Annotated in this window: 52 protein-coding genes and 2 pseudogenes; 27 read left to right on the top strand and 27 right to left on the bottom strand. The window is 74.1% G+C overall.

The features are described from left to right. The first annotated feature begins 154 nt into the window (after nucleotides 1–154). Complete coding sequence (locus Sya03_RS14320) at nucleotides 155–367, top strand: hypothetical protein (protein WP_203938777.1); 213 nt, start codon at nucleotides 155–157, stop codon at nucleotides 365–367. A gap of 198 nt (nucleotides 368–565) precedes the next feature. Here Sya03_RS14320 and Sya03_RS14325 read toward each other — a convergent pair whose 3' ends face one another. Continuing rightward, nucleotides 566–991, bottom strand: coding sequence for a cytochrome c oxidase subunit 4 (locus tag Sya03_RS14325; protein WP_203938778.1), 426 nt, complete (start codon nucleotides 989–991; stop codon nucleotides 566–568). A gap of 10 nt (nucleotides 992–1,001) precedes the next feature. Beyond that, entirely contained in the window at nucleotides 1,002–1,919 is a 918-nt protein-coding gene (gene ctaC, locus Sya03_RS14330) for an aa3-type cytochrome oxidase subunit II (RefSeq protein ID WP_370872002.1), read from the bottom strand. 201 nt (nucleotides 1,920–2,120) lie between these two features. Here ctaC and Sya03_RS14335 point away from each other — a divergent pair, with 201 nt between their 5' ends. Together Sya03_RS14335 and Sya03_RS14340 are read left to right on the top strand one after the other, a co-directional pair. Further along, nucleotides 2,121–3,278, top strand: coding sequence for a cysteine desulfurase family protein (locus tag Sya03_RS14335; protein WP_203938780.1), 1,158 nt, complete (start codon nucleotides 2,121–2,123; stop codon nucleotides 3,276–3,278). Beyond that, entirely contained in the window at nucleotides 3,275–3,496 is a 222-nt protein-coding gene (locus tag Sya03_RS14340; protein WP_203938781.1) for a sulfurtransferase TusA family protein, read from the top strand. Before Sya03_RS14335 ends, Sya03_RS14340 begins: the two co-directional genes overlap by 4 nt. 76 nt (nucleotides 3,497–3,572) lie before the next feature. On the opposite strand, the gene Sya03_RS14345 is transcribed toward Sya03_RS14340, so the two are convergent. The 3 genes from Sya03_RS14345 to Sya03_RS14355 all read right to left on the bottom strand — a co-directional run bounded on the left by Sya03_RS14345 (nucleotide 3,573) and on the right by Sya03_RS14355 (nucleotide 6,292). Next, complete coding sequence (locus Sya03_RS14345; protein ID WP_203938782.1) at nucleotides 3,573–4,553, bottom strand: carbohydrate kinase family protein; 981 nt, start codon at nucleotides 4,551–4,553, stop codon at nucleotides 3,573–3,575. Between the two features lie 139 nt (nucleotides 4,554–4,692). Further along, complete coding sequence (gene erpA, locus Sya03_RS14350) at nucleotides 4,693–5,064, bottom strand: iron-sulfur cluster insertion protein ErpA (protein ID WP_203938783.1); 372 nt, start codon at nucleotides 5,062–5,064, stop codon at nucleotides 4,693–4,695. An 88-nt stretch (nucleotides 5,065–5,152) separates the two neighbouring features. Beyond that, a complete protein-coding gene (locus Sya03_RS14355; RefSeq protein WP_203938784.1) occupies nucleotides 5,153–6,292 on the bottom strand; it encodes a glycerate kinase family protein in 1,140 nt (379 codons plus the stop codon). 48 nt (nucleotides 6,293–6,340) lie between these two features. Here Sya03_RS14355 and nadA point away from each other — a divergent pair, with 48 nt between their 5' ends. From nadA to Sya03_RS14370, 3 genes are all read left to right on the top strand, one after another. Next, nucleotides 6,341–7,510, top strand: coding sequence for a quinolinate synthase NadA (nadA, locus tag Sya03_RS14360; RefSeq protein WP_203938785.1), 1,170 nt, complete (start codon nucleotides 6,341–6,343; stop codon nucleotides 7,508–7,510). 232 nt (nucleotides 7,511–7,742) lie between these two features. Next, the gene (gene murA, locus Sya03_RS14365) at nucleotides 7,743–9,098 is read left to right on the top strand and encodes a UDP-N-acetylglucosamine 1-carboxyvinyltransferase (RefSeq protein WP_203938786.1); all 1,356 of its coding nucleotides are present in this window, start codon (nucleotides 7,743–7,745) and stop codon (nucleotides 9,096–9,098) included. 63 nt (nucleotides 9,099–9,161) lie between these two features. Further along, nucleotides 9,162–9,785 (top strand): DUF3043 domain-containing protein, encoded by a 624-nt coding sequence (locus Sya03_RS14370; protein ID WP_203938825.1) that lies wholly within the window; start codon nucleotides 9,162–9,164, stop codon nucleotides 9,783–9,785. Between the two features lie 21 nt (nucleotides 9,786–9,806). Here the strand turns inward: Sya03_RS14370 and Sya03_RS14375 are convergent, their stop codons facing one another. Together Sya03_RS14375 and Sya03_RS14380 are read right to left on the bottom strand one after the other, a co-directional pair. Further along, the gene (locus tag Sya03_RS14375) at nucleotides 9,807–11,420 is read right to left on the bottom strand and encodes an ABC transporter permease (RefSeq protein WP_203938787.1); all 1,614 of its coding nucleotides are present in this window, start codon (nucleotides 11,418–11,420) and stop codon (nucleotides 9,807–9,809) included. Next, complete coding sequence (locus tag Sya03_RS14380; protein WP_203938788.1) at nucleotides 11,417–12,304, bottom strand: ABC transporter ATP-binding protein; 888 nt, start codon at nucleotides 12,302–12,304, stop codon at nucleotides 11,417–11,419. Before Sya03_RS14380 ends, Sya03_RS14375 begins: the two co-directional genes overlap by 4 nt. 64 nt (nucleotides 12,305–12,368) lie before the next feature. On the opposite strand from Sya03_RS14380, the gene Sya03_RS14385 reads away from it, so the two are divergent. Continuing rightward, the gene (locus tag Sya03_RS14385) at nucleotides 12,369–12,836 is read left to right on the top strand and encodes a GbsR/MarR family transcriptional regulator (protein WP_203938789.1); all 468 of its coding nucleotides are present in this window, start codon (nucleotides 12,369–12,371) and stop codon (nucleotides 12,834–12,836) included. Here Sya03_RS14385 and Sya03_RS14390 read toward each other — a convergent pair. Together Sya03_RS14390 and Sya03_RS14395 are read right to left on the bottom strand one after the other, a co-directional pair. Beyond that, nucleotides 12,813–13,124 carry an AzlD domain-containing protein gene (locus Sya03_RS14390; protein WP_203938790.1) on the bottom strand — a complete coding sequence of 104 codons (312 nt, stop codon included), beginning with the start codon at nucleotides 13,122–13,124 and terminating at the stop codon, nucleotides 12,813–12,815. The two genes, Sya03_RS14385 and Sya03_RS14390, sit on opposite strands and share 24 nt — an antisense overlap. After that, nucleotides 13,121–13,792, bottom strand: coding sequence for an AzlC family ABC transporter permease (locus Sya03_RS14395; protein WP_203938791.1), 672 nt, complete (start codon nucleotides 13,790–13,792; stop codon nucleotides 13,121–13,123). Before Sya03_RS14395 ends, Sya03_RS14390 begins: the two co-directional genes overlap by 4 nt. A gap of 67 nt (nucleotides 13,793–13,859) precedes the next feature. On the opposite strand from Sya03_RS14395, the gene Sya03_RS14400 reads away from it, so the two are divergent. Next, nucleotides 13,860–14,414 (top strand): helix-turn-helix domain-containing protein, encoded by a 555-nt coding sequence (locus tag Sya03_RS14400; RefSeq protein WP_203938792.1) that lies wholly within the window; start codon nucleotides 13,860–13,862, stop codon nucleotides 14,412–14,414. Between the two features lies 1 nt (nucleotide 14,415). Here the strand turns inward: Sya03_RS14400 and Sya03_RS14405 are convergent, their stop codons facing one another. From Sya03_RS14405 to Sya03_RS14415, 3 genes are read right to left on the bottom strand one after another with little or no spacing between them, the layout of a single operon-like run. Next, nucleotides 14,416–15,372, bottom strand: a complete 957-nt coding sequence (locus Sya03_RS14405) for an ABC transporter ATP-binding protein (RefSeq protein ID WP_203938793.1) — start codon at nucleotides 15,370–15,372, stop codon at nucleotides 14,416–14,418. Next, nucleotides 15,369–16,163 carry an ABC transporter permease gene (locus Sya03_RS14410; RefSeq protein ID WP_203938794.1) on the bottom strand — a complete coding sequence of 265 codons (795 nt, stop codon included), beginning with the start codon at nucleotides 16,161–16,163 and terminating at the stop codon, nucleotides 15,369–15,371. The genes Sya03_RS14405 and Sya03_RS14410 overlap by 4 nt, the downstream gene beginning before the upstream one ends. Continuing rightward, on the bottom strand, nucleotides 16,156–16,995 hold the full coding sequence (locus tag Sya03_RS14415; RefSeq protein ID WP_239107503.1) for an ABC transporter permease: 840 nt from the start codon (nucleotides 16,993–16,995) through the stop codon (nucleotides 16,156–16,158). Before Sya03_RS14415 ends, Sya03_RS14410 begins: the two co-directional genes overlap by 8 nt. Nucleotides 16,996–17,126: 131 nt before the next feature. On the opposite strand from Sya03_RS14415, the gene Sya03_RS31550 reads away from it, so the two are divergent. Both Sya03_RS31550 and Sya03_RS14425 read left to right on the top strand, forming a co-directional pair. Further along, nucleotides 17,127–20,345 carry a WG repeat-containing protein gene (locus Sya03_RS31550; protein ID WP_275411447.1) on the top strand — a complete coding sequence of 1,073 codons (3,219 nt, stop codon included), beginning with the start codon at nucleotides 17,127–17,129 and terminating at the stop codon, nucleotides 20,343–20,345. A gap of 15 nt (nucleotides 20,346–20,360) precedes the next feature. After that, nucleotides 20,361–21,359, top strand: coding sequence for an aldo/keto reductase family protein (locus tag Sya03_RS14425; protein ID WP_203938796.1), 999 nt, complete (start codon nucleotides 20,361–20,363; stop codon nucleotides 21,357–21,359). A gap of 35 nt (nucleotides 21,360–21,394) precedes the next feature. Here the strand turns inward: Sya03_RS14425 and Sya03_RS14430 are convergent, their stop codons facing one another. Continuing rightward, complete coding sequence (locus Sya03_RS14430; RefSeq protein ID WP_203938797.1) at nucleotides 21,395–22,177, bottom strand: site-2 protease family protein; 783 nt, start codon at nucleotides 22,175–22,177, stop codon at nucleotides 21,395–21,397. Then, on the bottom strand, nucleotides 22,174–22,371 hold the full coding sequence (locus Sya03_RS14435; RefSeq protein WP_203938798.1) for a hypothetical protein: 198 nt from the start codon (nucleotides 22,369–22,371) through the stop codon (nucleotides 22,174–22,176). The genes Sya03_RS14430 and Sya03_RS14435 overlap by 4 nt, the downstream gene beginning before the upstream one ends. A gap of 118 nt (nucleotides 22,372–22,489) precedes the next feature. On the opposite strand from Sya03_RS14435, the gene Sya03_RS14440 reads away from it, so the two are divergent. Next, the gene (locus Sya03_RS14440) at nucleotides 22,490–24,292 is read left to right on the top strand and encodes a bifunctional adenosylcobinamide kinase/adenosylcobinamide-phosphate guanylyltransferase (RefSeq protein WP_203938799.1); all 1,803 of its coding nucleotides are present in this window, start codon (nucleotides 22,490–22,492) and stop codon (nucleotides 24,290–24,292) included. Next, the gene (gene cobS / locus Sya03_RS14445; RefSeq protein ID WP_203938800.1) at nucleotides 24,285–25,019 is read left to right on the top strand and encodes an adenosylcobinamide-GDP ribazoletransferase; all 735 of its coding nucleotides are present in this window, start codon (nucleotides 24,285–24,287) and stop codon (nucleotides 25,017–25,019) included. The genes Sya03_RS14440 and cobS overlap by 8 nt, the downstream gene beginning before the upstream one ends. Nucleotide 25,020: 1 nt before the next feature. On the opposite strand, the gene gcvT is transcribed toward cobS, so the two are convergent. Beyond that, entirely contained in the window at nucleotides 25,021–26,136 is a 1,116-nt protein-coding gene (gene gcvT, locus Sya03_RS14450; RefSeq protein ID WP_239107505.1) for a glycine cleavage system aminomethyltransferase GcvT, read from the bottom strand. A 123-nt stretch (nucleotides 26,137–26,259) separates the two neighbouring features. On the opposite strand from gcvT, the gene Sya03_RS14455 reads away from it, so the two are divergent. Both Sya03_RS14455 and Sya03_RS14460 read left to right on the top strand, forming a co-directional pair. Next, on the top strand, nucleotides 26,260–27,813 hold the full coding sequence (locus tag Sya03_RS14455; protein ID WP_203938802.1) for a leucyl aminopeptidase: 1,554 nt from the start codon (nucleotides 26,260–26,262) through the stop codon (nucleotides 27,811–27,813). A 63-nt stretch (nucleotides 27,814–27,876) separates the two neighbouring features. Then, complete coding sequence (locus tag Sya03_RS14460) at nucleotides 27,877–28,842, top strand: cellulose binding domain-containing protein (protein WP_203938803.1); 966 nt, start codon at nucleotides 27,877–27,879, stop codon at nucleotides 28,840–28,842. Nucleotides 28,843–28,864: 22 nt separating this feature from the next. Here the strand turns inward: Sya03_RS14460 and Sya03_RS14465 are convergent, their stop codons facing one another. Next, entirely contained in the window at nucleotides 28,865–29,191 is a 327-nt protein-coding gene (locus Sya03_RS14465) for a hypothetical protein (RefSeq protein WP_203938804.1), read from the bottom strand. Between the two features lie 189 nt (nucleotides 29,192–29,380). On the opposite strand from Sya03_RS14465, the gene lpdA reads away from it, so the two are divergent. The 3 genes from lpdA (at nucleotide 29,381) to Sya03_RS14480 (ending at nucleotide 33,665) form a co-directional block, all read left to right on the top strand. After that, the gene (gene lpdA / locus Sya03_RS14470) at nucleotides 29,381–30,769 is read left to right on the top strand and encodes a dihydrolipoyl dehydrogenase (RefSeq protein ID WP_203938805.1); all 1,389 of its coding nucleotides are present in this window, start codon (nucleotides 29,381–29,383) and stop codon (nucleotides 30,767–30,769) included. 41 nt (nucleotides 30,770–30,810) lie between these two features. Further along, a complete protein-coding gene (sucB, locus tag Sya03_RS14475; RefSeq protein ID WP_203938806.1) occupies nucleotides 30,811–32,673 on the top strand; it encodes a 2-oxoglutarate dehydrogenase, E2 component, dihydrolipoamide succinyltransferase in 1,863 nt (620 codons plus the stop codon). Nucleotides 32,674–32,765: 92 nt separating this feature from the next. Continuing rightward, a complete protein-coding gene (locus Sya03_RS14480) occupies nucleotides 32,766–33,665 on the top strand; it encodes a TIGR01777 family oxidoreductase (protein ID WP_203938807.1) in 900 nt (299 codons plus the stop codon). 19 nt (nucleotides 33,666–33,684) lie between these two features. Here the strand turns inward: Sya03_RS14480 and Sya03_RS14485 are convergent, their stop codons facing one another. Both Sya03_RS14485 and Sya03_RS14490 read right to left on the bottom strand, forming a co-directional pair. Beyond that, complete coding sequence (locus Sya03_RS14485) at nucleotides 33,685–34,068, bottom strand: SCO5389 family protein (protein WP_203938808.1); 384 nt, start codon at nucleotides 34,066–34,068, stop codon at nucleotides 33,685–33,687. A 4-nt stretch (nucleotides 34,069–34,072) separates the two neighbouring features. Next, entirely contained in the window at nucleotides 34,073–35,020 is a 948-nt protein-coding gene (locus Sya03_RS14490) for an ATP-binding protein (protein ID WP_203938809.1), read from the bottom strand. A gap of 198 nt (nucleotides 35,021–35,218) precedes the next feature. On the opposite strand from Sya03_RS14490, the gene Sya03_RS14495 reads away from it, so the two are divergent. Both Sya03_RS14495 and lipB read left to right on the top strand, forming a co-directional pair. Further along, nucleotides 35,219–36,958: a DUF6311 domain-containing protein gene (locus Sya03_RS14495; RefSeq protein ID WP_370872153.1), complete on the top strand. Its 1,740-nt coding sequence runs from the start codon at nucleotides 35,219–35,221 to the stop codon at nucleotides 36,956–36,958. A gap of 41 nt (nucleotides 36,959–36,999) precedes the next feature. Next, a complete protein-coding gene (lipB, locus tag Sya03_RS14500) occupies nucleotides 37,000–37,638 on the top strand; it encodes a lipoyl(octanoyl) transferase LipB (RefSeq protein WP_203938811.1) in 639 nt (212 codons plus the stop codon). A gap of 4 nt (nucleotides 37,639–37,642) precedes the next feature. Here lipB and aspS read toward each other — a convergent pair whose 3' ends face one another. Beyond that, on the bottom strand, nucleotides 37,643–38,860 hold the full coding sequence (gene aspS / locus Sya03_RS14505) for an aspartate--tRNA(Asn) ligase (protein ID WP_203938812.1): 1,218 nt from the start codon (nucleotides 38,858–38,860) through the stop codon (nucleotides 37,643–37,645). A 345-nt stretch (nucleotides 38,861–39,205) separates the two neighbouring features. Between aspS and lipA the strand changes: the two genes are divergently transcribed. Beyond that, nucleotides 39,206–40,141 carry a lipoyl synthase gene (lipA, locus tag Sya03_RS14510; RefSeq protein WP_370872152.1) on the top strand — a complete coding sequence of 312 codons (936 nt, stop codon included), beginning with the start codon at nucleotides 39,206–39,208 and terminating at the stop codon, nucleotides 40,139–40,141. A 3-nt stretch (nucleotides 40,142–40,144) separates the two neighbouring features. On the opposite strand, the gene Sya03_RS14515 is transcribed toward lipA, so the two are convergent. The 3 genes from Sya03_RS14515 to Sya03_RS14525 are packed head-to-tail and all read right to left on the bottom strand — an operon-like array spanning nucleotide 40,145 to nucleotide 43,768. Next, a complete protein-coding gene (locus tag Sya03_RS14515) occupies nucleotides 40,145–40,687 on the bottom strand; it encodes a DM13 domain-containing protein (protein ID WP_203938814.1) in 543 nt (180 codons plus the stop codon). Nucleotides 40,688–40,745: 58 nt separating this feature from the next. Continuing rightward, complete coding sequence (locus Sya03_RS31555; protein ID WP_275411448.1) at nucleotides 40,746–43,559, bottom strand: ATP-binding protein; 2,814 nt, start codon at nucleotides 43,557–43,559, stop codon at nucleotides 40,746–40,748. A gap of 32 nt (nucleotides 43,560–43,591) precedes the next feature. Further along, complete coding sequence (locus Sya03_RS14525) at nucleotides 43,592–43,768, bottom strand: hypothetical protein (RefSeq protein WP_203938816.1); 177 nt, start codon at nucleotides 43,766–43,768, stop codon at nucleotides 43,592–43,594. A gap of 174 nt (nucleotides 43,769–43,942) precedes the next feature. On the opposite strand from Sya03_RS14525, the gene Sya03_RS14530 reads away from it, so the two are divergent. Together Sya03_RS14530 and Sya03_RS14535 are read left to right on the top strand one after the other, a co-directional pair. Beyond that, the gene (locus Sya03_RS14530) at nucleotides 43,943–44,632 is read left to right on the top strand and encodes a DUF4191 domain-containing protein (protein WP_203938817.1); all 690 of its coding nucleotides are present in this window, start codon (nucleotides 43,943–43,945) and stop codon (nucleotides 44,630–44,632) included. A 64-nt stretch (nucleotides 44,633–44,696) separates the two neighbouring features. Then, nucleotides 44,697–45,536 carry a hypothetical protein gene (locus tag Sya03_RS14535; RefSeq protein ID WP_203938818.1) on the top strand — a complete coding sequence of 280 codons (840 nt, stop codon included), beginning with the start codon at nucleotides 44,697–44,699 and terminating at the stop codon, nucleotides 45,534–45,536. Here the strand turns inward: Sya03_RS14535 and Sya03_RS14540 are convergent. Then, a complete protein-coding gene (locus Sya03_RS14540) occupies nucleotides 45,499–45,930 on the bottom strand; it encodes an RDD family protein (RefSeq protein WP_203938819.1) in 432 nt (143 codons plus the stop codon). The two genes, Sya03_RS14535 and Sya03_RS14540, sit on opposite strands and share 38 nt — an antisense overlap. A 195-nt stretch (nucleotides 45,931–46,125) precedes the next feature. On the opposite strand from Sya03_RS14540, the gene glnA reads away from it, so the two are divergent. Continuing rightward, nucleotides 46,126–47,550: a type I glutamate--ammonia ligase gene (gene glnA, locus Sya03_RS14545; protein WP_203938820.1), complete on the top strand. Its 1,425-nt coding sequence runs from the start codon at nucleotides 46,126–46,128 to the stop codon at nucleotides 47,548–47,550. A gap of 81 nt (nucleotides 47,551–47,631) precedes the next feature. Here glnA and Sya03_RS31560 read toward each other — a convergent pair whose 3' ends face one another. The 3 genes from Sya03_RS31560 to Sya03_RS14555 are packed head-to-tail and all read right to left on the bottom strand — an operon-like array spanning nucleotide 47,632 to nucleotide 49,057. Further along, a complete protein-coding gene (locus Sya03_RS31560; RefSeq protein WP_275411449.1) occupies nucleotides 47,632–47,934 on the bottom strand; it encodes a tyrosine-type recombinase/integrase in 303 nt (100 codons plus the stop codon). Beyond that, on the bottom strand, nucleotides 47,931–48,836 hold the full coding sequence (locus Sya03_RS31565) for a tyrosine-type recombinase/integrase (protein WP_275411450.1): 906 nt from the start codon (nucleotides 48,834–48,836) through the stop codon (nucleotides 47,931–47,933). The genes Sya03_RS31560 and Sya03_RS31565 overlap by 4 nt, the downstream gene beginning before the upstream one ends. Before the next feature lie 2 nt (nucleotides 48,837–48,838). Beyond that, the gene (locus Sya03_RS14555; RefSeq protein WP_203938827.1) at nucleotides 48,839–49,057 is read right to left on the bottom strand and encodes a helix-turn-helix domain-containing protein; all 219 of its coding nucleotides are present in this window, start codon (nucleotides 49,055–49,057) and stop codon (nucleotides 48,839–48,841) included. 22 nt (nucleotides 49,058–49,079) lie between these two features. On the opposite strand from Sya03_RS14555, the pseudogene Sya03_RS14565 reads away from it, so the two are divergent. After that, nucleotides 49,080–50,037: pseudogene (locus tag Sya03_RS14565) on the top strand (IS3 family transposase). Between the two features lie 283 nt (nucleotides 50,038–50,320). Continuing rightward, on the top strand, nucleotides 50,321–50,494 hold the full coding sequence (locus tag Sya03_RS14570) for a CsbD family protein (RefSeq protein ID WP_203938828.1): 174 nt from the start codon (nucleotides 50,321–50,323) through the stop codon (nucleotides 50,492–50,494). Between the two features lie 149 nt (nucleotides 50,495–50,643). Here the strand turns inward: Sya03_RS14570 and Sya03_RS14575 are convergent, their stop codons facing one another. Next, nucleotides 50,644–51,735, bottom strand: a complete 1,092-nt coding sequence (locus Sya03_RS14575; RefSeq protein ID WP_203938823.1) for an AI-2E family transporter — start codon at nucleotides 51,733–51,735, stop codon at nucleotides 50,644–50,646. Nucleotides 51,736–51,901: 166 nt separating this feature from the next. On the opposite strand from Sya03_RS14575, the pseudogene Sya03_RS14580 reads away from it, so the two are divergent. Both Sya03_RS14580 and Sya03_RS14585 read left to right on the top strand, forming a co-directional pair. Further along, nucleotides 51,902–52,941 (top strand): annotated as a pseudogene (locus tag Sya03_RS14580) (sodium:calcium antiporter). Between the two features lie 156 nt (nucleotides 52,942–53,097). Continuing rightward, nucleotides 53,098–53,332, top strand: a 235-nt coding sequence (locus Sya03_RS14585; RefSeq protein WP_203938824.1) for a GlsB/YeaQ/YmgE family stress response membrane protein, incomplete at its 3' end; no start/stop codon positions are given.

Below are 53,332 nucleotides of genomic sequence, written 5' to 3' on the forward strand. Positions count from 1 at the left end.
GAAACCCCACCCCGCGCGGCAAGACAGCGGAAGCAGGAGCGATTCGGAACAAAAGGAGACACGCCGGACCGATATCCACCACTCGATCGGCTGAGCATGGCAGCGTTCGAAGGACGTCCGGGTCATTCCCACCCCTCGTGGAGAGGAGACACCCGTGCAGGACCGCGAGATGCAGTGCGCCATCTGCCAGTCCGAGATGATCTTCGACACTGCCGCCTACGACGACCTCGGCGGCCTCGAGGACGACACACCCGAGCTGGTCTGCACCGGCTGCGGCTCAGCCATCATCAGCGCCCCGCTCACCGGCGTGGTGTGGTGGCGTCCGAGGGGCGCCAAGGTGGCCCCCCACCAACGCCGAGCCGCCTGACAAGCACAGCAGGAGCCAACGAGAACGGCCCCACCCACAAGGGCGGGGCCGTTCACACGTCAAGCGCAACCAGGCCGGCTGACGCCGCCGCGATGCCCGGCGCCGAGGACGGCCGAGCGAAGCGTGGGCCGCCCGCAGGCGCCGGGCATCGCGAGCGAGCGGCGTCAGCCCCGGAGGAGCGAAGCGACGACCAGAGATTCAGTGCTCGGCCGGCTGGCGGGTGCCCGAGTAGTACTCGAACAGCAGGCCGCAGGCGGCGAACACGATCATGATCAGGCCGAGGGCGAGCAGCCACCACATCCAGAAGACCAGGCCCATGGCGGCGGTGGCGGCCGAGAAGGCGAGGCCGAACGGCCAGTAGCTGCCGGGGCTGAAGAAGCCGACCTCGCCGGCGCCCTCCGCGATCTCGGCGTCGGGGCGGTCTTCCGGGCGCGGGTCGATGCGGCGGGCCACGAACCAGAAGAAGCCGGCGCACATGGCGCAGAGCAGGCCGGACAGGATGAGGGCCACGGTGCCGACCCACTCGACGCCGCCGGTCTGGCCGTTGGTCCAGAAGCCGTAGACGATGGCGGCGCCGAAGCAGAAGGCGCCGACCGCCCCGAAGATCTTGTACTCGGTCCTCATGGCCGGATTCTCACTCTCGTACCGCGCCGGCGGCCGGCGGGTTCCAGTTGTTGCTCGTGCGCCGGCCGTCGAACGGCTTGGTGGTGGTGGCGTACTGCTCGGCGCCGTTGTAGCCGATGGCGCCCATCGCCTCCTGGGTGGACCGGCCGGCCTGCTTCGCCTGGAGGAACTGCTCGAACCGCTCGGGCGAGACCACGACGAGCTCGAAGTTCATGAAGGCGTGGTACGTGCCGCACAGCTCGGCGCAGCGGCCGACGTAGCGGCCCTCGCGGTCGAGGGTGACCTCGAACTGGTTGCGCAGGCTGCCGGGCATGACGTCGCGCTTGAACAGCAGCTCGGGCACCCAGAACGAGTGGATGACGTCGCGGCTGGTCTGCTCGAACCGGATCTTCTTGCCGGTGGGGAGCACCAGCAGCGGGATGACCTCGGTGGAGCCGACCGTGGAGGCGACCGTGTTGGCCTCCTCGCCGAGCCCGTCGCGGTAGTTGAACTGCCAGTTCCACTTGAACGCGACGATCTCGACGGTGACGTCGGGGTTGCGCGTCAGCTTGTCCACGTCGGTCTGGACGATGGCGGTGTAGTAGAAGAGCACCGCGACGACCAGGACGGGCGCGACCGTGTAGAGGATCTCCATCGGCATGTTGAACCGCGTCTGGGCGGGCAGCGTGTCACCGCGCTTGCGGTAGCGGATGATGCACCAGAAGATCAGGCCCCACACGAAGAAGCCGACGATGAGCGCGGCGATGGTGGAGCCGATCCACACGTCGTACATGCGGTGGGCCTGCGGGGAGATGCCCTCGCCCGGCCAGCCGAAGTGGCCGAACCGCTCACCGATGTCGCCCGCGCCGGAGCACCCCGCCAGAAGGCTCAGCAGTGCGGCACCACCGACACCGAGCCCGGCGAGCCGAACGGCGCGACGACGCCGCACGACCGAACTCTTTGCGACCACCTGCTCTTGCCTCCCTTGGCAGCGCCTGCGGGCCCGTGAAAGGACACCAGGGGCGTTGGGTCACCGACGGTGGCAGATTACTCGACCTGGCCGTCCGCGCCCGTTGCGGGGGTCCGATCTTCGTGAGCCGCGTCGCCGTCCGTGACTACCCACATCGAGCAGGACGATACCGTTTCGGGCGTGACCGACGCGCCGGATCCGGCTTACCTTGACACGGCGAGCGCCGCGCCGCTGCACCCGGTGGCCCGGGAGGCGCTGCTGGCGGCGCTGGGCGACGGCTGGGCCGATCCGGACCGGCTGTACACGCGGGCGCGGCGGGCGCGGCAGCTGGCGGACGCGGCGCGGGGCGCGGTGGCGGAGACGCTGGGTGTGCGCGACGACGAGGTGGTCTTCACGGCGGGCGGCACGGCGGCGGTGCACGCGGCGCTGCTGGGCGCCCTGGCCGGCCGGCGGCGGGCGGGTGACGCGCTGGTCCACTCGGCGGTCGAGCACTCGGCGGTGCTGCACACGGCGGCCGCGCACACCGCGGCCGGGGGCGCCGCCCGCGAGGTGGGCGTGGACCGGCTGGGCCGGCTGGACCTGGACGCCTGGGCGGGCGCGGTGGGCGCCCCGGGCGCGGCGGTGGCGGCCCTGATCAGCGCGAGTCACGAGGTGGGCACGGTGCAGCCGGTGGCGGCGGCCGCCGAGCTGTGCGCGGCGCACGGGGTGCCGCTGGTGGTGGACGCCGCCCAGTCGGTGGGCCGGGCGCCGGTGCCGCCGGGGTGGTCGGTGCTGACGGCGAGCGCCCGCAAGTGGGGCGGCCCGCCGGGGGTGGGGTTGCTGGTGGTGCGCAAGGGGACGCGCTGGCTGTCGCCGTACCCGGGTGAGGATCTGCACTCCCCCGGCGCGGAGGGCGAGCCGGGGTTGCCGACGGTGGTGGCGGCGGCCGCCTCGCTGCGGGCGGCCGCGGCGGAGGCGGCGGCGGAGGCGGCCCGGTTGTCGCCGCTGGTCGACCGGATCCGCGCGACGGTGGCGGCGACGGTGCCGGACGTCGAGGTGGTGGGCGACCCGGAGCAGCGGCTGCCGCACCTGGTGACGTTCTCCTGCCTGTACGTGGACGGCGAGGCGCTGCTGCACGCCCTGGACCGGCGGGGTTTCGCCGTGTCGTCGGGGTCGTCGTGCACGGCGTCGACGCTGCGGCCGAGTCACGTGCTGGAGGCGATGGGGGTGCTGAGCCACGGCAACGTGCGGGTGTCGCTGCACCGGGGCACCACGGAGGCGCAGGTCGACCGGTTCCTGGCGGAGCTGCCGGGGGTGGTGGCGGCGCTGCGCGCCGAGGCGGGCGTGGCGGGCCTGTGACGGCGGCGGTGGAGCTGGACTGCCGCGGTCAGCGCTGCCCGCTGCCGGTGATCGCGCTGGCCCGGCGTTTGCCGCAGGTGGCGGTGGGCGAGGTGGTGCGGGTGCTGGCCGACGACCCGGCCGCCGCGAACGACATCCCGGCGTGGTGCCGCATGCGCGGGCAGGAGTACGCGGGTTCGCCGGCGCCGGACGCCTACGAGGTGCGGCGGGTGCGGTAGGCCGCGGGTGCGGCGAGGGCCGCGCCGGCGCGGCCCGCCGGGGTCGACGTGCTCGACCCCGGCAGTACCGCCCGGGTCAGGCCGCCGGCAGGTGCGGCAGGACCTCGGCGGCCGCGTCGTCGCCGTAGGAGGCGGCGAGGCGCTTGGCGAACAGCTCGCCGCGCAGCTCGTACTCCTGGGGTCCGACGCTCTCGAGCACGTGCGCGGCGAGCAGCGAGCCGACCTGGGCGGCGCGCTCCAGCGGGACGCCCCAGCTCAGGGCGGCGAAGAAGCCGGCCCGGAAGCCGTCGCCGACGCCGGTGGGGTCCTCGACGGTGACGTCGCGGGCGACCGGCACGTGGATCGGGTCGATGCCGCGGCCGGTGATCTGGACGCCGTGGGCGCCGAGCGTGGTGACGCGGATGCCGACCAGGTCGAGCACCTCGTCCTCGGTGAGCTTGGCCTTGCTCTCCAGCAGCGACTTCTCGTAGTCGTTGGTGAGCAGGTAGGCGGCGCCCTCGATGAGGCCGCGCACGTCGCTGCCGTCCATGCGGGCGAGCTGCTGCGACGGGTCGGCGGCGAAGTCCAGCCCGCGGTCGCGGCACTCCTGCGAGTGGCGCAGCATGGCGGCCGGGTCGTTGGCGCTGACCAGGACCAGGTCGAGCCCGTCGGCGCGCTCGGCGACCGGGCCGAGCTCGATGAGCCGGGCCTCGCTCATGGCGCCCGCGTAGAACGAGGCGATCTGGTTGAGGTCGTCGTCGGTGGTGCAGACGAACCGGGCGGTGTGCGCGGTCTCGCTGATGTGCACCGCGGTGCAGTCGACGCCGTGGCGCTCCAGCCAGGAGCGGTAGTCGGCGAAGTCGGCGCCCACCGCGCCGACCAGGATCGGGTGCAGGCCCAGCTTGCCCATGCCGAACGCGATGTTCGCGGCGACGCCGCCGCGGCGCACCACGAGGTCGTCGACGAGGAACGAGAGCGACACCTTGTGCAGCTGGTCCGCGAGGAGCTGGTCGGTGAACCGGCCCGGGAAGTGCATCAGGTGGTCGGTGGCGATCGAGCCGGTGACGGCGATCTTCATGAAGGAACCCTCGGGGGTCGGCGGGTGGGGTGCGCGGGCCAGCGTACCGGGAGTTCCCTCGGACGACATGATCCGTCCCACACGCGGAAACCGCCCGGCCGTGTGCGGCCGGGCGGTTTCCGAGAGGGTCGTGCCGGGTTCAGCTGAACGAGTCGCCGCAGGCGCAGGAGTGGCCCGCGTTGGGGTTGTCGATGGTGAAGCCCTGCTGGTCGATCCGGTCGGCGAAGTCGATCTTGGCGCCGGCCAGGTAGGGAGCGCTCATCCGGTCGACCACGACCTCGACGCCACCGTGCTCGTACACGTTGTCGCCGTCGAGCGAGCGCTCGTCGAAGAAGAGCTGGTAGCGCAGCCCCGAGCAGCCGCCCGGCTGCACGGCGATGCGCAGCCGCAGGTCGTCGCGGCCTTCCTGCTCGATCAGGGCCTTGACCTTCTGCGCGGCGACGTCGGTCAGAAGGACGCCGGTCGGGGCCTGCGCAGCCTCGGTCGACTCGGTGTGCGCTTCAGTGGTCACTAGAGGATCTCCCTGCCGGGTGCGGAGTCATGCCGTACGGGCCAACGCTAACCCCGTCCGCCGACATTCCCAATCTCCGGGGCGCATCTCACCTGCTCCACTGGGTGGCGAGGCGGCCGGCGAGCGCCTGCAGCCCGGCGGCCGGCTCGGCCATCGCCCGCGCCTCGTCGCCGAAGTGCTCGACCAGGGAGTACATGTCGGTGACGCCCGCGGCGGCGGCCTCGCGCCGGCCCGCGTCCACCCGGCCGGCCAGCACGACGCACGGCAGGCCGCGGTCGCGCGCGGCGGCCGCCACGCCCGAGATGAGCTTGCCGCGCAGCGACTGGAAGTCGAACGAGCCCTCCCCCGTGACCACCAGGTCGGCGGCGTCCAGCTCCGCGTCGAGCCCGACGGCGCGGCTGACCAGGGCGATCCCGCTCTCGCAGCGGCCGCCGAGGGCGAGCAGCGCCGCCCCGACGCCGCCGGCCGCGCCGCCGCCGGGCAGCTGGGCCAGGCCGGCGGGCAGGGCCAGGTCGCGCTCCAGGACGGCGGCGAAGTGGCCCAGCGCGTCGTCCAGCAGCAGGATGTCGGCCTTGTCGGCGCCCTTCTGCGGCCCGTACACGTTGCTGGCGCCGTGCAGGCCGGTCAGCGGGTTGTCGACGTCGGTGGCGGCGACCAGCTCCACCGGCCGGATCCGCGGCGGGCCGGCGAGCGCGACGGCGGCGGACAGCGCCGCGCCGCCCGGCGGCAGCGCGTACCCGGCCGCGTCGACCGGGCCGGCGCCCAGCGCGGCGAGCATGCCGGCGCCGCCGTCGTTGGTGGCGGAGCCGCCCAGGCCGACGACGACGCGGCCGGCGCCGGTCTCCATCGCGGCGGCGACGAGCAGGCCCAGCCCGTACGAGGTGGTGGCCTTCGGGTCGCGCTCGTCGCGGCCGACCAGGTGCAGGCCGCAGGCCTGGGCGCTCTCCACGTAGCAGGTGTCGCCGGCCACCAGCAGGGTGCCGCGGGCGGGCCGGCCCAGCGGGTCGGCGGTCGTGACCTCGACGACGCGGCCGCCGAGCGCCGCGTGCAGCACGTCCACGAAGCCGGGGCCGCCGTCGGCGAGGGGTCGCTCGATCAGGTCGTCGCCGGGCTTCGCGGCGCGCCAGCCCTGCGCCACGGCGGCGGCGACGGCGGGCGCGGCGAGGGTGCCGGCGAACTTGTCGGGGCAGATGAGTACGCGCACGCCGGTGAGTGTCGCAGAGGCCACGTTCCGCGGCGGGGCCCCGGCGCGCCGTGCTGTGCGACGATCGGAGGCGTGACGTCGACCTGGACCGAGCCCTCGAACACCGCCACCGCGCTGCTGCTGCTGGGCCGCGGCAGCGACCCCGCCACCGAGCGCGGCGTCGACTGCCCCGGCGACCTGCCGGCGCCGAGCGACCCCGGCCTCGTCGAGCGGGCCGCCGCCGCCAAGGCCGCCCTGGGCGACCGGCTGTTCGTGCTGGGCCACCACTACCAGCGCGACGAGGTCATCGCGTTCGCCGACGTCACGGGCGACTCGTTCAAGCTGGCCCGCGAGGCGGCGGCCCGGCCGGCGGCCGAGTTCATCGTGTTCTGCGGCGTGCACTTCATGGCCGAGAGCGCCGACATCCTGACCGGCGACGACCAGGCCGTGATCCTGCCCGACCTGGCGGCCGGCTGCTCGATGGCCGACATGGCGGTGCTGGGCCAGGTGGAGACGGCGTGGGAGACGCTGACGGACCTGGGGCTGGCCGGCGACGTCGTCCCGGTGACCTACATGAACTCCTCGGCCGACATCAAGGGCTTCGTCGGCCGGCACGGCGGCGTGGTGTGCACCTCGTCGAACGCCGAGCGGGCGCTGCGCTGGGCGTACGAGCAGGGCTCGAAGGTCCTGTTCCTGCCGGACCAGCACCTGGGGCGCAACACCGCCGTGCTGGAGCTGGGCTTCGCGCTCGGCGACTGCGTGCTGTACGACCCGCACAAGCCCGGCGGCGGCCTGACGCCGGAGCAGCTGCGGGACGCCAAGATGATCCTGTGGCGCGGGCACTGCTCGGTGCACGGCCGGTTCACACTCGACTCGGTGAACGAGGTGCGCTCGCGCGTGCCGGGGGTGCGGGTGCTGGTGCACCCCGAGTGCCGGCACGAGGTCGTCACCGCCGCCGACGAGGTCGGCTCGACCGAGTACATCATCAAGGCGATCGAGGCGGCCCCGCCCGGCACCGCGTGGGCGGTCGGCACCGAGCTCAACCTGGTGCGGCGGCTGGCGCTGGCGCACCCCGAGCAGCAGATCATGTTCCTCGACCGGGCGGTCTGCTACTGCTCGACGATGAACCGCATCGACCTGCCGCACCTGGTGTGGGCGCTGGAGGAGCTGGTGGCCGGCCGGGTGCCGAACCGGATCACCGTGGACGCCGAGACGGCCGCGTACGCGCGCAAGGCCCTCGACCAGATGCTCGCCCTGCCGTAACCCTGTGTGATCGCTTCACACCATCGGTGACCTCTGCGTTCCTTTGGTCCCGAATTCGTGCCCGGGTGCGCCGTCTGTGCCCTTGTGCGTGCGTGACGGAGCGCTATGCTGCCCCAGCGGCCGGCGCGGACGCCCCCACGCCCGCCACCCGGTGGACCCCCGCCGCGGCCGCCACACCAGCCCCACCCCATCCCCCGAGGGGCATCGAAGCCCCGCAATGCTGGAGGTTGCGTTGACCGACGACGTCCTGGCCGTGCACGGCGGTACGCCGCTGCAGGGTCAGATCCGGGTCCGCGGCGCCAAGAATCTCGTCTCCAAGGCCATGGTGGCCACGCTGCTCGGCGACACCCCGAGCCGGCTGTTCGACGTGCCGCGCATCCGCGACGTCGAGGTCGTCACCGGCCTGCTCGAGCTGCACGGCGTGAAGGTGACCCGGGGCGACGACGACGGCGAGCTGGTCTTCGACCCGGCCAACGTCGAGAGCGCCAGCACCGACGAGATCAACGTGCACGCCGGCTCCAGCCGCATCCCGATCCTGTTCTGCGGCCCGCTGCTGCACCGCCTGGGCCACGCGTTCATCCCCGACCTGGGCGGCTGCCACATCGGACCGCGCCCGATCGACTTCCACATCCAGGCGCTGCGCCAGTTCGGCGCCATCGTCGACAAGCTGCCCGACGGCATGCACCTGACGGCCCCGAACGGCCTGCACGGCACCAAGCTGGAGCTGCCGTACCCGAGCGTCGGCGCCACCGAGCAGGTGCTGCTCACCGCGGTCATGGCCGAGGGCGTCACCGAGCTGCGCAACGCCGCCGTCGAGCCCGAGATCATCGACCTCATCTGCATCCTGCAGAAGATGGGCGCGATCATCACCGTCCACACCGACCGGGTCATCGAGATCCACGGCGTGAAGCGGCTGCGCGGCTACACCCACAAGCCGATCCCGGACCGCATCGAGGCCGCCAGCTGGGCCGCCGCCGCGCTGGCCACCCGGGGCGAGATCGAGGTCCTCGGCGCCGGCCAGGCCGACATGATGACGTTCCTCAACGTCTTCCGGTCCGTCGGCGGCGAGTTCGAGATCACCGACGCCCGCGTCGGCCGCGAGGGGGTCTCCGCCCAGGAGGGCGGCATCCGGTTCTGGCACCCCGGCGGCGAGCTCAACGCCGTCGCGCTGGAGACCGACGTGCACCCCGGCTTCATGACGGACTGGCAGCAGCCGCTCGTGGTCGCGCTGACCCAGGCCCGCGGCCTGTCGATCGTCCACGAGACCGTGTACGAGCAGCGCCTCGGCTACACCGACGCGCTCAACTCGATGGGCGCCACCATCCAGGTCTACCGCGACTGCCTCGGCGGCACCCCGTGCCGCTTCGGCCGGCGCAACTTCAAGCACTCCGCCGTCATCGCCGGCCCGAGCAAGCTGCACGCCGCCGACCTGGTCATCCCCGACCTGCGCGCCGGCTTCAGCCACCTCATCGCGGCGCTCGCCGCCGAGGGCACCAGCCGGGTGTACGGCGTCGACCTCATCAACCGCGGCTACGAGGACTTCGAGACCAAGCTGGCCCAGCTCGGCGCCCGCGTCGAGCGCCCCTGACGCCTGCGGCGAACGCCCGCGCCCGGTCGTGAGCGCGGGCGCTACGCTGTGCGGGTGCCCTCGATGTTCCGCCGCAAGTCCGCCGATCTCGTCGCCGACGCCAGCGCCGAGGTGACCCCGGCCGACGAGCCGGCCACCCCCGCCCCCCGCGGCTACACGCCCAGCAAGCGCGAGCTCGGCAAGCAGACGCCCAAGCGCAGCTCCGTGCAGCGCCGCCGCGTCGCCGAGAAGGCGCCGGAGAACCGCCGCGAGGCGTACCGGCAGCTGCGCGACCGCCAGCGCGCCGAGCGGGCCGAGGCCACGGCCGGCATGAAGGCCGGCGACGAGCGCTACCTGCTCCCCCGCGACCGCGGCCCGGAGCGCAGCCTGGTGCGCGACGTCGTCGACTCGCGCCGCACCGTCGGCACCTACTTCTTCGGCGGCGCGCTGGTCGTGCTCATCGGCTCGCAGCCGATGATGCCCAAGGTCGTGCAGCTCGGCACGAACATCCTGTGGGTCATCCTGGCGGCGGGCGTGGTGATCGACAGCATCCTCATCGCCCGCAAGGTCAAGCGGCTGGTCCGCGAGCGCTTCCCGAAGTCCGACCAGCGCCTCGGCTCGCTCTACCTGTACGGCATCATGCGCGGCCTCACGTTCCGCCGCATGCGCATCCCGAAGCCGAAGGTGGAGATCGGCGCCCAGGTCTGACGGCTGGTGGCCGCCCGCTGATCAGCCGATGTCGCGGCGGCGGAACGCGGCGAAGCCGGTGGCCGTCAGCGCCGCGGCGACGACCGTGAGCACCACCAGCGGCGCCGCCGTCACGGGTGCCACGGGCGCGGCCGGGACGTGGCTGAACGGTGAGGCGTCCAGCACCGCCGCCGGCAGGTTCAGCAGCTGGCCGATCTGGCCGAGCAGCAGGCACGCCGCGAACACCGCCCAGGTGATCGCCGTGACCAGCCGGGGCAGCAGCCCGAACGCGGCCACCGCGAACCCGGCGAGCACCAGCGCCGCCGGGGCCCGGACGAGCGCCGCCGCGGTCAGCGTGCCGGTGAGGTGCCAGTTGCCGCCGGTGGCCGCCGCGTAGACCAGGCCGGTCGTCGCGCCGGCGACGGCGAGCAGCAGGACCACGCCGGCGGCGGCGATGAGCAGGTGCCCGGCGAGCCAGCGGGGGCGGCCGGTGGCGGTGGCGAGGACGGGTTCCAGGGGGCCGCCCTCCTCGGTGCGCAGCCGTTGCAGGGCCTGCACGGCGTACCCGGCGACGGCGACGCCGACCAGGGACAGCACGGCGGCGAAGTAGGCGTCGACGGGCGAGCCGCCGCCGCCGAGCCGGCCGATGGCGTCGGCGACGGCGTCGCTGCTGGCCACGACGTCGCCGACCGCGTCGCCGACGCCGCCCATGCCGGCGGCGACGACGACCACGGCGACGACCCAGCCGAGCAGGACGCCGCGTTGCAGGCGCCAGGCCAGGCCGAGCGGGCTGCGCAGCCCCCGGCCGGCGCGCGGCGGGCCGGGGCGGTCGGCGAGCAGGCCGGCGCCGAGGTCGCGGCGGGCGGCGAGGGCGAACGCGGCCGCCGCGGCCGCGGCGGTGAGGGCGAGCAGGGGCAGCAGGACGATCCAGTGGTCGCCGTCGTACGGGCGGATCCGCTGGGCCCAGCCGATGGGCGACAGGTCGGACGCCCAGCCGGGGTCGACCCGCACGCCGCGGACGTCGCCGGTGGCGTCGCCGACGCCGCGCAGCAGGAACGCGGCGCCGATGGCGGCGGCGGCCAGGCCGTTGGCGGCGCGGGCGCCGGAGGTGAGCTGGGCGGCGATCGCGGCGAGGGCGGCGAACGCGATGCCGGTGCCGGCGACGGCGACGCCGGACGCGGCGGACCCGCCGGCGGGCAGGCCGCAGGCGACGAGGGCGAGCGCGGCGAGGACGCCCAGGACGAGGTTGGCGCCGGCGGCGACGATCAGGGCGGCGGTGAGCGGGGCGTGCCGGCCGACCGGCGCGGAACCGATCAGCTCGGCGCGGCCGGTCTCCTCGTTCTGCCGGGTGTGCCGCACGACGGTGAGGGTGCTCATGGCGGCGGCGCCGACGAGCATGATGAGCAGCACCTGGGAGGCGATCGTGGCGCCGACGCTGTCGCCGGAGACCAGCCCGTTGAAGGCGAGCAGGGCGGCGTTGTTCGCCGAGGTGACGACGAAGGCGGTGCGCTCGGCCGGGTCGGCGTAGCCCTCCACGATGCTGACGGCGCTGCCGTACTCGAGCAGGGTGAGCGCGGCGAGCCAGACGGGCAGCTGGACGCGGTCGCGGCGCAGGGCGAGGCGGGTGAGCCGGCGGGTGCCGGCGAGGCCGGTCATCGGGCGCCCGCGTAGTGGCGCAGGAACAGCTCCTCCAGGGTGGGCGGGGTGCTGGTGAGGGCGCGCACCCCGAACGGCAGCAGGTGGCGCAGCGCGGACTCCAGCGCGGCCGTCTCCACGTCGAACGCGACCCGGGTGCCGGTGACGCGCGCGTCGTGCACGCCGGGCAGCCCGGCGAGGCCGGTGACGGGGCGCTCGGTGTCGGCGCTGACGGCGGTGCGGGTGAGGTGGCGCAGCTCGGCGAGGGTGCCGGCCTCGACGTTGCGCCCGGCGCGGATGATGCTCACCCGGTCGCACAGCTTCTCGACCTCGGCCAGGATGTGGCTGGACAGCAGGACGGTGCGGCCGGCGTCGCGCAGCTCGCGGACGCAGTCGGTGAAGGTGGCCTCCATGAGGGGGTCGAGGCCGCTGGTGGGCTCGTCGAGCACGTACAGCTCGACGTCGGCGGCGAGCGCGGCGACCAGCGCCACCTTCTGCCGGTTGCCCTTGGAGTAGGTGCGGCAGCGCTTGGCGGGGTCGAGGTCGAACGCGTCGAGCAGCCGGGCGCGCCGGGTCTCGTCGAGGCCGCCGCGTAGGGCGCCGAACAGGTCGATGGCCTCGCCGCCGGTGAGGTTGGGCCACAGGTTCACGTCGCCGGGCACGTAGGCGAGGCGGCGGTGCAGGGCGACGGCGTCGCGCCACGGGTCGGCGCCGAACAGGGCGGCCCGACCGCCGTCGGCGCGCAGCAGGCCGAGCAGGACCCGGATGGTGGTGGACTTGCCCGACCCGTTGGGGCCGAGGAAGCCGTGCACCTCGCCGGGCTCGACGCTGAGGTCGAGGCCGTCGAGGGCGCGCGTGGTGCCGAACGTCTTGACCAGTCCGGCGATGTCGATGACGGGGGTCATGCCTCCGAGCGTAAAGTCCCTTCACAAATTTGTGAATGTCGTGAATGCGCGCGAGGATGCACCGGTGGAGCAGGTCATCGAGCGCATCGGGCTGACGCTGTCCGGGATGGGCATGCCCCGCATGGCGGCCCGGGTGTTCGCGGCCGTCCTGGTGAGCGAGCAGGGCCGGGTGACGTCCGCCGAGCTGGCCGCCACGCTGCGGATCAGCCCGGCCGCGGTCTCCCAGGCGGTGCAGTACCTGGAGAACGTGGGCATGATCGCGCGCGACCGCGAGCCCGGCCGGCGCCGCGACCACTACCGGCTGCTCTCCGAGCACTGGTACGAGCAGATGTTCACCAGCCGCGACCGGATGCTCGTGGCGATCGAGGGCGACCTGACGGCGGCGGTCGGCGCCATCGGCGTGGGGTCGGCCGCCGGGCAGCGCCTCGACGAGACCCGGCGGTTCTTCGCCTACCTGCGCGGCGAGCTGCCCAAGCTGATCGAGCGCTGGCGCGAGCGCGAGGCCGCGTCAGGGCACGCCGAGCAGGCGTAGCCCGGCGGCGACCGCGGCCGCGCCGACCACGACGGCCACGAACGGCGCGCGGCGCCAGGCCAGCAGCGCGCCGAACGCCACCCCGGCCGGCCGCGCCCAGCCCGCGAACGCCTGGTCCTCGGTGAACGTGGCCGTGGCGGCCAGCGCCGCCAGCAGCGCGGCCGCCGCCATCGGCAGGATCCGGGTCACCCGCTCGGACAGGTCCAGCCGCTCGCGCAGCAGGACCCCGGCCAGGCGCATCGTGTACGTGCCGACGGCCAGCGCGGCGATCGCGACGACGAGGCTCATGCGGCGGCCCCCTTCCGGGAACGCAGGAGCAGCACGCCGAGCCCGAGCAGCGACAGCAGCACGGGCAGCCCGGCGGGCAGCAGCGGGGTGGCGAGGACGGCGACGGCCGCCCCGGCGACGGCGACATCGCGGGTGGCCGGGTCGCGGAGGGTGGGCCAGAGCAGCGCGATCAGGCCCGCGGGGAACGCCGCGTCGAGGCCGAAGGCGGCCGGGTCGGCGGCCACGCTGGCGAACGCCGCGCCGAGCACGGTGCCGACGTTCCAGGTGGTGAACAGCGTGATGCCGATGATCCAGTAGGTCCGGCGGCGCCGGGCCGGGTCGTCCTCGGCGAGGGTGAACGCGACGACCTCGTCGGTCATCAGGTGGGCGCCGACGAGCCGGGCGCGCAGCGACGGGCCGAGCGCCCCGGCGACGGCGAGGCCGAACGGCAGGTGCCGGGCGTTGAGCAGCAGGCCCGCCAGCACGGCCGCGACCGGGTTGCCGGCGACCAGCAGGCCGACCGCCATGAACTGGGCGCCGCCGGCGAAGACGATCGTCGACATGAGCGACGGGGCCCACCAGGGCAGCCCGCTGGCGATGGCGATGGCGCCGAACGAGGCGCCGATGGCGACCATGGCGAGGCCGATCGTCACGGCGTCGCGGGTCAGAGTTCGCTGTGCCGTACGCATAGTTCATTATGGTGAACGATACGCCTGCCGTTCGTCAAACCGAACGATGAGTCTGATGGAGCGAACGATGTCCGACGGGCCCCTCGCCACGATCGCCGCGGCGCTGCGCCGGGAGCGCGAGCGCGCCGGCATCTCCCTGGCCGAGCTGGCCCGCCGGGCCGGCCTCGCCAAGTCGACGCTGTCGCAGCTGGAGGCGGGCAACGGCAACCCCAGCGTCGAGACCCTGTGGTCGCTCGGGGTGGCCCTCGGCGTGCCGTTCAGCCGGCTCGTCGAGCCGCCCGTGCCCGCCATCCGGGTCGTCCGCGCCGGCCAGGGCATCGGCGTGCCCAGCGAGCAGGCCGACTTCGTCGGCACCCTGCTCGCCGCCGGGTCCGCGCACACCCGCCGCGACCTGTACGTGGTGGCCCTCGAGCCCGGCGCCCCCCGGCACGCCGAGGCGCACATCCCCGGCAGCACCGAGCACGTCGTCGTGTCGGCCGGGCGGCTGCGCACCGGCCCGGAGACCGACCCCGTCGAGCTGGCGGCCGGCGACTACGCGGCCTTCCCGGGCGACGTGGCGCACGTCTACGAGGCGTTGGAGCCCGGCACCTGGCTGGTGCTCGTCATGGAGCACCGCGCCTGACTCACGAGCGGTACAGCCGGGCCACCACGTCCTCGATGGCCGGCTCGCGCACCGACAGGTCGCGCAGCGGCGCCGCGCCCGCCAGCGCCGCCACCACCGTGCCCGCGCCCACGCCGCCGTCCAGCGACAGCTGCACCCGGTGGCCGTCGGCCTCCACCGCCTCCACCGTGGCGCCGGCCACCGCGAAGCCCGCGGGCAGCGGCGCGTCGAGGTCCGCCACCAGCACCCGGCGCGAGCCGTACCGGCCGTGCAGCTCCTCGATCGTGCCGTCGTGCACCACCCGGCCGTGGTCGACCACCACCAGGCGCCGGCACAGCCGCTCGATGTCGGCCAGGTCGTGCGTGGTCAGCACCAGCGTCACGTCGCCGGTGGCGCCCAGCTCGGCGAGGAAGCCGCGCACCGCCTGCTTGCTGACCACGTCGAGGCCGATCGTCGGCTCGTCCAGGAACAGCACCTCCGGGCCGTGCAGCAGGGCCGCCGTCAGCTCCCCGCGCATCCGCTGGCCCAGCGACAGCTGCCGCACCGGGGTGTCCAGGAATGCGTCCAGCTCCAGCAGGGCGCGGCAGCGGCGCAGCCGGGCCGCGTGGTCGGCGGAGGGCACCCGGTAGATGTGCCGCAGCAGCCCGAACGACTCGCGCAGCGGCAGGTCCCACCACAGTTGCGAGCGCTGCCCGAACACCACCCCGATGCGCAGCGCCAGCCGGGTGCGCTGGGCCACCGGCGTCAGCCCGCACACCCGGACCTCGCCCGCCGTCGGCGCCAGCACGCCGGTCAGCATCTTCAGCGTCGTCGACTTGCCCGCCCCGTTCGGGCCGATGTAGCCGAGCATCTCGCCCCGCTCCACCGCCAGGTCGACACCGTCCACCGCGGACACCGTGCGTCGCTCGCGGCGCAGCCGGCCCGCCTTCACCCGTACCGTGAAATCCTTGCGCAGCCCCGCGGCCGAGATGATCGTCATGACCCCGTACTCCGGTAGTGCCTGATCCCGAGCCGCCACACGGCGGCGGCCGCGCCGGCGGCGGGCAGCGCCACCAGCGGCGCGGCCCAGCCCGACCAGGCCGGCAGGCCCAGCGGGTCGGCGCGGCCCAGCAGGGCCAGCGCCGGGTGGTAGCCGACGAAGGCGAACCCGAGCCCGTACGCGAAGGTGTTGCGGAACCAGCCCTCGAACACCGGCACCGGGTAGCCGGCGAACTCCCGCCCGCCGTAGGTGACCGAGTTCGCCAGCTCGCCCGACTCCACCCACCAGAACGCGACGCTCGCCCCGGCCACGAAGAACGCCCCGAAGAACGTCACCGCGCCCGCCACCGTCGCGGCCAGCAGCGCCGCCCGCGCCGGCGTCCACGTCACCCCGGCCAGGTGCAGGGCGACCGCCAGCACGGCGAGGGCGAACAGCGACCGGGAGACCTTCTTCAGCGGCATGTCCATGAGCAGCAGCTGCGGCAGCGCGCCCAGCGGCCGCAGCAGCACGGTGTCCAGCCGGCCCGAGCGCACGTACGTCTTGACCCGCTCGATGTTGCCGACCGCCAGGTCCGCCAGCGCGAACGTGCACGCGGTCAGCGACACCATCACCAGCACCTCGCGCACGGTGAAGCCGCCCAGCGTCCGGGTCACCGAGAACAGCACCAGCACGGCCAGCACGTCGAACACGATCACGCCGAGATTGCTGAAGAGCTCGACCGCGAAGGACGCCCGGTAGGCGGTCACCGACCGGAACTGCCCGGCGAACAGCGCCCAGTACGCCCTAGCCACCCTGCAGCACCAGCCTGCGCTCGGCGCGCCGCTGGGTCCGGTCGCAGGCGAGCAGCAGCAGCGCCGCCCACACCGCCTGCAACGCCACCAGCCCGCACTGCAGCGCCGGGCCGTCGCGCTCGACCAGGACGTCCAGCGGCGTCTGCATCAGCCCCGGGAACGGCGTCGCCACCCATAGCGCCACCGCCACCGGGTCGGGCAGGAAGCGCAGCGGGAAGTACAGCCCGGCGAGCACCCCCGAGCCGACCCCCCACAGGACGATCGGGCCGCGGGCGTCCGCCAGCCAGTAGGCGGTCGCGTTGACCAGGTACCGGCAGCAGAAGCTGCACACGGTCGCCAGCAGCACCGACAGCGCGAACAGCGGCACCGTGAACCACCGGCCGGGCACGTACAGCCCGAACACCAGGGCGCCGACCACCACCGGCGGCAGGAACCGGGTCAGCACGGCCTGCCCGGCGCGGCCCAGATCTTCGGCGAGGTAGGCGACGACCGGGGGCAGCGGTCGTAACAAATCGGTGACGACGTCCCCGGACCGGATCCGTTCGGACAATTCCGTCCAACTCCACATGAGAACGACGGTCAGCAGCCCCTGCGCCACCCATACGAAGGTGACGATCTGCCGACGGTCGTACCCCACCGCCGCACCACCGGCCGCCACCACCGCCAGCAGCACGTACACCTTGATGAAGCCGAACACGACATTCGTCGTCGCACCCGCCACGGCGGCCTGCCGATACGTCGAGTGACGCCGGTACCCGGCCGCCGCCAGCGCCCCGAACGCCCGGACCCGCGGCCACGAGATCCAATCGGCAGTGGCGGTGGGCCCATGCACGCCGTTAATCTCCTCTCGCACCCCGCGAGGCACGGAGCCGGGCGACTCTACCCGGAGCCGCATCGTGCCCACCGCGCTTTTTCCGACAAGGTGGCCGCCATGACGGATCGACGCCCCCACCGGGCCCTTCCGTGAGCGGCTGGGGCTCCGCCGCGGGCGGCGGCTGGGGCGACGAACCCGACTGGGCGCACGAGAGCACCTGGGAGTGGGAACCCCTGCCCGGCCAGCGCTACCCGGGCGACACCGGCCAGAACCCCCGCGGCCACACCACCCGCACCCAGGACGACACCCCCACCCCGCCACACCCCGACGCGGAACGCACCCGCCGCGTCGTCCCCCCACAGCCGGGCCCCCGCTCCGACCGCGTCGCCCCCGCCTACGGCACCGCCACCGCCCACCCGGCGGGCCGTCCCCTGCCCCCTTCCCCACCCCCACCGCCGGACGCACCGTCGGACGGACGGCGCGCCGCCGCCGCCGGCTGGGCCGCGCCGACCCAGCGCTGGACCCCACCACCCCTGGACACCCACCACCGCGCGGCGGCGCCGCCGCCCCCTCCCCCGCCCCTGCCGCCTCCGCCGCCGCCTCCCGCTCCGTCGGAGGGGACGCCGCGGCGGGGCGCCCACGCGGCCCCCACCGGCGAGTACTCGACCTTCCACCGCCGCCAACCGTTCGGCCCCCGCCCCACCCCGCCGGCCATCGGCGAGGCCACCACGGAACGCCGGCCCCCGGCCGCCCCGGTCACCCCGGCGATCCCGTGGGCACCCCCGCCGTCGCCACCCGCCGCCGCCCCGGTCACGCCGGCGCTGCCGATCACCCCACCGGTGGTCCGTGACGCGATGGCCCCACCGGTGGCGCGGGCCGCTCCGGCGGCCCCGGCCCCGGTGGCCCCGCCGACCGCGCCCTCGGTCCCGGCCGCCCCGCACCCTGCCGCGCCTCCGCCCGCGAAGCCGACCGACTCACGGCCGGCGACGCCGCCTGCGCCCGCGAGCCCGGCCCCACCCGCGAGCCCGCCGCCGGCTCAGGCCGCGAGCCCGGCCGCCCTGCGGCCCGTGCCGCCGGCCGCACCGCGGCCGGTGCCGCCTCCCGTCTCTCCCCCGGCGGCGCCGACGTCGCCCGCCGGCGGCGGCTGGTTCGACGCCGCGGCGAAGCCGGCCGCCCCCGCCGCCCCTGCCGCCCCGGGGACACCCGAGCCTCCGGCCCCGGCCGCGGAGGAGCCGGCGGACCCGCGGATGCGCGCCCTCGGCGCCGCGCTGCGCGAACTGCTCGCGGACCCCGGCCCGGCGCCCGCCGACCAAGCCGTCGACGACGAGCCTGCCGAGGCAACCCCGCGCGAGACGGGCGAGCCGTCGGGGGAAACCGCCCGCGAGTCCGCCGAGACCACCGACGAGACCGCGACCTCAGAGATGGAGGCGGGTACCGCCCGGGAAACCGAACCGACGACATCCGAGACCCCGGAGGCCGCCACCCGCGAAGCCGCGGAGACCGCCACCGGCGGTACCGCGAAACCCACCGCCCGCGAGACCACGGACCTCACCACCGACGAGACTGCGGAACCCACCACCGACGGGACCGCGGACCTCACCACCGAGGAGACCACGGAGCCCACCGGCAAGGCCCCGGAGGTCACCGCTCGCGATACCGCGGAGCCCGACCACCACGACCCGGTCGAGGCCGCACCCGAGACCGCCGACACCCCCACCCCGCCCACGGCCGGGAACGAGCCCACGACCGAAGAACCCACCACCCCGGCCGCATCCGAAGTGGAGCCGGAACCGGAACCGGACGAGCCCGGAAGCGAGCCAGCGCCCGACGAGCCGGCAGCCGACTCGGAGGAACCCGCCGCCGGACCGGACGATGTGGACGGTCAGGGTGAGGCCGACTGGTTCGCGGACGAGCCCGTCTCCCCCGCGCCCGCCACCGTGCTGCCCGTGCCGGAGTCCGCCGCCGGGGCGGCCACCGTGTTGCGGGCGCCGACCGTGCTGACGCCGGTGATCCGGCCGCGGCAGGAGACGGCCCCGGCGGCGGGTGCGGCAAGGGTGCTGCGGGGCGATCCGGAGCAGGTGCTCGGGAGTTACCCGTGGCGGTTCCACCCGGACACGCTGCGGGAGATCGTCGACGACGCCGACGAGTTGCGGGCGGTGCGGGACCGGCTGACGGTGAAGCTGGAGGCTGCCACGATCGACGCGGCCCGGGCGCGGCTGCTGGGGTTGCGGGCGGTGGTGTCGCGGATTCTCGGGGATCTCACGGCCGCGCTGGCCGACGGGCGGGACGCCCTGGCCATCGCCGAGCGGACCGGGGAGTTGCGGCGCACGGCGATCGTGCAGGCGCGGCTGGCGCACGTGTTGCAGTGGCGGGGTGACTTCGCGGAGGCCGACCGGCTGTTCGAGGAGGCGAACTCGCCGGAGCTGCCGGACCGGCTGCGGGCCACCATGCACGAGCACGCCGGGCGGTCGTGTTTCGACCAGGGGCGCTACATCGAGGCGTGCATCCACTTCGAGAAGGCGCTGGACCTGCGCAAGGTGGAGGACCCGGAGCTGATCGCGCGCACCGAGCTGGCGCTGGACGCGGTGATGGCGCGGGTGGCGGAGTCGGGCTGGGGCCCGTACCCGCGGACCCGGGACGAGATCCTGCAGCTGCGGCGGCCGCCGGTGCCGGCGTTCAGTGAGCGGGCGCAGCGGTGGGGTTACCGGGACCACGACGGGTCGGTGGCGGTGCCGCCGCGGTACGCGGACGCGCAGCCGTTCCACGACGACCTGGCGTGGGTGCGGCGGCCGGAGAGCCGGGCGTGGGAGCTGATCGACACCGACGGTGTGACGGTGGTGGAGGCGGCGGCCGGGTTCGTGGGCGCGAACTCGTTCTCGGACGGGCTGGCGTGGGTGTCGCGCGACGGGCGGGGCGGCTGGTGCGCCATCGACCGGACCGGGCGGATCGTGATCGACACCGGGTTCGACGACGTGCGGCCGTTCCGGCGCGGGGTGGCGGCGGTGCGACGCGGCGGGTGGGGCGCGGTCGACGCGTCGGGGCATATGGTGGTGCCGCCGCGGTACGCGGCGTTCGTGACGGCGCTGACCGACGGCCGGTACGTGGACGGCTTCACCGACGAGGGCCTGGCGATCGTGGAGACGATGTCGGGTCAGGGGGTGATCGACCGCACCGGCAAGGTGGTGGTGCCGCCGCGGCACCCGGCGCTGGTGATCCACCCGGTGGCGTTCCTGGTGGCGGGCGCGGACGGCCGGTGGGGCGCGCTGGACCGGCGCGGCGAGCCGCTGATTCCCGTGGCGCACGCCAGCCGGGGTGACGTCGCCGACGAGATCGATCGGCTCCTCGCGGACACGTACCCGTTGCTCTGAACGTAGGGTCGGGGCATGGAGTTCCGTCACCTCGGCCGTTCGGGCCTGAAGATCAGCGAGATCGCGTACGGCAACTGGATCACCCACGGCTCCCAGGTCGAGGAGGAGGCCGCCGCCGCGTGCGTCAAGGCCGCCCTCGACGTGGGCATCACGACGTTCGACACCGCGGACGTGTACGCGGGCACCCGCGCGGAGGCGGTGCTGGGCCGGGCGCTGTCGGGCGTGCGGCGGGAGGGTCTGGAGATCCTCACGAAGGTGTACTGGCCGACCGGGCCGGGCCAGAACGACCGCGGCCTGTCGCGCAAGCACATCCTGGAGTCGATCAACGGTTCGCTGGTGCGCCTGCAGACCGACTACGTCGACGTGTACCAGGCGCACCGCTACGACTACGCGACGCCGCTCGAGGAGACGATGCAGGCGTTCGCCGACATCGTGCGCGCCGGCAAGGCCCTGTACATCGGCGTCTCGGAGTGGAAGGCGTCGGAGATCCGCGCTGCGCACGCGCTGGCGCAGGACCTGAGGATCCAGCTGGTGTCGAACCAGCCGCAGTACTCGATGCTGTGGCGGGTCATCGAGGCCGAGGTGGTGCCGACGTCGGAGGAGCTGGGCCTGGGCCAGGTGGTCTTCTCGCCGATCGCGCAGGGCGTGCTGAGCGGCAAGTACGTGGTGGGCCAGCCGCTGCCGGAGGGCTCGCGGGCCCGCGACGAGAAGTCGGGCGCGCAGTTCATCTCCCGGTTCATGACCGAGGAGGTGCTGGGCACGGTGCAGCGCCTGAAGCCGCTGGCCGAGCAGGCCGGGCTGTCGATGGCGCAGCTGGCCGTGGCGTGGGTGCTGCAGAACCCGAACGTGTCGGCGGCGATCATCGGCGCGTCCCGGCCGGAGCAGGTGCGTGACAACGCGGCGGCGGCCGGCAAGAAGCTGGACGCCGACCTGCTCAAGGCGATCGACGACGTGCTGGACCCGATCGTGGAGCGCGACCCGGCCCGCACGGAGAGCCCGGCGAGCCGGCCCTGACGGTCACGGACCGGTGGGTCTGACGGGACGCCCCGTCAGACCCACTGGGTCCAGAAGCGCATGAGGTCGAGGCCGTAGGAGTACAGCCGGGGGTCGAGGCCGAGCAGTTCGGCGAGCCGGAAGACGCCGCCGAAGAAGACCCGGCCGACGGACGGCTGCCAGAGCAGCGCGAACAGCAGCAGGAACCCGAACGGCGCCACCTTGTCCCAGCCGCGCCGCCACGTGGGCGACAGCCACGGGTACAGCATGTTGCCGCCGTCGAGGCCGGGCACGGGCAGGAAGTTGAGCACGCTCGCCATCGCCTGGAGCATGCCGAGCAGCGCCAGCGCCGCCCAGAACTCGGGGTGCGCGCCCAGGTCGGGCGCGAACCAGAACGGCACGGCGAGCGCCAGCGCGAACAGCACGTTGGTGGCGGGGCCGGCGAAGCTGACCAGGCTGTGCCGCAGCCGCCCCGGGATGCGGTGGTGGTCGACCCACACGGCGCCGCCGGGCAGGCCGATGCCGCCGAGCACCACCACGATGACGGGCAGCACGATCGACAGCAGCGGGTGGCTGTACTTCAGCGGGTTGAGCCGCAGGTAGCCGCGGCCGGCCACGCCGGTGTCGCCGAACCGGTAGGCGACGAGCGCGTGGGCGTACTCGTGCAGGCACAGCGACACGATCCAGCCGGCGACGACGAAGCAGAAGACCAGCACACCGGCGTTGCCGGCGCCGGACCAGACCGCCAGGCCGGACCCGGCGAAGGCCGCGAGCACGGCCAGGAAGACGGGGCTCGGCAGGAACGCGCTGCGGGGTACGGTGCCCGCGTCCGGTCTCATTCGGCCGGCTGCAGGCTCATCTTGTAGTCGACCCGGTCGTCCTCGACCAGCGCGACCGACGTGACCCCGCTCGCGGCGAGCTCGCGCCACGCCTGCCCGATCCAGCTCTCCGCGTCGGCCTGGCTGCTGAACGTCTCGGCCGGACCGGTGACCTGCTGACCGTCGACGTTCTCGTAGCGCCAGCTCCACGGCATGTCGTTTCTCCCTCGCGTCGTGACCCTCCGACGCCCCAAGCCTACGGCGTGCGGCCGGGCGCACCCTGTGGACCATGCCGCCAGCGCCGGGCGCGGGCCCGGCCTTAAGGTACGGGGCATGTCGGTTGACGGGTGGAACTCGGTCCTCGTGCTCGGCGGGATCCGGTCCGGCAAGAGCGGCTTCGCGGAGGCGCTGGTGGCCGGTGCGGCCAGCGTGCGGTACGTGGCGACCGCCGTCGGCGGGGGCGACGATCCCGAGTGGCTGGCCCGGATCGAGGAGCACCAGCGGCGGCGGCCGCAGTCGTGGACGACGGAGGAGACCGGGGCCGACCCGGACCGGCTGGCGCAGCTCCTGACGGCGGCGAAGCCGGACGAGACGATCCTCGTGGACGACCTGGGCGGCTGGATCGCGGCGGTGCTGGACCCGGAGCGGCAGCCCAGCGACGACGTGGCGACCGTGGCGGCGCTGGCCGAGGCGGTGCGCGCGTCCGCGGCGCGGGTGGTGCTGGTCAGCCCGGAGGTGGGGCTGTCGCTGGTGCCGATGACGCCGGTGGGCCGGGCGTTCGCGGACGCGCTGGGCACCACGAACCAGGCGGTGGCGCAGGTGTGCGACCGGGTGGCGTTCGTGGTGGCGGGCCAGGCGACGTGGCTGAAGCCGTCGGCGGACGGGCTGCCGAGCGCGGCGTCGGTGGTGCCGGACGACGCGGGCGCGGCGGCGGCCGACGCGGCCGGGGCGGGCGGCGCGTACTCGCCGGACGCGGTGCTGGCCGCGGCGCCGACGTCGGCCCTGCCGACGATCACCGCGCGAGCGCCGGAGACGGACGAGACGCCGGACGACGCGCCGCGGGCCGACGCGTTCAGCGCGCCCACCATGGCGCTGCCGCTGATCAGCACGGGCACGGTCATCGCGCCCGGCATGGACCTGCCGCTGCCCGACGACGACGCGGGCACGGCGGCCGCCGAGCGGCTGCTCGGGCTCGACCTGCCCGGCGCGGGGCTGGGGGCGCTGCGCGGGGCCGTCGAGTTCGCCGCCCGCACGCAGGGCACCGCGACGCCGCGGCCGTGGCGCAGCGTCGCCGTCATCGCGCTGCACGGCACGCACGCGGGCGGGGCGGCCGCGGGGGCCGACGCCGGCGACACGGCGCGCCGGGCGGCCGAGGCGCGCGACGGGCACGGCCCGCTGGCCCGGCTGGCGGCGGAGGCCGGCGCCACCGTCGACGTGGTCGACGTGCCGGCCGCCGGGGCGATGGAGAGCGGCCTGGCGCTGGACCCGGCGGACGTGGACGCCGCGCTGCGCACCGGCTGGGAGCTGGCCGACGCGGCCGTCGACGCGGGCGCGGACGCGGTGGTGCTGGCGGCGTTCTCGGCGGGCGCGGAGGCGGCGGCCGCCGCGGTGGTGGCGGCGACGACGGGCGCGGAGCCGGTGGCGGTGCTGGGCCGGGTGGGCGTGCCCGGCGGGTACGTGGACGACGCGGCGTGGATGCGGCGCTGCGCCGCCGTGCGCGACGCGCTGCACCGCATCCGGCAGAGCCCGCGCGGCGCCCGCGACATCCTGACCCAGCTGGGCGGCGGCGACATCGCGGTGGCGACGGGCGTGCTGCTCGGCTCGGCGGCCCGGCGCACCCCGGTGCTGGTGGACGGCCCGGTCGGCATCGCGGCGGGGCTGGTGGCCCGCGACTTCGCGCACCAGACCCGGCACTGGTACCTGCTGCCGGACCACGGCGGGCAGCCCGCGGTGCGCCAGGGCGCGGACGTGCTGGGCCTGGACCCGGTGCTGGAGCTGCGCCTCGACCTGGGCGAGGGGGCGAACGCGCTGGCCGCGCTGCCGCTGCTGAACGCGGCGATCGGCCTGGCCGGCAGCGTGGGCGCGCACCCGGGACTCGACGACGCGAGCGCGTTCGCGGGCCCGGACGGTGCGTGACGGCCTGCGCCTGGCGGTCACGACGCTGACGGTCCTGCCCGTGCGGGCGGGCCGGGTGGACCGGGCGGCGGCGCGGGTGGCGATGACGGCCGCCCCGCTGGTCGGCGCGGCGCTCGGCGGCGTGCTCGGCGCGCTGCTGTGGGCGGCCGGGCTGGTGCTGCCGGCGGCGGTGGCGGCGGTGCTGACGGTGGCGGCGGCCGCGCTGCTGACCCGCGGGCTGCACCTGGACGGGCTGGCCGACACGGTGGACGCGCTGGGCTCCTACCGGCCGGGGCCGGGCGCGCTGGAGATCATGAAGAAGCCGGACATCGGCCCGTTCGGGGTCGCGGCGATCGCGCTGGTGCTGCTGCTGCAGGCGGCCACGCTGGCGGCCGGGCCGACGGCGGCGGGCGTGGCGGTGGCGTTCGCGGCGGGCCGCCTGGCGGTGCCGGTGGCGTGCCGGCGGGGCGTGCCGGCGGCGCGGCCGGACGGGCTGGGCGCGCTCGTGGCCGGCACGGTGCCGGTGACCGCCCTGGCCGCGGTGGCGGTGGTGACGGCGGTGGCCGGGCTGTTCGCGGTGCCGGGCCGGCCGTGGCAGGGCCCGCTGGCGGTGGCGGCCGCGCTGGTGACGGCGGGGCTGCTGACCCGGCACGCGCGGCGGCGGCTGGGCGGCATCACGGGCGACGTGATCGGCGCGGGCGTGGAGCTGTCGACGGTGGCGGCGCTGGTCGTGCTGGCGGTGCGCTGAGTCAGCGCACCGACGGCTGCACGAACGGCGGCTTCACCACCACGGCCGGCAGGCGGCGGCCGCGCACGTCGAGCTCGACCTCGGCGCCGTCGGCGAGCCGGGCGGCCGTGTCGAGCAGCGCCAGCGCGATGCCCTCCTTGCGGGTGGGAGAGAACGTGCCGCTGGTGGTCTCGCCGACGGCCGTGCCGCCCGCGTACACGGTCATGTGGCCGCGGGGCACGCCGCGGCCGGTGAGCACCAGGCCGCGCAGGGTGCGGCGCGGGCCGGCGGCCTTCTCGGCGAGCAGCGCGTCGCGGCCCCAGAACGCGGGCTTCGACCAGCCGACGGCCCAGCCGGCGCGGGCCTGCACCGGGGTGATGTCGAGGGACAGCTCCTGGCCGTGCAGCGGGTAGCCCATCTCGGTGCGCAGCGTGTCGCGGGCGCCGAGCCCGCACGGCCGCACCCCGGCGGCGACGATCGCGTCCCACACGGCGAGCGCGCCCGCGGCGGGCACGACCAGCTCGAAGCCGCGCTCGCCGGTGTAGCCGGTGCGGCAGACGATCAGCTCGACGCCGTCGAGGACGGCGGTGTCGAAGGACATGTAGTCGTGGGCGACGGGCAGCTTCAGCGCGGCCACCACCTCGGCCGAGCGCGGCCCCTGCACGGCCAGCACGGCGTGGTCGGCGTGCTCGTCGGTGACGGTGACGCCCGCCGGGGCGGCCGCGGCGAGCCGGCGCACCACCTCGCCGGTGTTGGCGGCGTTCGGCACCAGGAAGACCTCGTCGGGCGAGACCAGGTACGCGATCAGGTCGTCGACGACGCCGCCGGTCGCGTCGTCGCAGCACAGCGTGTACTGCGCCTGGCCGGGTGCGATGCGGCCCAGGTCGTTGCTGAGGCAGGCGTTGACGAACTCCGCCGCGCCGGGGCCGGTCACCCGGGCCTTGCCGAGGTGCGACACGTCGAACACGCCGCAGTCCTCGCGCACCGCCGCGTGCTCGCGCAGCACCCCGCCGCCGGCGTACTCCAGCGGCATCTCCCAGCCGCCGAAGGCGGCGAACTTCGCGCCGGCCGCCACGTGACGGTCGTGCAGCGGGGAGCGGCGCAGCGGGCTGGTCGGCGGTTCGGCGGAGGCACCCATGCATGGCAACTTACCGGCAGCTCGGGGGGTGGTTAGCATCGGCGGGACATGTCCGGTTGCCGCCGGACCACCCCACCACCGGCGCCCACGAGGTGACCGGCCCCCACGGACGCGGAGAACTGAGTGACCCAGCCCGCCACCACCATCGACCTGGTCGACACCGACCCCGCCGAGCTGCCCGTCGACGCCGTCGTGATCGGCCTGCACTCCGCCGGCCCCGACGGCGGCGAGCCGCTGATCGCCTCCGGCGCGGAGAGCGTGACCGCCGCCTTCGACGGGCGGCTGACGTCGACGCTGGTGCTGCTCGGCGCCACGGGCGCGGCCGGCGAGGTGACGAAGCTCGCCACCCTGGGCACCGTGACCGCCCCGCTCGTGGTGGCGGTCGGCCTGGGCGCCGAGCCGACCGGTGCCGCGCCCGCGCCCGAGGTGCTGCGCCGGGCGGCCGGCACGGCGGTGCGCGCGCTCGCCGGCAGCGCCACGGTGGCGCTGGCGCTGCCGCTGCCCGACGACGAGGCCGCGCCGGACGCCGTGCGCGCCGTGGCCGAGGGCGCGCTGCTGGGCGCGTACCGGTTCGCCGGCTACAAGACCAAGCCGCAGCCGGGCCGCCGCTCCCCCGTCGGCGCGGTGCGGGTGGTCGTGCCGGACGCCGCCGACGCCGCGGTCGCCGCCGAGGCCCGCCGGGCGCCGGTGGTGGCCGCGGCGGTCGCCCGCACCCGCGACTGGGTCAACACCGCCCCGAACGAGCTGCGCCCGCCCGCGTTCGCCGACGCGGTGGCCGCCGCGGCGACGGAGGCCGGCCTGGAGGTCGAGGTCCTCGACTTCGAGGCGCTGCAGGCCGGCGGGTACGGCGGCATCGTCGCCGTCGGGCAGGGCTCGGAGGCCAAGCCGCGGTTCGTGCGCCTGGCGTACACGCCGGAGGCCGCCGCCGAGGGCGCCAAGCGGGTCGCGCTGGTCGGCAAGGGCATCACGTTCGACACCGGCGGCATCAGCATCAAGCCCGCGCAGGGCATGTGGGAGATGAAGTCGGACATGGCCGGGGCGGCCGCCGTGGCCGCCACGATGCTGGCCGTTGCCGCGCTCAAGCCGGCGGTGCCGGTCACCGGCTACCTGTGCATCGCCGAGAACATGCCGTCCGGGTCGGCGTACCGGCCGGGCGACGTCATCACCATGTTCGGCGGCAAGCGCGTCGAGGTGCTCAACACCGACGCCGAGGGCCGCATGGTGCTCGCCGACGGCATCGGGCGGGCGTGCGCGGACGGCTGCGACTACCTGTTCGAGACGTCGACGCTGACCGGCGGGCAGGTCGTCGCGCTGGGCAAGCGCATCGCCGGCGTCATGGGCACCCCCGAGGTGTGCGAGCGGGTCAAGGCGGCCGGCGAGGCCGTCGGCGAGCCGGCGTGGCCGATGCCGCTGCCGGACGACGTGCGCAAGGGCATGGACTCCGACATCGCCGACATCACGCAGGTGGCGCAGGGCATGGACCGCGGCGGGCACATGCTGCAGGGCGGGCTGTTCCTGCGCGAGTTCGTGGCCGAGGGCGTCGGCTGGGCGCACATCGACATCGCCGGGCCGTCGTACCACTCGGGCGAGCCCACCGGCTACTGGAGCAAGGGCGGCACGGGCGTGCCGGTGCGCACCCTGCTGGCGCTGGTCGACGACGTGGCGGCCAACGGCTGACCGTGCGCGGGGCGCGGCCCTTTCGGGCATCCCCGACGGGGCCGCACCCCTTAACGTGTCGACATGACTCGATCTCTGGGCCGCCTCGCCCGGCTGGCGGGGGCGGCGCTGCTCGCCGCCGTCGCCGCCGTCGTCCTGCCCGCCGCACCCGCCCAGGCCGCCACCGGTGACTTCCGCAAGGACAGCGTCTGGGACACCGGCTACATCGGCACCATCACCGTCCGCAACGACCTGCCGTGGGCCGTCACCACCTGGCGGGTCGACCTGGAGCTGGCCGCGCCCACCACGATCAGCAGCGCGTGGAACGCCACGATGACCCGCTCGGGCACCCGGTACGTGTTCACCCCGCCGAGCTGGGCGGCGCCGCTGCCGGCCCGCTCGACCACGAGCTTCAGCTTCGTCGCCGCGGGCCGGGGCGAGCCGGTGGACTGCCGGGTCGACGGCGCGGCCTGCGGCGGCACTGCACCAACCCGCGACGTCGTCCCGCCGGGCGCACCGGCGAACTTCCGGATGGACTTCACCGGCCCGGGCACGGTCACGTACTCGTGGGACGCGCCCGCCGACGCCGACGTGGCCGGTTACCACGTCTTCCAGAACGGCCGCCTGGTGGCGACCACGACCGAGACCAGCCGCACCACCCCCGTGCCGCCGCCGATGGTCATGCTGGACGCGGTCCGGGCGTTCGACGCCGCGGGCAACCTGTCGCCGCTGGTGTACCGCGGCGGCCCGGGCGGCGACCCGGTCCCGCCGAGCGTGCCGGCGCAGCCGCGCATCAACGGCGGCGGCGGGTCCGCCTGGTTCCAGGTCAGCTGGGCCGAGTCGACCGACAACGTGCAGGTCGCGGGCTACGAGGTGCGGCTGAACGGCACCGTGATCACGTCCGTGGCAGGCACGACGGCCTACGTGCCGTACCGCGGCTTCGGCACCTACCAGGTGACGATCCGCGCCTTCGACGCCTCGGGCAACTTCTCCGGGCCGGCCTGGACCGGCATCGCGGTGGACCCGCCGCCGCCGCTGCCGGCCCGCTGACCCGCGCGGACGCCGCCCCGGCTCAGACCGAGTCGGGGCGGCGCTTGCGCCGTTCGTTGTAGTCGCGCATCCGCTGCGGGTAGCCCATCAGGCGCACGTCGTACACCGGGATGGCGAGCTTGTGGGCGAAGCGGCGGGCGCTCTCCTCGGAGTCGACGCGCCGGCGGGTCCACTCGCCGTCGTGGGCGATGAGCAGCACGGTCGTCTCGGTGACGGTGGTCTTCGGCTCGATGAACGCCTCGACGCCACGCCGGGACCGGACAAACTCCGCGAGATGCTCGATGTCGGCACGATTCGCCGGGCGGCCACCCGGACCGGATGCGGCTTTGCGCCGTCGGAACCACGCCACCGGGCGTCTCCCCCTCCCACCGTCACGCTCGACTGCGGCAAGGGTACGCGGCGCCGCTGTGCTGATCTCGTGTCGTTGGGCACCTCGGTGCGCCAAGGGGTTCCACAAGTGACAAGATGGCCGGGACAGCTGTGTGACCGTTTCCGCGGTGCAACCCACCCGGAGGCGAACGCGACCCGGGAGTGTGTTGTGAGCCAGCCGGACGGCGGAACCTTCGACGTAGTCATCCTCGGCGCCGGCAGCGGTGGTTACGCCGCGGCCCTGCGCGCCGCGCAGCTGGACCTGTCGGTGGCGCTGATCGACAAGGCCGAGCTCGGCGGCACCTGCCTGCACCGCGGGTGCATCCCCACCAAGGCGCTGCTGCACGCCGCCGAGGTGGCGGACCAGACCCGCGAGAGCGAGCAGTTCGGCGTCAAGGCCGACCTGGTCGGCATCGACATGGCCGGCGTCAACGCCTACAAGGACGGCGTCGTCGCCCGGCTGTACAAGGGCCTGCAGGGCCTGCTCAAGCAGCCGAAGATCACCGTGGTGCAGGGCGCCGGCAAGCTGGTCGCCAAGGACGCCGTCGAGGTCGACGGCAAGCGCTACGTGGGCCGCAACGTCGTGCTGGCCTCCGGCTCCTACTCGCGCAGCCTGCCCGGCCTCGAGGTCGACGGCAAGCGGGTCATCACCAGCGATCACGCGCTCAAGCTCGACCACGTGCCGAGCAGCGCGATCGTGCTGGGCGGCGGCGTCATCGGCTGCGAGTTCGCCAGCGTGTGGCGCTCGTTCGGCGCCGACGTGACGATCCTGGAGGCGCTGCCCCGGCTCGTCGCGGCCGAGGACGAGGAGATCTCGAAGGCCGTCGAGCGGGCGTTCCGCAAGCGGAAGATCAACTTCAAGGTCGGCAAGCCGTTCGAGAAGGTCGAGCTGACCGACAACGGCGTGCGCGCCACCATCCAGGGCGGCGAGACCGTCGAGGCCGAGATCCTGCTGGTCGCCGTCGGCCGCGGCCCGACGACCAAGGACCTGGGCTACGAGGAGCAGGGCGTCACGCTCGACCGCGGCTTCGTCATCACCAACGAGCGCCTGCACACCGGCGTCGGCAACATCTACGCCGTCGGCGACATCGTGCCCGGCCTGCAGCTGGCCCACCGCGGCTTCCAGCAGGGCATCTTCGTCGCCGAGGAGATCGCCGGGCTCAACCCCGCGGTCATCGACGAGGCGGGCATCCCCCGGGTCACCTACTCCGACCCCGAGGTGGCCTCCGTCGGCCTCACCGAGGCGAAGGCCAAGGAGCAGTACGGCGCCGACAAGGTCTCGACGTACAACTACAACCTCGGCGGCAACGGCAAGTCGCAGATCCTCAAGACCGCCGGCTTCATCAAGCTGGTGCGGGTCGAGGACGGCCCGGTCGTCGGCGTCCACATGGTCGGCGCCCGCGTCGGCGAGCTCATCGGCGAGGCCCAGCTGATCTACAACTGGGAGGCCTACCCCGCCGAGGTCGCCCAGCTCGTGCACGCGCACCCGACGCAGAACGAGGCCCTCGGCGAGGCCCACCTGGCCCTGGCCGGCAAGCCGCTGCACGCGCACGCCTGATCGCTTCCACCGTTCACTCGGCAACGAAGGAGTTCGAAGACATGCCGGTATCGGTCACCATGCCGCGGCTCGGTGAGAGTGTCACCGAGGGCACCGTCACCCGCTGGCTCAAGCAGGAGGGCGAGCGGGTCGAGGCGGACGAGCCGCTGCTGGAGGTGTCGACCGACAAGGTCGACACCGAGATCCCGTCGCCGGCCGCCGGCGTGCTGTCGCGCATCGTCGTGGGCGAGGACGAGACGGCCGAGGTCGGCAGCGAGCTCGCGGTGATCGCCGGCGAGGGCGAGGACGCGGGTTCCGCGCCCGCCCCGGAGCAGAAGCAGCAGGAGTCGCAGCCCGAGCCCGAGTCGCAGCCCGAGCCCGAGCCGCCCGCGCCCACCCAGCCGTCGACCGAGAAGCCGGTCGAGGAGGAGCAGCCCGCGCCGCAGGCCGCCCAGCAGTCCTCCGGCGGGTCCGCCGAGGGCACCGCGGTGAAGATGCCGGCGCTCGGCGAGAGCGTCACCGAGGGCACCGTCACCCGCTGGCTCAAGCAGGTCGGCGACTCGATCGAGGTCGACGAGCCGCTGCTCGAGGTGTCCACCGACAAGGTCGACACCGAGATCCCGTCGCCGGTGGCCGGCACCGTCCTCGAGATCAAGGTCCAGGAGGACGAGACGGCGGACGTCGGCGCCGAGCTGGCGATCATCGGCTCGGCCGACGCGGCCCCGGCCGCGGCGCCCGCCCCGGAGCAGCCGAAGCCGCAGGCCGAGGCCCCGAAGCAGGAGGCCCCGAAGCAGGAGGAGGCGCCCAAGGTCGAGTCGGCGCCGGCTCCCGCCCCGCGCCAGGCCACCGAGCTGGGCGAGTCGTACGCCGGCCCGGCCCCCGAGGTCGAGCAGGGCAGGCCCGCCCCGGCGGAGCCGCCGGCGCCCGCGGCGGCGCCCGCGCCCGAGGCCGTGCAGCAGAACGGCGGCGCCGACGACGCCGGCTACGTGACGCCGCTGGTGCGCAAGCTCGCCGCCGACAAGGGCGTCGACCTGTCGTCGGTCACCGGCACCGGTGTCGGCGGCCGCATCCGCAAGCAGGACGTGCTGGAGGCCGCCGAGAAGGCCGCCGCGGCGAAGGCCGCCCCGGCCCCGGCGGCGGCGTCCGCGGCGTCCGAGGCGGCGCCCGCCGCCAAGCCGAAGCCGGCCCCGAGCCCGCTGCGCGGCCGCACGGAGAAGCTGACCCGCATCCGCGCCACGATCGCCCGGCGCATGGTCGAGTCGCTGCAGGTCTCCGCGCAGCTCACCACGGTCGTCGAGGTCGACGTCACCCGCATCTCCCGGCTGCGCAACGAGGCCAAGGCGGCGTTCGTGGCCAAGCACGGCGTGAAGCTGTCCTTCCTGCCGTTCTTCGCCCTGGCCGCGGTCGAGGCGCTGCGCGAGCACCCGGTGGTCAACTCCTCGATCGACCAGGAGGCCGGCACCGTCACGTACCACGACGGCGAGCACCTGGGCATCGCGGTGGACACCCCCAAGGGCCTGGTCGTGCCGGTCATCAAGGACGCGGGCGACCTCAACCTGGCGGGCCTGGCCAAGCGGATCGCCGACGTGGCGGAGCGCACCCGCAGCAACAAGATCAGCCCGGACGAGCTGTCGGGCGGCACGTTCACGCTGACCAACACCGGCAGCCGCGGCGCGCTGTTCGACACGCCGATCATCAACCAGCCGCAGGTCGGCATCCTCGGCACCGGCTCGGTGGTCAAGCGCGCCGTGGTCGTGGACGACCCGAACCTGGGCGAGCTGATCCTGCCGCGCTCGATGGTCTACCTGGCCCTGTCGTACGACCACCGGATCGTTGACGGCGCCGACGCGGCCCGCTTCCTGGTCACCATCAAGGAGCGGCTCGAGGGCGGTCACTTCGAGGGCGAGCTGGGCCTCAGCGCGTGAATCGACGCGCGTGACGCGGTTGTGACGAAGGCGCCCGGCTCCGGCCGGGCGCCTTTCGCATGCCGGCCCGCGTGGCGGGGAATGATGGGGGCATGCGGATCATCGTGGCCGGCGCGTCCGGCTTCCTCGGCATCCCCCTGGTCGAGCGGCTGCGGGCCGAGGGCCACGAGGTGACGCGCCTCGTGCGCCGCAAGCCGGCCGCCCCCGACGAGCTGGGCTGGAACCCGGCGGCGGGCCACCTGGACCCGGCGCGGGTGCAGGGCGCGGACGCGGTCGTCAACATCGGCGGCGCCGGCGTGGGCGACAAGCGCTGGACGCCCGGCTACAAGGACGAGATCCGCACCAGCCGGGTCGAGCCGACCACGCTGCTGGCCACGACGATCGCGCAGTTGCCGCCGGAGCAGCGCCCGCGGGTGTTCCTGCAGGGCTCGGCGGTCGGCTGGTACGGCGACACGGGCGACACCCCGGTCGAGGAGGACGCGCCCGCGGGCGCCGGCTTCCTCGCCGACGTGTGCCGGGTGTGGGAGGCGGCGGTGCGCCCGGCGGAGGACGCGGGGGTGCGGGTGGCGCTGCTGCGCACCGGCCTGCCGCTGGACGCCAAGGGCGGCCTGCTCAAGCCGCAGCTGTTGCCGTTCAAGCTGGGCGTGGGCGGCAAGCTGGGCAGCGGCCGGCAGTGGGTGCCGTGGATCTCGCTGGAGGACTGGGTGTCCGCGGTGGTGTTCGTGCTGGAGCGCGACGACATCCACGGCCCGGTGAACCTGGTCGGCCCGGAGCCGGTGCGCAACGCCCGGTTCACCGAGGCGTTCGCGGGGCGGCTGCACCGCCCGGCGATCATGCCGATCCCGGGCGTGGGGCTGCGGGTGCTGCTGGGCGAGTTCGCGGGCGAGGCCCTGCGCAGCCAGCGGGTGCGCCCGGGCGTGCTGAGCCGGGCCGGGTTCACGTGGCGGCACACGACGGTCGAGGAGGCGCTGGGGGCGGCCCTGGCGGGCTGAGCCACCCCCGGTCCCCGCGTCAGCAGTCGCGCAGCTCCGGCGACTGGTTGAGCAGCTGGTTGCGCGGCGAGACGAACCGCCGGTAGGTGTCGCCGCCGACCTCGGACAGCGGGAACGCGGCCACCCGGTGGCAGTTCTGGAAGGCGAGCTTCACGCCGAAGTGCCGCTCCAGGCCGCCGCGGATGGCGTCGCTGGCCAGCGCCCGCAGCAGCTGGCCGCGCTCGGCCTCGGTGGGCGGGGGCTCGGCGTGGTCCGCGAACGGCGCGGCGACCCGCCCGGCCACGTCGGAGACGACCTGCCAGGCGTACGGCAGGGAGCGGCGCACGCAGTCGACGAACTCGGCGTCGCCGACGTCGCCGGCCTCGGCCTTGGCGAGCAGTGCGGTGGGGACGTCCAGGGACATGGGTCTACCTTCCGGTGAGCGTGAACTCTGGGTCGATCTGGCGGGTCAGGTCCTCGCCGGCCTTGGCGCTGGCCCAGGCGGCGGCGTTGCGGCGGTGGAACTCGGCGGCCTGGTCGAGGTAGCGCCGCCAGTCCTTGACGGCGGCGTCGGCGGCGCCGCGCAGCACCTCCAGGGCGGCCCGGTTGGCCGGCTCCAGCGCGCCGAGCGGCTGGGCGCCGCTGCGCTCGCCCGCCCGGACCCAGCCGGAGCGGCCGAGGCAGGTGAGCAGGTCGGCGCCGACGTGCTCGCGCAGGAACGCCTCGTCGGCGGAGTTCTCGACCTTGTTGCCGACGACGTGCACGGCGACGCCGTGGTCGCGGGCGTAGCCGACGTACTGGCGGTAGACGCCGACGCTGCGCCGGGTGGGCTCGCAGACCAGGAACGTGGCGTCGAACCGGGTGAACAGGCCGGACGCGAACGAGTCGGCGCCGGCGGTCATGTCGACGACGACGTACTCGCCGGGGCCGTCGACGAGGTGGTTGAGCAGCAGCTCGACGGCGCCGACCTTGGAGTGGTAGCAGGCGACGCCCAGGTCGGACGTGGCGAACGGGCCGGTGACGGCGAGCCGGACGCCGCCGACGGTGCGCACGAGCCGGTCGTACAGCGGGTTGGGCGTGGTGACGCCGACCAGCCGGGAGCCGCGGCCCGGCGGCGTGGTCTTGACCATGGCGGCGGCGGAGCCGATGCGCGGGTTGTCGCCGCGCAGGTACTCCTTGATCTCGCTCAGGTGGTCGCCGAGGGCGGGCAGGAGCACGGCCTCGTCCTCGGTGGCGCCGAGCGCGGCGGCGAGGTGCTGGTTGATGTCGGCGTCGACGGCCAGCAGCGGCGCGCCGTCCGCGGCCAGGTGGCGGGCGAAGAGGGCGGCGAGCGTGGTCTTGCCGCTGCCGCCCTTCCCGACGAAGGCGATTTTCATGGTGCAATTGGTAGTCATTTTCAATAGCTGGGTCAAGCCACGGCGTGTCGCCGCCGCCGTGGGCGACCACCGCCCGCGCTTGGTAGCCTGCCGCCCGTGACCGCAGTCGCCCCCGCCGAAGCGCAGCCGAGCGAACCGGCGGCCGTCGACCGCCCCGCCACCCGGCCGTGGCGGCGCCGCCTGCCCGTCGACGCCGCGATGGCGCTGGGCTCGCTCGCCCTCGCCCTGTGGATCACCCACGACATCTGGGCCGACCCGGTCAACCACACCATCGGCAACAACTCCGGCGACCACGCCTTCTTCGAGTGGCTGCTCGGCTACGGCAGCTGGGTCGTCACCCACGGCGCCGACCCGTTCTACGCCGACGTGCTCAACAACCCGCTCGGCGTCAACCTGGCCGTCAACACGTCGATCACCGTGTACGCGCTCGCGTTCGCCCCGATCACCATGGCGTTCGGGCCGTCGGTGTCGTTCGTCGCGATCCTCACGCTCAACCTCGCCTGCGGCGCGTTCGCCTGGTACTGGCTGCTCACCCGGCACATCGCCGTGCACCCCGCCGCGGCCGTGCTGGCCGGGCTGTTCGGCGGTTTCGCGCCCGGCTACATCTCGCACGCCAACGGCCACCTCAACTGGAGCGCCGCCTGGGTCGCGCCCGTCCTGCTGTGCCGGGTCCTCACCCTGCGCACGCCCGGCCGGTGGCTGCGCAACGGCCTGATCCTCGGCGTGCTGGTCGCGATCGCGTTCTCCGTCGCCGCCGAGGGGCTGTTCTTCACCGCGCTCGCCTGCGGGGTGTTCCTCGGCACCTGGGCGCTGCACCCGGCCGGCCGGGCCGAGGCCCGCGCCGCCCTGCCCACCCTGCTCGCCGCGCTCGGCGTCGCCGCCGTCACGGCCGCGGCGCTGCTGGCGTACCCGCTGTGGCTGCACTTCGCCGGGCCGCAGTCGTTCAAGGGCACCGGGTTCCGGCAGTCCGTGCACGCCGAGGACCTGCTCGCCTACGTCGCCTGGCCCGCCCGGTCGCTCGCCGGGGCGTTCGGCATGGCCGGCGACTTCGCCCCCAACCCGACCGAGGAGACGTCGTTCTTCGGCCTGCCGCTCGTGCTGGTCGTCATCGGCGCGCTGGTGCTGCTGCGCCGCGGCGCGACGCCCGGCCGCCGGGCCACGCTGACCGCCCTGGCCGTCACCGCCGGGCTGTTCACGCTGCTGTCGTTCGGCCCCCGGGTCAAGCTCGGCAACGAGGTCACCGACATCCCGCTGCCGTACGCGCTGCTCGGCAAGGTCCCGCTGTTCGACGCCGCCCTGCCGGCCCGGCTCGCGCTCGTCGTCACCGGCGTCGTCACCGTCGTGCTGGGACTGCTCGCCCACCGGCTCATCGCCGACCCGCCGAAGGCCTGGGCCCGGGTGGCCGGCGCGGCCGCCCTCGTGCTCGCGCTGCTGCCGATCGCGCCCATCCCCCTGCTGTACGCCCAGCGCGCGCCCGTCCCGCAGTTCATCACCGAGGGCACGTGGCGCCGGTACGTCGCCGACGGCACCGCCCTCGCCCCGCTGCCGCTGACCTCCGACGACTTCCCCGACGGCCAGCGCTGGCAGGCCATCGCGCTCGCCGACGCCGGCCGCCGGGAGGCCTTCCACCTGCCCGCGGGCTACTTCCTCGGCCCCGGCGGGCGCGACGAGAAGGGCCGCATCGGCGCGCCCGAGCGGCCGACGACCGTCGTGTTCGGCCGGGCCGCCAAGACCGGCCGGGTGCCGGCCATCACCAACGGGCACCGGGCCAACGCCCGCGCCGACCTGGCGTACTGGAACGTCAGCACGGTGATCCTCGCCGACCAGGTCAGCGGCGCGTTCTACCCGGTGAACCACGGCGCCGTCTTCGAGACCGCCACCCTGCTCTGGGGACCGCCTACCCGGGTGCAGGACGTGTGGCTCTGGAACGTGGCGTGACGCACTCCGCCACCACCGGTGAGCGGAGCTAGGCTGGCGGCGTGACCAGTGGCATCTCGGCGATCAGCGTCATCCGGCCCGGGCTGATCGACTACCGCGAGGCGTGGGACGCCCAGAAGCGCCTGCACGCGGCCGTCGTGGCCGGCGAGCAGCCCGACTCCGTCCTGCTGCTCGAACACCCCGGCGTCTACACCGCCGGCAAGCGCACCGAGCCGTGGGACCGCCCCACCGACGGCACCCCCGTCGTCGACGTCGACCGCGGCGGCAAGATCACCTGGCACGGTCCCGGCCAGCTCGTCGGCTACCCCATCGTCCGGCTCACCGAGCCCGTCGACGTGGTGGCGTTCGTGCGCCGCACCGAAGACCTGCTGATGGCGGTGTGCGCCGAGGTCGGTGTCGAGACCGAGCGCATCGAGGGCCGCAGCGGCGCCTGGGTCCGCGCCGATCACCGCGGCCCCGACCGCAAGGTCGCCGCCCTGGGCATCCGCGTCGCCCGCGGCGTCACCATGCACGGCTTCGCCATCAACGCCGACTGCGACCTGAGCGCGTTCGACCGCATCGTGCCGTGCGGGCTGCGCGACGCGGGTGTCACCTCGCTGACCGCCGAGCGCGGCCGCCGGGTGACGGTCGACGAGCTGATGCCGATCGTCGAGCGTCACCTGGCGACCCTGCTCGACTGACGCCCTACGGGGTCAGCCGGGTGCGGTCGCGCGGGAACGCCGCCGCCTCCCGCACGTTACCCAGCCCCAGCAGCCGGGCCACGAACCGCTCCAGGCCGATCGCGAACCCGCCGTGCGGCGGCATCCCGAACCGGAACGCGTCCAGGTACGCGGCGTACGGCTCCGGCGACTCGCCCCGCGCGGCCAGCGCCGCCAGGTAGTCGGCGTGCCGGTGCAGCCGCTGCCCGCCGGTGACCAGCTCCACCCCGCGGAACAGCAGGTCGAAGCTGTTCGAGTACCCGGGGCGCGCCGGGTCGGGGTGGGTGTAGAACGGCCGCTTGCGCATGGGATAGCCGGTGACGAAGACGAAGTCGCCGCCCGCCCACCGGGCCACCGCCCGCTCGTGCGCCGGCGCCAGGTCGGGCTCGTCGTCCGGCGCGCCCGCGATCCGCAGCGCCTCGGTGAAGTGCACCACCGGGATCTCCGCGGGCACCTCCGGACCGCCGACGGCCGCGGTCATCGCCGCCACGACGTCGCGCAGCACCGCCATCACGTCGGTGTGGTCGCGAACGAACCCCAGCTCGGCGTCGAGGGACGTGTACTGCGCCAGGTGCCGGCCGGTGTCGTGCGGCTCGGCGCGGAACACCGGGCCCACCTCGTACACCCGCTCCAGCGCGCCGACCAGCGTCTGCTTGTAGAACTGCGGCGACTGGGCCAGGTAGGCGGGGGTGCCGAAGTAGTCGAGCGCGAACACGTTGGCCCCGGACTCGGTGGCCGAGCCGACGATCTTCGGCGTGAGGACCTCGGTGAACCCGCGGGCGTCCAGCGCCGCCCGGAACGCGGCCGTCGCGGCCGCAGCCGTGCGCAGCGCTGCGGCGCGCCCGGCGTGCCGCAGCGCCAGCGCCGCCAGGTCGAGCTGGGTCGGCAGGGTCGCCGTCAGGGCCGGGCGGTGCACGTCGAACGGCAGCGGCGCGGCGGGCTCGCCGAGCGGGCGTACCGACGCGTCGTGCAGCTCGGCCCCGGCGGGCGCCGCCGGGTTCGCGACGACCGTGCCCTCGACGGCGACCGCCGTCTGCTCGGGCAGGCCCGCGGCCGGGCCGACGACGACCTGGGCCAGCCCGGCCCGGTCCCGCACGATCAGGAACGCGACGCGCTTCAGCGCCCGCACCCGGTGGACGTGGCCCTCGACGAGGACCTTCTCCCCCACGTGGGCGGGCAGGTCGGTGGACAGGATGCGTTGCACGGTGGGTACCTCCTCGAACAATCGCAACGCGATCCCCAGGAGGGTGTGGGCGAGCGGGAAACCTCGCGGTGCCACCACACCTTCGCGCCCGGCACGGGCGCCTCATTGGTGTTGCCGCGGCTCGGGAGTGTCTTCGCGCCCCGGCGCTCGGGCCACCCTCACAGCTGCCGGTGGCTCTCTCGGCCGGCGGATCGGGGCGCTACTCGGTTCCGTCATCGCCGCAGGCCCGACCGTAGCGCGGCCGCCGTGGCCGTGTCGCGGCGATTTGCACCGTGACCGCCGTCACGCCGCCACGCACGTGAGCCGCGTCGCCTGGACTGCCCGTCCCGTTCGCCCGGGCGTAACCTGGCAGATGTGACGATCGCTCCGGAAGGCCGCCGCCTGCTGCGCATCGAGGCGCGCAACGCAGAGGTCCCCATCGAACGCAAGCCGCCGTGGATCAAGGTCAAGGCGAAGATGGGGCCGGAGTACACGCAGCTCAGGGGCCTGGTGTCCCGCGAGGGCCTGCACACCGTGTGCCAGGAGGCGGGCTGTCCCAACATCTACGAGTGCTGGGAGGACCGCGAGGCCACGTTCCTCATCGGCGGCGACCAGTGCACGCGGCGCTGCGACTTCTGCCAGATCGACACGGGCAAGCCCGCCGAGTTCGACGCCGACGAGCCCCGCCGGGTCGGCGAGTCCGTCGCCACCATGGGCCTGAAGTACGCCACCGTCACCGGCGTGGCCCGCGACGACCTGCCCGACGGCGGCGCCTGGCTGTACGCGGAGACCGTCCGGCAGATCCACAAGCTCCAGCCGGGCTGCGGCGTCGAGCTGCTCATCCCCGACTTCAACGCCGACGCCGACCAGCTCGCCGAGGTGTTCGGCGCGGCGCCCGAGGTGCTCGCGCACAACGTCGAGACGGTGCCGCGCATCTTCAAGCGCATCCGCCCCGGCTTCCGCTACGAGCGCTCGCTGAGCGTGCTGACGCAGGCCCGCGCGGCCGGCCTGGTCACCAAGAGCAACCTGATCCTGGGCATGGGCGAGGAGCGCGCCGAGATCTCCGTGGCGCTGCGCGACCTGCACGAGGCCGGCTGCGAGCTGATCACGATCACGCAGTACCTGCGACCGACGCCGCGGCACCACCCGGTCGAGCGCTGGGTGAAGCCGGAGGAGTTCGTCGAGCTGAAGGAGGAGGCCGAGCAGATCGGCTTCGCCGGCGTGATGAGCGGGCCGCTGGTGCGCTCGTCGTACCGGGCCGGCCGGCTCTACCAGCAGGCCCTGGCCGCCCGCGCCGCCTGACGCTCAGGCCGCGGACAGCGGCGCGGCGCCGAACGACACCGCGAACCGCTTGCACCAGATCGACACGCTGGTCAGGCCCGTGACGTCGACCGACGCGGGCACGTCGTAGGCCTGGTTGCCGCGGTTGCCGCGCAGCCTGTCCAGCTCCACCCAGCGCCCGTCGTCGAACACGTCCCAGCCGGGCCGCCCCGGCAGCACGGGCTGGTCGGTGAGCCACACCCGCAGGTCGGGGCCGTCGGACGTGTCGAGGTCGCGCAGCAGCAGCTGGTGCCGGCCGTCGGCGAGGCGCACCAGCTCGGCCCGGCCGCTGGTCTCGTGCTCGTGCGACACGAACGCCCCGCCGCCGAGCAGCCGGACGGCCGGCGCCGCACTGGCCGGCGTACTGGCCGGGGTACTCGCCGGAACGCTGATCTCGGGCAGCGCCTCCTGCACCTCGCGGTTCGTCACCAGCCGCCACGGCTGGAACAGGTACAGGCCGGCGCCGGCGGCAAGGACCGCGACGAGGGCGAGGACGGACAGCAGGCGCAGCTTCGTCGATCGGGACATGGCGCCCACCGTAGGACGCGGACGGCCGCCGCGGCGGCTGGTGGATCTTTCGGTCCCCTTACGACCCGTCGGCGAGCAGCCCGAGGCGGCGGGCCACGGCGGCGGCCTCAACCCGGTTCGCCACCTCCAGCTTGGCGATGATGCGCGACACGTGCACGCTGGCCGTCTTCGGCGAGATGAACAGCCGCTCGGCGATCCGGCCGTTGCTGTGCCCCTCGGCGACCAGCCGCAGCACCTCGCGCTCGCGGGCGGTCAGCAGCTCGTCGGCGGCGGCGCGCGGGCGCAGGCCCAGCCGCCGGCCGAGGGTGGCGGCCCGGTCGAGCAGCGGCGCCGCCGCCAGGCCGCCCGCCAGCTCCGCCGCCTCCTGCAGCGCGGCCGCCGCGCCCGGCCGGTCGCCGTGCGCCGCGCAGGACTCCGCCAGCGACACCAGCGCCGCCGCGAGCGGGTGCACCTGGCCGTCGGCGCGCCACGCCGCGACGGCGGCCCGCCAGGCGTCCGGCCCGGCGTCGCCCAGGGCCGCCGCGACCTGCGCCGCCCAGGCGTGCTCGGCCGGGTACCGGTGCGGCGTCGCCGCCGCGACGGCGCCCAGCGCCTGCCGGGTGGCCGGGTCGGCCGCGCCGGCGGCGGCCACCGCGAGCAGCGGCCACGCGTAGCGCGGGCGCACCGCCAGCGCCGCCGGGTTGGCCAGCGCCGCCTCGGCGGGCAGCCGGCCCGCCAGGATCTGCAGCTCCGTCTGGGTCAGCCAGTCCTCCGGCCGCACGTACGGCCGGGCCAGGAACGCCGCGCCCCGGGCGAGCAGGGCGTCCGCGCCCTCGGCGCCGCGCTCCAGCCGCAGCCGGGCGCGCAGCCGCAGCCACGGCAGCGCCAGCGTGCCGGGCGGGTCGAACCGGGCCGCCTCGGCGCACAGGGCGTCGGCCTCGTCCCAGCGGCCCAGCGCCATCAGCGCCTCCGCCCGGTTCGCCAGCAGGAACACCCCGGTCGTCCGGGAGACGCCCACCCGGTGCGCGTGCGGCAGCCCCTCGGCGGCCGCCTCGGCCGACTCGGCGTACCGGCCCAGGCTGAACAGCAGGTCGGACACGTTCACCAGGGCGTGCGCCAGGCTGGGCAGGTTGCCCGCGGCGCGGGCCCGGTCGGCGGCGGCGCGGGTGCGCTCCAGGGCCTCCTGCGCCGGGATGCGGTCGTCGCAGACCAGGCTGAACGTGATCGTCGCCGTCACCTCGAGCGCCACGTCGCCGAGCACCGCCGCGCCGGCCATCGCCTCCTGCGCGATGCGCCCGCCGCCGTCGGGGTCGGCGGCCGCGATCGTCGCGGCGACGTCCGCGAGCAACGCCACCTGCTCGGCGGAGCGCGGCGCGCCTGACAGCAGCCGGTACGCCTCCCGCGCCTCCGCCACCCCGTCACTCTTGGCGGCGTTGCGCAGCAGCTTCGCCCGGCGCACCAGCAGCCGGGCGGCGCGCAGCGGCTCCGCCGCGGCGTCCAGGTCGGCCAGCGCCACCCGGGTCAGGCGCAGCGCCCGCTGGTGGTCGCCCGCCTCGATCGCGGCCAGCGCCGTCTCCTCCAGCAGGTCGACGTGGCCGACGCCGAGCAGCTCGGCGGCGTCGGGCACCTGCTCCCACAGCTCCAGCACCCGCTCCAGCAGGCCGAACTGCTCCGCGTACGCGTACCGCTCGGCGGCGGCCGCGGCGGCCCGGCGGGCGGCCGTGAGGGCGCGCGGGCGGTCGTGCGCGGCGTGCCAGTGGTGCGCCACCTCGGCCGGGGCCCGGCCCATCGGCACCAGGTCGGGTTCGGCCTCGATCGCGGCGGCGTACCGGCCGTGCAGCCGGGCGTGCTCGCCGGGCAGCAGGTCGGAGTGCACCGCCTCGCGGACCAGGGCGTGCCGGAACTCGTACCCCCCGTCGGGATCGGCCACGACGAGCTGGGCGGCGACCGCGGCGCGCAACGCCCCCTCCAGCTCCGGCTCGGGCACCCCGGCGACGCGCACCAGCAGCTCGTGGCCGAACCGGGAGCCGCCGACGGCGGCGACCCGCAGCACCCGCTGCGCCTCCTCCGGCAGCCGGTCGACGTGGCTCAGCAGCAGGTCGCGCAGCGTCTGCGGGATGTCGCCGCAGCCGTCCGGGTCGCCCGCGACCAGCTCCTCGACGAAGAACGGGTTGCCCTGGGCGCGCTCGTGGATGGTGTCGACGACGCGCGGCTCCGGCTCGGCGCCGAGCAGGTGCCCGACCATCTCGGCGGTGCCGTCGCGGTCCAGCCGGTCCAGCTCGCGCCGCTCGACGCCGCGCACCCGGTCGAGCTCGGCGAGGAACGGCCGCAGCGGGTGCCCGCGGTGCAGCTCGTCGGTGCGGTAGGTCGCCAGCAGCAGCACCCGCGGCATCCGGGCCGAGCGCACCAGGAACCCGATCAGGTCGCGCGTCGACCGGTCCGCCCAGTGCAGGTCCTCGACGAGCAGCACCAGCGGTCGGCGCTCGGCCAGCCGCTGGAACAGCCCGGCCGTGAGGTCGAACAGGTGCCCGCGGTGCACGTCGGCGGCGTCGGCCGGGCCCAGCTCGGGCAGCAGCCGGGCGAAGTGCCGCTCCTGGCCGCCGAACGCCTCGGGGCCGTCGGCGCGCAGCAGCTCGCGCAGCGCGGCCGCGAACGGCGCGAACGGCAGGCCCTCCTCACCCAGCTCCAGGCACTGCCCGGTGAGCACGCGCGCGCCGTCGGCGGCGGCCAGCCGGGCGAACTCCTCGACCAGGCGGGTCTTGCCGACGCCGGCCTCGCCGCCGACCAGCGCGGCGGCCGGCTCGGCGCTGCGGGCCCGCTTCAGCGCGTCCCGCAGCGCCGCGAGGTCGGCATCCCGGCCGACCAGCACGGCGCTGCTGGCGTGGGCGGTCACACCCCGAAGCATGCCACCCGGGACAAGCGGATTCACGCGGCGAGCCGGGCCCGCCGCAGCGCGCCCCAGAGGCGTTGCCGGCGGCGCGCGTGCCGGCGTCCGGTCGCGCGCACCGCGCGGGCGAGGCCGTCGGCGGCGGCCTGCGCGCGCAGCTGCGCGGCGCGGTCGTGGTGCAGGTCGAGCAGGGTACGGGCGTCGGTGGTGAGCATGTCGGGCTCCTTCGTTCTCGGCTGACCCCGACGTTCCTCGCGCAGGCGGCGCCGCCGCATGGGGCCCGCGCCGCATCTGTGGCCCCCGGCGCCGCCTTACCCGGCCCTCCCGGCGCCGTAAGGTACTCAGCCCGGCCTGCAGGTGGCTGGGGATCGACCACTAGACTCGCGGTCATGGCGAAGCCCGAGGAGAAGGTGTCGTTCGGCACGCGGCTCAAGCAGATCGGCATGGTGTTCCGCTTCACCGCGAAGCAGGACAAATACTTCGTGCCGCTCGCGATCGGCGCCGTGCTGATCCCGCTGGCACTCACCGTGCTCGCCGTCATGCTGTGGGGCTGGGTGTGGCTCGCCGTCGGCATCATGCTGACGCTGCTCGCCGTCCTCATCGTGCTCAACCTGCGGTCCAACGCCGCGATGATGAACGCCGCCGAGGGCCAGCCCGGGGCCGCCACCCAGATCGTGGAGAACATGCGCGGCGACTGGCGCGTGCGCCCCGCCGTCGCCTCCACCACGCAGTACGACATGGTGCACCTGGTCATCGGCCGCCCCGGCGTCATCCTGCTCGCCGAGGGCCACCCGTCGCGCGTCCGCGGCCTCGTCGGCCAGGAGAAGCGCCGGCTCGCCAAGGTCATCGGCAACGCCCCGCTGTACGACTACACGATCGGCACCGGCGAGGACGAGCTGTCCATCCGCAAGCTGCGCATGACGCTGCTCAAGCTGCCGCGCAACATGACCGGCAAGGACGTCAACGCGCTCGACAAGCGGCTCGGCGCGCTGCTGGCCCGCCCGCAGATGCCCAAGGGCGCCATCCCGAAGAACATGCGCCCGTCGCGCGGCAACTTCCGGCAGTCCCGCCCGCGCTGACCGCCCCCACGGCGCGAGCGAACTCCGATAGCCTCTCCCCCGCGATCTCACGGGGGAGGCACGGATGCCGAGGTTGATCGCGGCCGCGCTGGCGGCCGCCTGCGTGCTGGCCACGGCGGGCTGCAGCGACAGCGAGATCGTCTCGACCGACCTGTCGGGCCAGTGGGACACCCTGGCCGCGGCGGGCACCGTCTCCGTCTCATTCACCGGCGAGCTGCGCGAGGGCACGTCCACCACCCGCGACGCCGGCCTGTGGATCGGCTCCGGCGTCGTGCGGCTCGCCGACGACCCGGTGGCCGACCTCACCTACGACCGGGTCGAGGCGACCGGCTCCGGCGGCCGCAGCGACCCGGCCATCCCGCTGCGCGAGCTGCGCATCGGCGACGACCACTGGTTCAGCTCCGAGCGCTGGCGCACCGGCGACGGGCGGCCGTGGGTGCACCGGGAGTCGCCGTACCCGGCGCCGGTGGGCATGACCGCCGACCCGATGCTCGGCATCGTCGACGTCGCGCTCTGGGTGCGCCTGCTGCGCGACGTCGGCGCCCAGGACACCGCCGACTCGCGCACCGAGGGCCTGACCGACCACCCCGGCGCCGAACGCGAGTACCGCGTGGTCTGCCACCCGTCCAGCTGCCTCGGCCCGTACGACACCGGACTGGACCGGGCGTTCCCCGTCGTCAGCGAGCAGGTCATGCGGGTCTGGGTGGGCGCCGACGGGCGGCTGCGCCGGCTCGAGGTGGACCTGGCGCTGATGAACGACGACACCGGCTCCGGCACGCTCGGCCGGTACTACACGGCGAAGGCGGCGTTCGACGTGACCGCCGTCGGCGCCCCGCTGGCCGTGACACCACCGCCCGCGGACCAGATCAGCGAGAGCCCGCTGCCTCCGCGGACGCCGGCCTGACCAGCAGCACGATCGAGCCGGCGACCCGGTCGTGCAGGCCGCGGCGCAGCCCGTCCATGATCAGCGTCGGGACGACCAGCACCAGCAGCGCGGCCCGCAGCAGCCCGCGCAGCAGCCCGATGGCGCCGCCGTCCGCGAAGGACACGCAGCGCAGCCGCGTCACGTACATGCCCGGCGTCTGTCCGAACAGGCCGACGAAGAGGGTGTTCGCCACCAGCAGCACCGCCACCGGCGGCCAGCCGCTGGTGCGCGGGTCCGCGAAGAACGCCGACACCAGGACGCAGAGCAGCCAGTCGGCGAGCAGCGCCCCGAAGCGGCGGCCCAGCGGCGCGGGCTCGTGACCGGCCAGCCACGCTGGCGCGCCGGCGGCGGGTGGACCTGCGGTTTCGGCCATGCGGCGAGCCTATCGGGGGCGGCGAAACGGCCCGCACGGCGGCACCCGCGGCGGTAAGGTCCGACAGGATCGGAGGCGCCAGGTCACGCATCGCGAGCGACGTAACACGGCGGAAACAATAGAGACACGCCGGAGCAACCGCCCGCCCCTAGCGTCGCCCACGGACCGGAAACGAGTGACGTGCCAGGAGGTCGTGTGTTCGCCAACCCCGAGGAGCTGCTGCGGTACCTCAGAGATGAGGACGTGAAGTTCGTCGACGTTCGATTCTGTGACCTGCCCGGCGTGATGCAGCACTTCAACATGCCGGTCGAGTCGTTCGACGACAGTGTCATCACCGATGGTCTCGCCTTCGACGGCTCGTCGATCCGCGGCTTCCAGGCCATCCACGAGTCCGACATGATGCTGCTGCCCGACGTGGCGACGGCCTTCATCGACCCGTTCCGCGCGCAGAAGACCCTCGCGCTGAACTTCTTCATCCACGACCCGTTCACGCGCGAGGCCTACTCCCGCGACCCGCGGAACGTGGCGAAGAAGGCCGAGGCGTACCTCGCGGCCAGCGGCATCGCCGACACCGCCTACTTCGGCGCCGAGGCGGAGTTCTACATCTTCGACTCGATCCGTCACGAGACGTCGGCGCACCAGGCCTTCTACTACATCGACTCGATCGAGGGCGCCTGGAACACCGGCCGCGTCGAAGAGGGCGGCAACCGCGGCTACAAGACCGCCTACAAGGGCGGCTACTTCCCGGTGGCCCCGGTCGACCACTACTCCGACCTGCGCGACTCGATGGTGCGCCGCCTCATCGACGCCGGCTTCACCGTGGAGCGCTCGCACCACGAGGTCGGCACCGCGGGCCAGGCCGAGATCAACTACAAGTTCTCGACCCTGCTGCACGCCGGCGACCAGCTCCAGCAGTTCAAGTACCTCATCAAGAACACCGCGTGGGAGCACGGCAAGACCGCCACGTTCATGCCGAAGCCCCTGTTCGGCGACAACGGCTCCGGCATGCACACCCACCAGTCGCTGTGGCTGAACGGCGAGCCGCTGTTCTACGACGAGACCGGCTACGCCGGCCTGTCCGACACGGCCCGCTGGTACATCGGCGGCCTGCTGCACCACGCCCCGTCGTTGCTGGCGTTCACCAACCCGACCGTCAACTCGTACCGGCGCCTCGTGCCCGGCTTCGAGGCCCCGGTCAACCTGGTCTACTCGCAGCGCAACCGCTCCGCCTGCACCCGCATCCCGGTCACGGGCAGCAACCCCAAGGCGAAGCGCGTCGAGTTCCGCGTCCCGGACCCGTCGTCGAACCCGTACCTGGCATTCTCGGCGATGATGATGGCCGGCCTCGACGGCATCAAGAACAAGATCGAGCCGCCGGCCCCGATCGACAAGGACCTCTACGACCTGCCGCCGGAGGAGTGGGGCAGCGTCAAGCAGGTCCCGGGCTCCCTCCCGGCCGTGCTGGACTCCCTCGAGGCCGACCACGAGTTCCTCACCGCCGGTGGCGTCTTCACCGACGACCTGATCGAGACGTGGATCGACTGGAAGCGCACGAACGAGGTCGACCCGGTCCGGCTCCGCCCGACCCCGCACGAGTTCGCGATGTACTACGACTGCTGACATCTTCCGAGGCTCTGACCAGCGGAAACACCTGCTGATCTAGCGCTCGGCCCAAATGCGGCCCAAGTCGCTTGACGGCGGTCATGCCCGGCTCCAGCCTGGCGTGGCCGCCGTTTCGCGTGCCCCGAGCGCGGCGTCGACGAGCGAGCGGGTGCGGTCTAGGACGTCCGGCCACTCGTGCACGTAGGTGTTCAGGGTGACCGTCGGGGTGCTGTGCCCGAGCGCGAGCTGAACCGTCTTGACCGACGCTCCGCCGTGGATAAGCACCGTCGCGTAGTAGTGGCGCAGGCCGTGGATGCCCCACCGCTGCGGAAGCCCTACCGAGGTCCGGGCCTTCGACCACGTGCGCGAGAACTCCGAGGCGTTCACCGGGCGGCCGGTCACTCCCGGAACAGGAGCGCCGCGTCCCGCCGGATCGGCCGACGAGGATCCGTGTCGTCGTCGACCTCCACGGTGCCGATACCGCCGTCGAGGTGCTCACGCAGTGACTCCGCTGCGACGTCGGACAGCTCCACCGTTCGCACGCTCGTCCGGGTCTTGACCGGGCCGAGGAAGGGCTGCCGCCCTTTCAGCACCTTGAGCTGACGGCGGACATGCAGCTCCCGGGCGTCGAAGTCAATGTCGTCGACCTCCAACCCCAGGATCTCCTCCAGCCGCAGACCACACCCGGCCGCGAGGTACACGGTCGCCGCCAACCGATCCGGCAGCGTCGCGGCCAGCCCGTGCACCTGCTCCGCTGCGGGGATGAAGCGCGAACCCCGGACGATCGACGGCAGGCGCACCCGGTCGTCACAGGGCGACGCCGAGATCATCCGATCCCGGACCGCGAGGGCGAACATCCCGCCGAGGTAGGCGTACACCACCCGAAGGGTCGTCGGCGCCAGGACGCCCGACCGGTCCCGCACCCATCCCTGGATGTGGCTCGGCCGGACGTCCTTGATCCGGTGACGCCCCAGGACGGGCACTACGTGGAGCCGAACGGCGTGCTCCACCCGGATCGCCGTGCTGTCGATGTGCAGTTGCGCATTGCGCCACAGCTCCGCCAGCTCGGCCACCGTGATCCGCCCCGCCCGGTCGTCGACGTACTGACCCCGGCTCAGGTCGGCGTGAATGTTCGCGTCGAAACGGTCATCGTCAGCCTTGCGATCGAACAGCCGTTCGCGGGCGTGCCCGTGGTTGTCGATCCAGCGGACCCGCCAGCGCTTCCCGCGGCCGTGGCGCTCGGACGGCACACGGGCGCCGTCCGCCGAGCGCTTCGCGAGGTACCACCAATCATCGACGGCCACGACTACGCCGCCTGTTCGGTCAGCCAAGTCCGCACGGCGACCGGGTCGTACCTCAAATGCCGGCCGACCTTCGCGGCCGGCGGTCCGATGCGGCGGTGCCGCCACTGGTAAAGCGTGCCTACAGGCACGCCGAGGAAGGCGGAGACGTCCTCCACCGTCCAGAGCCGGTCAGCCGCGGCTTGAAGTGACCCCCTGAGGCCGGACACCTTCTGACTTGGCATCCTGCCGAGGAGGAGGATCCGCATGGCACCACCGAGTAAGTACCCCGAAGAGTTCCGGCGCCAGGCCGTGGCATTGGTGCTCGACTCCGGCCGTCCGATCCGCGACGTGGCCAAGGAGCTGTGCGTCAACCACGAGACGCTGCGCAACTGGGTCGCCAAGGCCAAGCAGGACCGAGCCGGCGCGGCCGGCGGTGGACCGCAGGCGTTGAGCGGCGATGAGCGGCGATGAGCGTGCCGAGCTGACCCGGCTGCGACGGCAGGTCGCGCAGCTGCAGCTGGAGAAGTTGACCGCCGAACTGCACGAACGCGGCCACCGCTGGAACCGCAAGACGGTCGCCCGCCTGATGCGTCTGGCCGGCATCGAAGGCGCCCACCGGCGCCGGCGCGGCAAACCGCGATGCGGCAGGGCGTCGACCGCGACGGCGCCGGACCTGGTGCAGCGCCGGTTCACCGCCACCGCCCCGGACCGGCTCTGGGTCGCCGACATCTCGTATCTGCGCACCTGGGAAGGATTCCTCTACCTCGCCGTGGTCGTCGACGCATTCAGCCGCCGGGTGGTCGGCTGGGCGATGGCCGACCACCTACGCACCGAACTGATCCTCGACGCCGTCGGCATGGCCCTCCAGGCCCGCCGCCCGGCCCGCGACCAGCTCATCCACCACTCGGACCGCGGCACCCAGTACACGTCGTTCGAGTTCGGCCGCACCCTGCGCTCCTGCGGCGTCCTCGCCTCGATGGGCTCGGTCGCGGACTGTTTCGACAACGCTCTGGCCGAAACGTTCTTCGCCACCCTGAAGACCGAACTGGTCTACACCCGATCTTGGCCCACCCGCCACGAACTCGAAATGGAGGTCTTCTCCTACATCGAGGGCTTCTACAACCCTCGCCGCCGACACAGCCGCCTAGGTAACCTCAGCCCCGCCACCTACGAAACCCGCCACCACGAGACCGTGACAGACATCAAGGTGTCCGGCCGATAGGGTCACTTCAATGACGACGGACGCCGCTGACCTGTCGGCGCGTTCCTTCGTCGTCCCGGAGAGCTCCATCGGTGGCCCAGTCCCCGGGTGGCTGGGCCCGCCGTTAGCAGGTCCGTCGGGCTGTCTGCCGCCGGAGCCGTTCAGTGGCCTGCGCGACGCCGACCATGCCGGCATCCGATTGAATCGGTACGCAGCCGACCGCCGGCCGGTGGTTGCATCGTCTGGTACCGGGTAGGCAACTGTCGTGACCGGCTCGACGCGCACGACGGAAGCGAGGTTTGTCATGGGTATCGACGACAAGTTCGACAACAAGTCAGAAGAGCTCGGCGGTAAGGCCAAGGAAGGCATTGGCAAGGCCACCGACGACGAGCAGCTCGAGGCCGAAGGCAAGACCGACCAGAGCAAGTCCAACGTCAAGCAGGCCGGCGAGAAGATCAAGGACGCCTTCAAGTCCTGACCGTCCCCGCCGCTCTGGCCGGAGCCCGGCCCGAACGGGCCGCGACAGTGATAGTCGCGGCCCGTTCCGCTGCACTTCACCGTAGCGAGGGAACAGCAAGGACAGGCAGGTCTACCGGTCGCCGGAGTCCTGCGGATGCTCGAATCGGTTCAGTCCGCCCTGTCCGGGGCAGCGGTTGCTTCTCGGCCGGCGGCTGAAGGCGGCTCCTCGGATGAGGGCTCATCGCCTGTGTCTGTGTCGTCGTCATCGGCGCTGCTGTCGGTGTCGGTGAGGACGGAGACGACACGGTACGCGACAGCGGTGAGCGGCACCGCCACCACGGCGCCGGCCACTCCGGCGAGGACGGTGCCGGCCGCCACGGCGACCAGGATCACGGCGGGATGCAGCCGTACGGCGTGGCCCATGACGAAGGGCTGCAGCAGGTTGCCTTCCACCTGCTGCACGATCAGGATCGCTGCCAGAATGATGAGGGCGTCGGTGGGGCCGTTCGCTACCAGCGCCACGAGGACCGCCGCCGCACCGGCCACGGTGGCCCCGACGATAGGGATGAACGCGGCGAGGAAGGTCAGCAGGGCGAGAGGCAGGGCGAGAGGAACGCCCACGAGCAGCAACGCGACCCCGACACCGACCGCGTCCGCCACGGCGATGAGTACGGTGCCGCGTACGTAGCCGACCAGAGTGTGCCAGCCGCCATGCGCGGCGTCGTCGGCTTTGCGGCGTTGCCGCGGGGGGATCCGCCGCAGCACCCAGGCCCACATGGCTTCGCCGTCTTTGAGAATGAAGAAGAGCAGGACCACGGCGAGCGCCGCCGCGCCGACGACCTGGGTGGCCATGGAGACCCCGCCCGCAGGGCCGGGGACCACGTCTAGAGCCGCGTCGCGCGCCTGGGGCCACAGCCGGTCCAGCTGGTCGCCGGTGACCGGTAGAGGGCCTTCGGCGACCCATCGCCGCACCCGCGCGATGCCCTCCCGCAAACTTCGCCCGAGATTGTCGAACTGGCCGGCAGCCTGCTGCCCGACCAAGAACAGGGGCAGGATCAATGCGGCGAGCAGGCCCACGACGGCTGCCAGCGCGGCCGCGGCACGCGGAAAGCGCAGCCGCACGAGGATGTTGACACCCGGGATCAGCAGCGCTGCCAGCAGCAGCGCGGCCACCACGGCCAGTGTCACCGGCGCGAGCAGCACCAGTAGCCAGCCGACTGCCAGTACCGTGGCGGCGATGAGCAGGACACTGCCGCACACCGCCCCGGCGTGCAGCAGGGCGGCGCGAAGCTGCCGGCGACTCCCGGACGTGCGGTCTGGTGTGGTAGGCACCCGAATCAGCTACCCCCCGCGTACGGAGTTAGCCGCACCGGCCGACACGAACCGACAGGGTTGATGGCACGTCGAGCGGGTAACCGGCAGGCCCATGCCTGACCTGTTTGCCACGCCGTGGTCCCTGGGGACCAGTGTGGCGGTGTTCGTCACCGCCGGAATCTTGACCGTCGTAGCGAGCATTCGCCTGGTGGGCCTTGGTGACACACTCGCCGATCGCACCGGGTGGGGCGAGGCGTTGTTCGGGGCGGTGTTTTTCGGGCTCGCCACGTCGCTGTCCGGCATTGTCATGACTGCAGTCACCGCCGCCGCGGAGCAGCCACAACTGGCCTACAGCAACGCCGTCGGCGGCATCGCCGCCCAGACCACCGCTCTGGTGGTAGCCGACGCCTTCTACCGCAGGGCAAATCTGGAACACGCCTCCGCGTCGCTGTCGAACCTCCTGTTCGGCTGTCTGCTGATCGCCCTGCTCGCGCTGGCGTTGCTGGCCACCTACACCCCGGACGTCACCGTCGGCGGGATTCACCCCGTGTCTTTGGTGATGGTGGTCTGTTACCTCGGCGGGATCAGCCTGGTGCGCCGCTCGGACGCCACCCCCATGTGGAATGCGGTCGACACCAGCGAAACCCGCACCGACGTCCCGCAACAGCAGGATCCGCTCGAGCGGCACTCCACGCGGGTGTTGGGGTGCAGTTCGCCGGAATCGGTGTCACGGTCGCCGCGGCCGGCTGGGCGGTGGGTACCGCCGCTGAGGGCATCGTCGAAGCCACCGGACTGCGTGCAGGATTCGTCGGCGGTGTGCTGATGGGCTTGGTCAACGCCCTTCCGAAAACGGTCACCGCTGTCGCGGCCGTCCGTCGCGGCGCGCTGACCCTTGCGGTGGCGGCGATCCTCGGCGGCAACAGCCTGGACGCACTGAACCTGGTCATCGGAGACGCCGCTTTCGGCGCCGGGTCGCTGTATCACGCCGCCGGTGCCGACGAACTGTTCGTCACCGCGGCCGGTCTGTTCATGACCGCCGTGGTCCTGTCCGGGATGCTGGTGCGCCAGTCCCGTGGTTGGGGCCGGCTCGGGTTCGAGGGGGCGCTGCTGCTCGGCAGCTACGCCGCCATCGTCGCCGTCCTGGCCACCTGAGCGACACCGTCCCTGCAACTGCCGGCTGGGGGCGGGCGTCGATCCATGACAGTCCCATGACAGTTCGGCCGTTAAGCGACCTGCGACGTTTGGCGCCCCGGCGCAAAGAGCATGAGGTCACCGACAACGAACTTGAATAGACGAGGAGCAGGCAGCGTGGAAATCTCCGGCATCATCACCGCCCTCATCATCGGTCTGATCATCGGCGCACTGGGCCGGCTCGTCGTCCCGGGCAAGCAGAACATCCCGATCTGGCTGACCCTGGTCATCGGCGTGGTCGCCGCGTTCCTCGGCACCTTGCTCGCCGCTGCCATCGGGGTCGCCGAGACCCCCGGCATCGACTGGATCGAACTGGCCCTGCAGATCGGCCTGGCCGCGGCCGGCGTCGCCA

This window comes from Spirilliplanes yamanashiensis, from assembly GCF_016863475.1.
In the GTDB taxonomy this organism is placed as follows: Bacteria; Actinomycetota; Actinomycetes; order Mycobacteriales; family Micromonosporaceae; genus Spirilliplanes; species Spirilliplanes yamanashiensis.

Coding starts and splice junctions, on each gene's coding strand:
- Sya03_RS14535 (WP_203938818.1), top strand. CDS start 44,697: ATGCCGAGGTTGATCGCGGCCGCGCTGGCGGCCGCCTGCGTGCTGGCC.
- Sya03_RS14425 (WP_203938796.1), top strand. CDS start 20,361: ATGGAGTTCCGTCACCTCGGCCGTTCGGGCCTGAAGATCAGCGAGATC.
- Sya03_RS14490 (WP_203938809.1), bottom strand. CDS start 35,020: ATGAAAATCGCCTTCGTCGGGAAGGGCGGCAGCGGCAAGACCACGCTC.
- Sya03_RS14435 (WP_203938798.1), bottom strand. CDS start 22,371: ATGCCGTGGAGCTGGCGCTACGAGAACGTCGACGGTCAGCAGGTCACC.
- Sya03_RS14440 (WP_203938799.1), top strand. CDS start 22,490: ATGTCGGTTGACGGGTGGAACTCGGTCCTCGTGCTCGGCGGGATCCGG.
- Sya03_RS14370 (WP_203938825.1), top strand. CDS start 9,162: ATGTTCCGCCGCAAGTCCGCCGATCTCGTCGCCGACGCCAGCGCCGAG.
- Sya03_RS14405 (WP_203938793.1), bottom strand. CDS start 15,372: ATGACGATCATCTCGGCCGCGGGGCTGCGCAAGGATTTCACGGTACGG.
- Sya03_RS14380 (WP_203938788.1), bottom strand. CDS start 12,304: ATGACCCCCGTCATCGACATCGCCGGACTGGTCAAGACGTTCGGCACC.
- Sya03_RS14345 (WP_203938782.1), bottom strand. CDS start 4,553: ATGAAGATCGCCGTCACCGGCTCGATCGCCACCGACCACCTGATGCAC.
- sucB (WP_203938806.1), top strand. CDS start 30,811: ATGCCGGTATCGGTCACCATGCCGCGGCTCGGTGAGAGTGTCACCGAG.
- Sya03_RS14395 (WP_203938791.1), bottom strand. CDS start 13,792: ATGCGTACGGCACAGCGAACTCTGACCCGCGACGCCGTGACGATCGGC.
- gcvT (WP_239107505.1), bottom strand. CDS start 26,136: ATGGGTGCCTCCGCCGAACCGCCGACCAGCCCGCTGCGCCGCTCCCCG.
- Sya03_RS14325 (WP_203938778.1), bottom strand. CDS start 991: ATGAGGACCGAGTACAAGATCTTCGGGGCGGTCGGCGCCTTCTGCTTC.
- Sya03_RS14570 (WP_203938828.1), top strand. CDS start 50,321: ATGGGTATCGACGACAAGTTCGACAACAAGTCAGAAGAGCTCGGCGGT.
- Sya03_RS14430 (WP_203938797.1), bottom strand. CDS start 22,177: ATGAGACCGGACGCGGGCACCGTACCCCGCAGCGCGTTCCTGCCGAGC.
- Sya03_RS14495 (WP_370872153.1), top strand. CDS start 35,219: ATGGCGCTGGGCTCGCTCGCCCTCGCCCTGTGGATCACCCACGACATC.
- Sya03_RS14400 (WP_203938792.1), top strand. CDS start 13,860: ATGTCCGACGGGCCCCTCGCCACGATCGCCGCGGCGCTGCGCCGGGAG.
- Sya03_RS14525 (WP_203938816.1), bottom strand. CDS start 43,768: ATGCTCACCACCGACGCCCGTACCCTGCTCGACCTGCACCACGACCGC.
- Sya03_RS14460 (WP_203938803.1), top strand. CDS start 27,877: ATGACTCGATCTCTGGGCCGCCTCGCCCGGCTGGCGGGGGCGGCGCTG.
- Sya03_RS14555 (WP_203938827.1), bottom strand. CDS start 49,057: ATGCCAAGTCAGAAGGTGTCCGGCCTCAGGGGGTCACTTCAAGCCGCG.
- Sya03_RS14480 (WP_203938807.1), top strand. CDS start 32,766: ATGCGGATCATCGTGGCCGGCGCGTCCGGCTTCCTCGGCATCCCCCTG.
- Sya03_RS14390 (WP_203938790.1), bottom strand. CDS start 13,124: ATGAGCCTCGTCGTCGCGATCGCCGCGCTGGCCGTCGGCACGTACACG.
- Sya03_RS14540 (WP_203938819.1), bottom strand. CDS start 45,930: ATGGCCGAAACCGCAGGTCCACCCGCCGCCGGCGCGCCAGCGTGGCTG.
- Sya03_RS14375 (WP_203938787.1), bottom strand. CDS start 11,420: ATGACCGGCCTCGCCGGCACCCGCCGGCTCACCCGCCTCGCCCTGCGC.
- Sya03_RS14530 (WP_203938817.1), top strand. CDS start 43,943: ATGGCGAAGCCCGAGGAGAAGGTGTCGTTCGGCACGCGGCTCAAGCAG.
- Sya03_RS14485 (WP_203938808.1), bottom strand. CDS start 34,068: ATGTCCCTGGACGTCCCCACCGCACTGCTCGCCAAGGCCGAGGCCGGC.
- Sya03_RS14515 (WP_203938814.1), bottom strand. CDS start 40,687: ATGTCCCGATCGACGAAGCTGCGCCTGCTGTCCGTCCTCGCCCTCGTC.